General features: G+C 49.3%; 51 protein-coding genes, 1 tRNA gene and 6 pseudogenes (1 of these 58 only partly in view). 26 read left to right on the top strand and 32 right to left on the bottom strand.

Features of this window, described 5'->3' with window-relative positions; all coding sequences use genetic code 11:
* The 7 genes in view from rfaJ to rfaQ are tightly spaced (at most 55 nt apart) and all read right to left on the bottom strand, a layout consistent with a single transcriptional unit that may run on beyond the window.
* Positions 1-145, bottom strand: partial view of a lipopolysaccharide 1,2-glucosyltransferase RfaJ gene (gene rfaJ / locus NBA72_RS08460; RefSeq protein WP_042948554.1) — the 5' portion only. 869 nt of this gene lie to the left of the window's left edge; 145 of the gene's 1,014 nt are visible here — the first part of the coding sequence; its start codon is at positions 143-145; its stop codon lies beyond the left edge, outside the window.
* A 17-nt stretch (positions 146-162) separates the two neighbouring features.
* Entirely contained in the window at positions 163-1,176 is a 1,014-nt protein-coding gene (gene waaO, locus NBA72_RS08455; RefSeq protein WP_042948555.1) for a lipopolysaccharide 3-alpha-galactosyltransferase, read from the bottom strand.
* A gap of 5 nt (positions 1,177-1,181) precedes the next feature.
* Positions 1,182-2,261: a lipopolysaccharide 1,6-galactosyltransferase gene (gene waaB, locus NBA72_RS08450; RefSeq protein WP_042948557.1), complete on the bottom strand. Its 1,080-nt coding sequence runs from the start codon at positions 2,259-2,261 to the stop codon at positions 1,182-1,184.
* A 13-nt stretch (positions 2,262-2,274) separates the two neighbouring features.
* Positions 2,275-3,255 (bottom strand): glycosyltransferase, encoded by a 981-nt coding sequence (locus NBA72_RS08445; protein ID WP_042948559.1) that lies wholly within the window; start codon positions 3,253-3,255, stop codon positions 2,275-2,277.
* Positions 3,256-3,310: 55 nt separating this feature from the next.
* Entirely contained in the window at positions 3,311-4,108 is a 798-nt protein-coding gene (rfaP, locus tag NBA72_RS08440) for a lipopolysaccharide core heptose(I) kinase RfaP (protein WP_023225111.1), read from the bottom strand.
* Positions 4,101-5,225: a glycosyltransferase family 4 protein gene (locus tag NBA72_RS08435; RefSeq protein WP_042948561.1), complete on the bottom strand. Its 1,125-nt coding sequence runs from the start codon at positions 5,223-5,225 to the stop codon at positions 4,101-4,103. Before NBA72_RS08435 ends, rfaP begins: the two co-directional genes overlap by 8 nt.
* Positions 5,222-6,292: a lipopolysaccharide core heptosyltransferase RfaQ gene (gene rfaQ, locus NBA72_RS08430; RefSeq protein WP_001521713.1), complete on the bottom strand. Its 1,071-nt coding sequence runs from the start codon at positions 6,290-6,292 to the stop codon at positions 5,222-5,224. The genes NBA72_RS08435 and rfaQ overlap by 4 nt, the downstream gene beginning before the upstream one ends.
* A gap of 408 nt (positions 6,293-6,700) precedes the next feature.
* On the opposite strand from rfaQ, the gene waaA reads away from it, so the two are divergent.
* Complete coding sequence (gene waaA / locus NBA72_RS08425) at positions 6,701-7,978, top strand: lipid IV(A) 3-deoxy-D-manno-octulosonic acid transferase (protein ID WP_000891580.1); 1,278 nt, start codon at positions 6,701-6,703, stop codon at positions 7,976-7,978.
* Positions 7,979-7,986: 8 nt separating this feature from the next.
* A complete protein-coding gene (gene coaD / locus NBA72_RS08420) occupies positions 7,987-8,466 on the top strand; it encodes a pantetheine-phosphate adenylyltransferase (RefSeq protein ID WP_001171884.1) in 480 nt (159 codons plus the stop codon).
* Positions 8,467-8,492: 26 nt separating this feature from the next.
* Here coaD and mutM read toward each other — a convergent pair whose 3' ends face one another.
* The 4 genes from mutM to radC all read right to left on the bottom strand — a co-directional run bounded on the left by mutM (position 8,493) and on the right by radC (position 10,707).
* Entirely contained in the window at positions 8,493-9,302 is an 810-nt protein-coding gene (mutM, locus tag NBA72_RS08415) for a bifunctional DNA-formamidopyrimidine glycosylase/DNA-(apurinic or apyrimidinic site) lyase (protein WP_042948563.1), read from the bottom strand.
* Between the two features lie 97 nt (positions 9,303-9,399).
* The gene (rpmG, locus tag NBA72_RS08410) at positions 9,400-9,567 is read right to left on the bottom strand and encodes a 50S ribosomal protein L33 (protein WP_001051798.1); all 168 of its coding nucleotides are present in this window, start codon (positions 9,565-9,567) and stop codon (positions 9,400-9,402) included.
* A 20-nt stretch (positions 9,568-9,587) separates the two neighbouring features.
* The gene (gene rpmB, locus NBA72_RS08405) at positions 9,588-9,824 is read right to left on the bottom strand and encodes a 50S ribosomal protein L28 (RefSeq protein ID WP_001519051.1); all 237 of its coding nucleotides are present in this window, start codon (positions 9,822-9,824) and stop codon (positions 9,588-9,590) included.
* A 217-nt stretch (positions 9,825-10,041) separates the two neighbouring features.
* Complete coding sequence (gene radC, locus NBA72_RS08400; RefSeq protein ID WP_042948565.1) at positions 10,042-10,707, bottom strand: RadC family protein; 666 nt, start codon at positions 10,705-10,707, stop codon at positions 10,042-10,044.
* A gap of 175 nt (positions 10,708-10,882) precedes the next feature.
* On the opposite strand from radC, the gene coaBC reads away from it, so the two are divergent.
* The 3 genes from coaBC (at position 10,883) to slmA (ending at position 13,243) form a co-directional block, all read left to right on the top strand.
* Entirely contained in the window at positions 10,883-12,103 is a 1,221-nt protein-coding gene (gene coaBC, locus NBA72_RS08395) for a bifunctional phosphopantothenoylcysteine decarboxylase/phosphopantothenate--cysteine ligase CoaBC (RefSeq protein WP_000050107.1), read from the top strand.
* Entirely contained in the window at positions 12,081-12,539 is a 459-nt protein-coding gene (gene dut, locus NBA72_RS08390) for a dUTP diphosphatase (protein ID WP_000976078.1), read from the top strand. Before coaBC ends, dut begins: the two co-directional genes overlap by 23 nt.
* Before the next feature lie 107 nt (positions 12,540-12,646).
* Positions 12,647-13,243, top strand: a complete 597-nt coding sequence (gene slmA / locus NBA72_RS08385) for a nucleoid occlusion factor SlmA (RefSeq protein WP_000818607.1) — start codon at positions 12,647-12,649, stop codon at positions 13,241-13,243.
* 77 nt (positions 13,244-13,320) lie between these two features.
* Here the strand turns inward: slmA and pyrE are convergent, their stop codons facing one another.
* Together pyrE and rph are read right to left on the bottom strand one after the other, a co-directional pair.
* Complete coding sequence (gene pyrE / locus NBA72_RS08380; protein ID WP_000806167.1) at positions 13,321-13,962, bottom strand: orotate phosphoribosyltransferase; 642 nt, start codon at positions 13,960-13,962, stop codon at positions 13,321-13,323.
* Between the two features lie 78 nt (positions 13,963-14,040).
* Complete coding sequence (rph, locus tag NBA72_RS08375) at positions 14,041-14,757, bottom strand: ribonuclease PH (protein ID WP_001247078.1); 717 nt, start codon at positions 14,755-14,757, stop codon at positions 14,041-14,043.
* 125 nt (positions 14,758-14,882) lie between these two features.
* Here rph and NBA72_RS08370 point away from each other — a divergent pair, with 125 nt between their 5' ends.
* Positions 14,883-15,746, top strand: a complete 864-nt coding sequence (locus tag NBA72_RS08370) for a YicC/YloC family endoribonuclease (RefSeq protein ID WP_000621352.1) — start codon at positions 14,883-14,885, stop codon at positions 15,744-15,746.
* A gap of 49 nt (positions 15,747-15,795) precedes the next feature.
* Here the strand turns inward: NBA72_RS08370 and NBA72_RS08365 are convergent, their stop codons facing one another.
* Entirely contained in the window at positions 15,796-16,698 is a 903-nt protein-coding gene (locus tag NBA72_RS08365; protein WP_023242056.1) for a LysR family transcriptional regulator, read from the bottom strand.
* Positions 16,699-16,771: 73 nt separating this feature from the next.
* On the opposite strand from NBA72_RS08365, the gene NBA72_RS08360 reads away from it, so the two are divergent.
* Both NBA72_RS08360 and NBA72_RS08355 read left to right on the top strand, forming a co-directional pair.
* Positions 16,772-17,656, top strand: a complete 885-nt coding sequence (locus NBA72_RS08360; protein WP_042948567.1) for an HARLDQ motif MBL-fold protein — start codon at positions 16,772-16,774, stop codon at positions 17,654-17,656.
* Between the two features lie 247 nt (positions 17,657-17,903).
* Positions 17,904-18,521, top strand: a complete 618-nt coding sequence (locus tag NBA72_RS08355) for a trimeric intracellular cation channel family protein (RefSeq protein ID WP_000924334.1) — start codon at positions 17,904-17,906, stop codon at positions 18,519-18,521.
* Here NBA72_RS08355 and ligB read toward each other — a convergent pair.
* Positions 18,518-20,203, bottom strand: coding sequence for an NAD-dependent DNA ligase LigB (gene ligB / locus NBA72_RS08350; RefSeq protein WP_042948568.1), 1,686 nt, complete (start codon positions 20,201-20,203; stop codon positions 18,518-18,520). The genes NBA72_RS08355 and ligB overlap by 4 nt on opposite strands.
* 256 nt (positions 20,204-20,459) lie before the next feature.
* Here ligB and gmk point away from each other — a divergent pair, with 256 nt between their 5' ends.
* Genes gmk through recG form a run of 5 tightly spaced genes read left to right on the top strand, consistent with a single transcriptional unit; the run spans position 20,460 to position 26,324 of the window.
* Entirely contained in the window at positions 20,460-21,083 is a 624-nt protein-coding gene (gene gmk / locus NBA72_RS08345) for a guanylate kinase (RefSeq protein ID WP_000046966.1), read from the top strand.
* Between the two features lie 54 nt (positions 21,084-21,137).
* Positions 21,138-21,413, top strand: coding sequence for a DNA-directed RNA polymerase subunit omega (rpoZ, locus tag NBA72_RS08340; RefSeq protein ID WP_000135058.1), 276 nt, complete (start codon positions 21,138-21,140; stop codon positions 21,411-21,413).
* Positions 21,414-21,431: 18 nt separating this feature from the next.
* The gene (gene spoT / locus NBA72_RS08335) at positions 21,432-23,543 is read left to right on the top strand and encodes a bifunctional GTP diphosphokinase/guanosine-3',5'-bis pyrophosphate 3'-pyrophosphohydrolase (protein WP_000280481.1); all 2,112 of its coding nucleotides are present in this window, start codon (positions 21,432-21,434) and stop codon (positions 23,541-23,543) included.
* Positions 23,544-23,547: 4 nt separating this feature from the next.
* On the top strand, positions 23,548-24,237 hold the full coding sequence (trmH, locus tag NBA72_RS08330; protein ID WP_001068433.1) for a tRNA (guanosine(18)-2'-O)-methyltransferase TrmH: 690 nt from the start codon (positions 23,548-23,550) through the stop codon (positions 24,235-24,237).
* Positions 24,238-24,242: 5 nt separating this feature from the next.
* Positions 24,243-26,324: an ATP-dependent DNA helicase RecG gene (recG, locus tag NBA72_RS08325; RefSeq protein WP_042948570.1), complete on the top strand. Its 2,082-nt coding sequence runs from the start codon at positions 24,243-24,245 to the stop codon at positions 26,322-26,324.
* Positions 26,325-26,359: 35 nt separating this feature from the next.
* On the opposite strand, the gene gltS is transcribed toward recG, so the two are convergent.
* On the bottom strand, positions 26,360-27,565 hold the full coding sequence (gene gltS / locus NBA72_RS08320; RefSeq protein ID WP_000462250.1) for a sodium/glutamate symporter: 1,206 nt from the start codon (positions 27,563-27,565) through the stop codon (positions 26,360-26,362).
* A 227-nt stretch (positions 27,566-27,792) separates the two neighbouring features.
* On the opposite strand from gltS, the gene xanP reads away from it, so the two are divergent.
* Entirely contained in the window at positions 27,793-29,184 is a 1,392-nt protein-coding gene (gene xanP / locus NBA72_RS08315; protein ID WP_000115428.1) for a xanthine/proton symporter XanP, read from the top strand.
* 120 nt (positions 29,185-29,304) lie between these two features.
* Positions 29,305-31,014 carry an AsmA family protein gene (locus NBA72_RS08310; RefSeq protein ID WP_000766650.1) on the top strand — a complete coding sequence of 570 codons (1,710 nt, stop codon included), beginning with the start codon at positions 29,305-29,307 and terminating at the stop codon, positions 31,012-31,014.
* Positions 31,015-31,116: 102 nt separating this feature from the next.
* Here NBA72_RS08310 and yicI read toward each other — a convergent pair whose 3' ends face one another.
* Positions 31,117-33,435, bottom strand: a complete 2,319-nt coding sequence (gene yicI / locus NBA72_RS08305) for an alpha-xylosidase (RefSeq protein ID WP_042948572.1) — start codon at positions 33,433-33,435, stop codon at positions 31,117-31,119.
* Between the two features lie 11 nt (positions 33,436-33,446).
* A complete protein-coding gene (locus tag NBA72_RS08300; protein WP_023181611.1) occupies positions 33,447-34,829 on the bottom strand; it encodes a glycoside-pentoside-hexuronide family transporter in 1,383 nt (460 codons plus the stop codon).
* A 287-nt stretch (positions 34,830-35,116) separates the two neighbouring features.
* Here NBA72_RS08300 and NBA72_RS08295 point away from each other — a divergent pair.
* A tRNA-Sec gene (locus tag NBA72_RS08295) sits at positions 35,117-35,211 on the top strand.
* Positions 35,212-35,527: 316 nt separating this feature from the next.
* On the opposite strand, the gene NBA72_RS08290 is transcribed toward NBA72_RS08295, so the two are convergent.
* The gene (locus NBA72_RS08290; protein WP_000120776.1) at positions 35,528-35,872 is read right to left on the bottom strand and encodes a hypothetical protein; all 345 of its coding nucleotides are present in this window, start codon (positions 35,870-35,872) and stop codon (positions 35,528-35,530) included.
* A gap of 370 nt (positions 35,873-36,242) precedes the next feature.
* Here NBA72_RS08290 and NBA72_RS08285 point away from each other — a divergent pair, with 370 nt between their 5' ends.
* The 7 genes and pseudogenes from NBA72_RS08285 to NBA72_RS08255 form a co-directional block, all read left to right on the top strand.
* Positions 36,243-36,410, top strand: coding sequence for a TA system toxin CbtA family protein (locus NBA72_RS08285; RefSeq protein WP_223228506.1), 168 nt, complete (start codon positions 36,243-36,245; stop codon positions 36,408-36,410).
* A gap of 134 nt (positions 36,411-36,544) precedes the next feature.
* Positions 36,545-37,736, top strand: a pseudogene (locus NBA72_RS08280) (AAA family ATPase).
* Positions 37,733-37,942 (top strand): hypothetical protein, encoded by a 210-nt coding sequence (locus NBA72_RS08275; RefSeq protein ID WP_129541163.1) that lies wholly within the window; start codon positions 37,733-37,735, stop codon positions 37,940-37,942. The pseudogene NBA72_RS08280 and the gene NBA72_RS08275 overlap by 4 nt, the downstream one beginning before the upstream one ends.
* Positions 37,939-38,664 (top strand): retron system putative HNH endonuclease, encoded by a 726-nt coding sequence (locus NBA72_RS08270; RefSeq protein ID WP_024797508.1) that lies wholly within the window; start codon positions 37,939-37,941, stop codon positions 38,662-38,664. Before NBA72_RS08275 ends, NBA72_RS08270 begins: the two co-directional genes overlap by 4 nt.
* Positions 38,665-38,888: 224 nt before the next feature.
* Positions 38,889-39,662: a hypothetical protein gene (locus NBA72_RS08265; protein ID WP_042948574.1), complete on the top strand. Its 774-nt coding sequence runs from the start codon at positions 38,889-38,891 to the stop codon at positions 39,660-39,662.
* Positions 39,663-40,080: 418 nt separating this feature from the next.
* Positions 40,081-40,239 (top strand): Arm DNA-binding domain-containing protein, encoded by a 159-nt coding sequence (locus NBA72_RS08260; protein ID WP_342365454.1) that lies wholly within the window; start codon positions 40,081-40,083, stop codon positions 40,237-40,239.
* Between the two features lie 50 nt (positions 40,240-40,289).
* A pseudogene (locus tag NBA72_RS08255) lies at positions 40,290-40,460 on the top strand (transposase); the annotation flags it as partial.
* 104 nt (positions 40,461-40,564) lie between these two features.
* On the opposite strand, the pseudogene NBA72_RS08250 reads toward NBA72_RS08255, so the two are convergent.
* The 9 genes and pseudogenes from NBA72_RS08250 to NBA72_RS08210 form a co-directional block, all read right to left on the bottom strand.
* Positions 40,565-40,699 (bottom strand): annotated as a pseudogene (locus NBA72_RS08250) (hypothetical protein); the annotation flags it as partial.
* 342 nt (positions 40,700-41,041) lie between these two features.
* Positions 41,042-42,271, bottom strand: a complete 1,230-nt coding sequence (locus tag NBA72_RS08245; protein ID WP_001522214.1) for a fimbrial protein — start codon at positions 42,269-42,271, stop codon at positions 41,042-41,044.
* Positions 42,272-42,294: 23 nt separating this feature from the next.
* Positions 42,295-42,888: a fimbrial-like protein gene (locus NBA72_RS08240; RefSeq protein ID WP_023200969.1), complete on the bottom strand. Its 594-nt coding sequence runs from the start codon at positions 42,886-42,888 to the stop codon at positions 42,295-42,297.
* A 15-nt stretch (positions 42,889-42,903) separates the two neighbouring features.
* A complete protein-coding gene (locus tag NBA72_RS08235; RefSeq protein ID WP_001080417.1) occupies positions 42,904-43,512 on the bottom strand; it encodes a fimbrial protein in 609 nt (202 codons plus the stop codon).
* 14 nt (positions 43,513-43,526) lie between these two features.
* On the bottom strand, positions 43,527-44,111 hold the full coding sequence (locus tag NBA72_RS08230; protein WP_039590871.1) for a fimbrial protein: 585 nt from the start codon (positions 44,109-44,111) through the stop codon (positions 43,527-43,529).
* Between the two features lie 13 nt (positions 44,112-44,124).
* Positions 44,125-46,725 carry an outer membrane usher protein gene (locus NBA72_RS08225; RefSeq protein WP_052324008.1) on the bottom strand — a complete coding sequence of 867 codons (2,601 nt, stop codon included), beginning with the start codon at positions 46,723-46,725 and terminating at the stop codon, positions 44,125-44,127.
* Positions 46,726-46,745: 20 nt separating this feature from the next.
* Positions 46,746-47,489 (bottom strand): fimbrial chaperone, encoded by a 744-nt coding sequence (locus tag NBA72_RS08220; RefSeq protein ID WP_000882257.1) that lies wholly within the window; start codon positions 47,487-47,489, stop codon positions 46,746-46,748.
* 143 nt (positions 47,490-47,632) lie between these two features.
* Positions 47,633-48,259, bottom strand: coding sequence for a fimbrial protein (locus NBA72_RS08215; RefSeq protein WP_000753270.1), 627 nt, complete (start codon positions 48,257-48,259; stop codon positions 47,633-47,635).
* Between the two features lie 389 nt (positions 48,260-48,648).
* Positions 48,649-48,958, bottom strand: a pseudogene (locus NBA72_RS08210) (helix-turn-helix domain-containing protein); the annotation flags it as partial.
* Positions 48,959-49,543: 585 nt separating this feature from the next.
* Here NBA72_RS08210 and NBA72_RS08205 point away from each other — a divergent pair.
* The 3 genes and pseudogenes from NBA72_RS08205 to misL form a co-directional block, all read left to right on the top strand.
* Positions 49,544-49,654: pseudogene (locus NBA72_RS08205) on the top strand (IS3 family transposase); the annotation flags it as partial.
* A 756-nt stretch (positions 49,655-50,410) separates the two neighbouring features.
* The gene (locus NBA72_RS08200) at positions 50,411-51,028 is read left to right on the top strand and encodes a helix-turn-helix transcriptional regulator (protein WP_439004989.1); all 618 of its coding nucleotides are present in this window, start codon (positions 50,411-50,413) and stop codon (positions 51,026-51,028) included.
* A gap of 74 nt (positions 51,029-51,102) precedes the next feature.
* Complete coding sequence (gene misL, locus NBA72_RS08195) at positions 51,103-53,970, top strand: intestinal colonization autotransporter adhesin MisL (protein ID WP_042948581.1); 2,868 nt, start codon at positions 51,103-51,105, stop codon at positions 53,968-53,970.
* Positions 53,971-54,064: 94 nt separating this feature from the next.
* Here misL and NBA72_RS08190 read toward each other — a convergent pair whose 3' ends face one another.
* The 4 genes and pseudogenes from NBA72_RS08190 to NBA72_RS08175 form a co-directional block, all read right to left on the bottom strand.
* The gene (locus NBA72_RS08190; protein ID WP_001521985.1) at positions 54,065-54,529 is read right to left on the bottom strand and encodes a hypothetical protein; all 465 of its coding nucleotides are present in this window, start codon (positions 54,527-54,529) and stop codon (positions 54,065-54,067) included.
* 10 nt (positions 54,530-54,539) lie between these two features.
* Entirely contained in the window at positions 54,540-55,397 is an 858-nt protein-coding gene (locus NBA72_RS08185) for a winged helix-turn-helix domain-containing protein (RefSeq protein WP_077917547.1), read from the bottom strand.
* Between the two features lie 627 nt (positions 55,398-56,024).
* Entirely contained in the window at positions 56,025-56,504 is a 480-nt protein-coding gene (locus NBA72_RS08180) for a hypothetical protein (RefSeq protein ID WP_000970020.1), read from the bottom strand.
* A 79-nt stretch (positions 56,505-56,583) separates the two neighbouring features.
* A pseudogene (locus tag NBA72_RS08175) lies at positions 56,584-57,671 on the bottom strand (inverse autotransporter beta domain-containing protein); the annotation flags it as partial.

Raw genomic sequence — 57,671 nt, 5'->3', positions numbered from 1 at the left:
CAACTGAAGCAATTGATACCCCCACACCATCAAGATAGTTTTCATCAACGCCATAAGAAATGTTTAATACGTTATCATCATTATTATTATTACTTTCATCAAAAACTTTATATTCAGCTATTTCTATCTCAGGAAATGAATCCATTACATCACCTATGGGTTTTATTCAAGAAGTTTACGTTTAAAGTAGGCTATATAATAATTTATACCCGAAGTATAATGCTTCTGATTAAACATATGCTTTGCCGCATAACGTAACTGATGGCTAGTGACTGGATTTAAAAGTGCACAATGAGACCATGGTGAGTTGCTCTTAGCCTGTAAAAAATATTGTGACACGGGGTAAGCCCCCCAACTATGCCAGGGTTTCGTTGGTCCGATATAATGAACAAATACAGTCTCAGCATCAACTGGATTAATAACTGAATCTTTTAATTCATAGTTAAGACTAAATTGTGTATTAAATTTTTTATCAACAAAACGTGCTTTATTCACTAGCAATATATTTAATACATCCTGATCAAGGTGCGTTATGCGCTGTACTACCTCCGGATCTTTTAGCATTTCAATCGCTTTCTTAGAGATATTTTCTGCGGTCCAAAGAGGTATGTTAATTAAAATAAAACCGGCATTAAAATAGCCAGAAACCAGCCCAGGCGTTGCCAGGCTAACCGAGCGCTTAGTCCACCATTCCAACTCGCCTTCAGCAACGACAGCCGCAATCTCATTTTCAGCGAAGTTAAGATCAATAAGTTCCTGAATACTCCCCTTACATGCAATATCTGCATCCAGATAAAGTACTCTATCTGTTTTATCTGAAAAATAATCGGCGATAATGAATCTAAAGTATGTTGCATAGGTCCAGTTTTTGGTACTGGGTAGCGATTTTAAGCGCTCACAGTCGATTAGGTAAACAACAATCTGCGTAGCGTACTGTTTTGCTAATGCCTCAAATCGCTGCTGGTCTTCAGAGTCAAAGAAATCGGTAAAAACATGGAAAGCTAACGCCCTCTCTGGGTTAGCAAGGAGAACCGATGCAATAGAGACACCACAGCCAAAAAGAAAGTTTTTATCAATCCCATAAGCTATATTAAATTTATTAGCATCACTATGTTGTGCATAGTTATAATCTAAAGTCTGTTGAATGACTTCTTCTTCAAAATATTTTCTGCTCATAGTGATCACTTTTGTAATTTCGAGAATATCGCATTATTAAAATTTTTAAAATATAGCACATCGTAAAATCTCTCAATCGTGCCGGGAATAATATCATGCTGATATTTTATTTCACCAGAAATAACGCGATTAAGATGCCCTACAAAATCATCTATAGCCCCCGGGGTGTAAAGCTCACCATTCAAGCCGGGTTTAATCATATCGCGCGGACCAGACATACAATCAGAACTAATACACGGAATTCCATATGACATTGCTTCCAGCAGGGTCATAGGAAATCCCTCAAATGCAGAGGTAAGTAGTAACGCGGTGACATTTTTTATTTTTTGCTGTACGACTTGCCACGGCGTGCTTTGCCAACCATACCAGATCACACGCTGCTCAATACCAAGCTCCCGACTATAGGCCTGGCACTTTTCAAAATCTGAGCCATCACCAATAATATGTAGCTGCCATTCCCCTGTCGTACGAGCTAAGCCATCAAATAAATCTTTAACTCTTTTCTGCCCTTCAAATTTAAGACGCCCTACATAGAGAAATACAGCAGGTTTATCGCGCTCAGGCGGCGGCACAATGATTGTTTTAATAGAGACAGGATTATAAACGACGCTAATATCTTGCGCTGAGATACCCCGTGCCATCATCTGTTCTTTAATACCACTACTGATGGCCAGATGATAATCCGCGTACGTTATACATTCTGCATGTTTTTTATGGTCGAGCGAAAAATGCGGCCACGAGAAAATAGTAAACTGTTTACCACTTTTCTTTCGTGCTTTATTGGCATAAAGACATGAGATGACATCAATACATATCACAATATCTGGTGACGTTTCTTTCAGCCATTGACTAAAATTATAAACATGCTTAGCTCGACGAAGAAAACTTAATTTTATATTTGAGAATGATTTCGCATATTTAATCTCTTTTAGCCATGCTTTATCCATTTTGTCATTACGACAAAAGAAAAACATTTCACAGTTGATTTTCGGAGAGCTATTTTCAAACGTATGGATAACGTTGCTAATAACGGTTTCCATCCCTCCAAAACCAGATACCGCTTCGCCAATAAATGCTATTTTCATATATACCCCAGAGTTAAAACCTTAATCTAAAGACTTTAGATATTAAATAGCAAAAATAGTAATATAATCCTATAGAGTAATTTTTACCTGACATTTCCCTTTTTGCTTTAAGGCGTATTTCACTTGGGGATGGTGAAAAAAACCTCCTGTTATTTTTCCATGGAGATTCATTAAAGTATCGATCAAAATATCTTGCTTTAAATATCTTATACCATGGTTTATTTGGAGTCACATAATGCATAATAATAGTATTATCTATATTTTTAGCTTCAGCATCAAAGTTAACCGATAATGTCGTTTTATTGTTAAATTTTCTTTGGAGATACTTCACCTTTCCATTGAGTAAAATATTTAAAACATCCTGATCGGCATATCTAAAAATCTTACCACAATTAATCATAGACAAAGATTCTTGAGTTACGTTATTTTTTCTCCACTCATCGTTATTAATTAACATCACGCCTGCATTGAAATACCCATTAAAATCCACCCCATAATCTAATTGTTTTACTCTTTTTTGCATATCCGGAGAGTCTAAGATCACTCCTGCGATTTCCCCTTCAAGATTAATATCAATTAACTCAGATAATGAACCATGACAAATAATATCGCAATCCAAATATAAAATTTTTGAAATTCCTTTATTAACAACATCCGGAATTAAAAAACGAAGACATGTAGATAATGGAATACCCAGAATTAACGTTTCCGGATTAATATCGAAATTATTGTTAATATGATATGCTGTAATTGATACATTAGGTTGTTTCAATTCAAGAAAAGGTAATAAATCATACTCCGACACACCCGATATCAATAAATGAAAATGCAAGTCAATATCTTTATTATTTTCGATAATGGAATATATTGCCACACCTGCTGGCATTATAAAACCATGATCAAAGCAAAGAGTAATGTCCAGTCTTCTTCCAAAAAAATCATCATGTTGAATTATGTTTTTTTGGTTTGAAATATAACTTTTAATGTCAGACATTCTGTCTATCCTTGTCTCACTCATAAATTACTCACTGAGTGCATAATTATTATAATTACAGATTTTTTCTTATTGTCCTTTCTTTAATTCGAGCGGCTTTAACATCCGCCTGATGAATCAACCCCGATTCTTTTTGCAAAATCTCTCGTAGGGGGAGAGAGAAATACTCACGCATAAACCGGAATATATCTCGCTGAGTCAGGCCAATATTCATTGAAGAAAAATAAAGCCCAATTAAATCTTTGTCACGCCAGCGAAGGGGAACGTGCTGACGTATCTGCGCGCGATGCAGGTCGATTACGGAGATTTTTAAATCCTCTTCGCGACCAGTGAAAGGTAAATGCAGAAGAAAGTGGCAAATATAACAGTCGCGATGATTAATTCCCCCGGCGTGCATTTTACGTACCATAGTCGCAACACGCTTAATGATCATCCACTTCACCTGCGCGTCCGGTGGATTAACAGCCCAGTCAGCACAGTAGTCTTCAAGGCTAATGGTGGGCGTTAAATCTTCGGTGATAATAAATGATGTTCTGGTTAGCGGGTTTACGCCTTTTTCACCAAAACCAACGCCGTGCATCGTATCAACGCCCAGCTCATGTAGACGATGAATGGCGTGCCATTCTCTGTCAGCGCCCAGAACAGGCATACGTAACGAAATCAGGTTCTTCACAATTTCTTTCAGCGAAGTGCCTTTATGCCACTTCAGGAAGTAGCTTTTGCCGTCCAGCTCAAACCGCAATGTTCGACGCGTCTCCAGCTCTCTGAACACTTCGCCCTGTAACGTTTTCACTTCCTCAAAAGCATCTTTACCGTGCCATAGTGTGGTTAACGGCGCTTTCAGCTCAACCATCTAAATCACCTGTAATAATATCTGCAGCCTTCTCCGGTAAGCTGTATAAATCCTGGGTATCAGCATAATACCGCGCATTTTCAGCCCAGGCGTTGCGTAAGGAAGGCTGTGTCAGCGCTTTGAGTAAAACCTCATTTAGCGCATCCTGGCGAAAAGGTTCAGTCATCGCTTCGCCACAGTTTGCATCCACAATATAATGTGCATAACCGCACACCGCGGTTGTCAGCACCGGCAAACCAGCGGTAATGGCTTCCAGCAAAACAATACCTGCAGCTTCCTGATAGGCTGGATGCAGTAAAAGGTCGGCTGCCGCCATTAACTCCGCGATATCATTACGTCCGGAGAAAAAATGCACATTCGTGCCGACGCCGCTTCTTTCAGCCAGTGCTGCAAACTTCTTCGACTTATCCTGCCCGACAACATAGAGCACCGTATTTTGCCGTAAAGATTCGGGTAGCGATGCCAGCGCTTCAATAGAGCGATCCACACCTTTACGGGTGAAGTCAGACCCTACTTGCAACAGTAATTTTTGCTGTTCTGAGATACCATTTTTCTGACGATAAATTTGACGACTGTTCGGGATCTGTTGGCTATATTTTCTGTCCGGGTAAATCCCCGGAGGAAGAATATGGAAACGCTCCGCTTCAGTCTGATAATGTTTTTGGAAGTCAGCAATCTGCTTATTCGTCAGCATTAATAGTTGCGTCTGCTTGCCGTGTTCAAACGTGGCGCGTTCAAAAGCAGCATAATGCCGATAGCGTGATGTCAGGCGATAGAAAAAACCTTTTTCCTGTGCGACTTTTTCGGCGTAACACACGTCTGCGGCGTAATACACATCAAGGCCTGGCATCTTATTGAACCCAACCACCCGATCGACAGGATGGTCGCGCAAATGGTGTTGCACCCAGGCATAATATTCTGCGTTACGACCGTGGTTCGTCCGGGATTTAACCGGCACGCGGATTAATTCAAAGTTATCCGGGCATTCCCCTTCCCATGACTGAGTATAAACACGAACCTGATGCCCTCGCGCCGCCACGGTTTGGGCAATGCGCATAAAATCACGCTGCAGACCGCCAAAAGGAAAATATTTATATAAGCAAAAGGCAACTCTCATAGCAGGCTGTCCAAATCTATGGTGCGTGCCTCATGCGGCAGCATTTTTTCCGTCGCGGCGATAACATCTTCAGCTGGAATCACGGAAAGGTATTTTTTATTACGATCAAGCTCATGCCGTTCAGGCATCGGCTGATAATTGCCTGCCCAAAACTGAATGATGTCGTCGGTCCAGGGACGCCAGAACACATGATCCGTCGCGCCGAAAAGGCAAATGACCGGCGTTTTGACTGCTGCGGCAATATGACCAGGGGCCGAATCAACGCCGATAAAGAGATCCGCATGGTCAATCAACGCGCCCAATTCAGGAAAGCGAGTTTTACCCGCCAGACCAGTAACCGGTTTTGTCTCACAGCCGCGTGCAATAGCATCCACGCAGGCCATCTCGTCTGCGGCCGGGCCTGACGTCAGTACAACTTGATAACCGCGGCGCTGCACGGCATCAATAACCTGCGAGAATTTATCATTATCCCAGCACTTAAATAGCTGCCGTGCCGTAGGCTGAATAACAACATATTGTCGGGCCACACCAAGTTGTTTGAGCTGTTGTCGCATGTTTTCCCAATGTTCCGGGCGATAGCTCATGGTGGTTTCCGTGACATACTGTTTTAGCGCTAACGGCTTTAGCGCGGATAATGTGCGCTCAACAGCATGTTCTCCCGCATAAGGTACTAAATGCGTAAAGCTTTTTTTCCATAAAGCAGACTGACGATTACCGAAATCCTGCGAGATTTTTATTTTTGCGTTTAAAAAACGCACAATAAGCGCCACGCTCCACTGATCGGTGAGATTGACGACCAGATCATACGAGTTAGCACGCAATTTTTTGATTAGCGATAGCGCGTTTTTGATCTTCTCTTTTGTTCCTGCGCCTTTGTTACTGATGCCGTAGAGTGCATTAATCTCCGGATTTTCCGACAATATCGGTATGGTGTTCTGGTAAAGAAGCACATCGATTTTTGCATCGGGATAATTCTGCTTCAGCGTGCTGATGACAGGAGTGGTAAGTAACATGTCTCCATGAAAACGCATTTTTATAATCAGAATTCTTCGAAATGGCTTTTCCACAAGCGACTCTTTGGTTGAAATTGTCCGGATAAATAAGCAGAAAAAAGCACGCTACCGCCCCAGGCTTCACAGCAACCCGATGGCTAATACCGCACTCATTTTAGATGCGCTAGTGTAACACTTCTTTCGCAGCAATCCGATACGAATAATTTTTATACACAATCATTTTTTTAATCATAAATTCAAAGAGATATTAATTTATCCCTCTCTTGTGAATGGTCATTCCCATTGTCTGGGGCGACAAGGGCGGCAAATTTCAATGGATTGCGTAAAAATGCAAAAATAATGGGGTTCAGCGCCTGGAATCCTCGCTTCTGAGCCAATTTGGCGCAAAAATGGGAAAAGTAATGGTAAAGCCCAGGCTAAATACATAGAATCCCCAGCACATCCATAAGTCAGCTATTTACTATGCTCGAATTGCTTTACACCGCTCTTCTCTACCTTATTCAGCCTCTGATCTGGATACGGCTTTGGGTGCGTGGACGTAAAGCGCCGGCCTATCGTAAGCGCTGGGGTGAACGCTACGGATTCTACCGCCGTCCGTTGAAACCGGGCGGAATCATGCTGCATTCCGTCTCGGTGGGCGAAACTCTGGCGGCCATCCCATTGGTCCGCGCTCTACGTCATCGCTATCCCGATCTGCCTATTACCGTAACGACCATGACGCCGACCGGCTCGGAGCGCGTCCAGTCCGCCTTTGGCAACGATGTTCAGCACGTTTACTTGCCTTATGATTTGCCCGATGCGCTCAATCGTTTCCTCAATGAGATTGATCCTAAGCTGGTATTGATCATGGAGACTGAGCTCTGGCCAAATCTGATTGCTGCGCTGCACAAACGTCATATTCCGCTGGTTATCGCTAATGCGCGGCTTTCCGCCCGCTCCGCCGCGGGTTATGCGAAGCTTGGCAAGTTTGTCCGTACGCTCCTGCGCCGTATCACCCTGATTGCCGCGCAAAACGAAGAAGATGGCGAACGCTTTGTGGCATTGGGCGCGAAGAACAATCAGGTCACGGTCACCGGCAGTCTGAAATTTGATATTTCAGTTACGCCGCAGCTGGCGGCTAAAGCCGTTACGCTACGCCGCCAGTGGGCGCCGCACCGTCCGGTCTGGATTGCCACCAGCACCCACGATGGCGAAGAGAGTATCGTTATCGCCGCTCACCAGGCGTTATTACATCAATTCCCGAATTTATTACTGATTCTGGTGCCCCGCCATCCGGAGCGTTTCCCGGATGCTATCAATCTTGTGCGTCAGGCAGGGTTAAGCTACATCACTCGCTCTTCGGGCGAAGTGCCGTCCGCCAGCACCCAGGTCGTGGTAGGCGATACTATGGGCGAATTAATGTTGCTCTATGGCATTGCCGATCTCGCCTTTGTTGGTGGTTCGCTGGTTGAACGCGGCGGTCATAACCCGCTGGAGGCCGCCGCTCATGCGATTCCGGTACTGATGGGTCCGCATACCTTTAACTTTAAAGATATTTGCGCCCGTCTGGATCAGGCAAGCGGACTTATCACGATTACCGATGCGGCTACGCTGGCAAAAGAAGTTTCCTCTTTACTGACCGACGCTGATTATCGTAATTTCTACGGACGTCACGCAGTTGAAGTGCTGTATCAAAATCAGGGCGCGCTCCAGCGTCTGCTGCAACTGCTGGAACCTTATCTGCCACCGAAAACGCATTGAGGACTGTCATGCAAAAACGGGCGATTTATCCAGGTACGTTTGATCCGATTACTAACGGTCATCTCGATATTGTGACGCGCGCAACGCAGATGTTCGACCATGTCATTCTGGCTATCGCCGCCAGCCCCGGCAAGAAACCCATGTTCACCCTGGACGAACGTGTGGCGCTGGCGCAAAAAGCGACCGCACACCTGGGTAACGTAGAGGTGGTGGGCTTTAGCGACCTGATGGCCAATTTCGCCCGCGACAGACAGGCGAATATCCTGATTCGTGGTCTGCGCGCGGTGGCGGATTTTGAATATGAAATGCAGTTGGCGCATATGAATCGCCATCTGATGCCGCAACTGGAAAGCGTTTTCCTGATGCCGTCCAAAGAGTGGTCGTTTATCTCATCGTCGCTGGTCAAAGAAGTGGCGCGCCATCAGGGCGATGTGACCCACTTTCTGCCGGACAATGTGCATCAGGCGCTAATGGATAAGTTGAAATAAGTATCCTTCCTTGCCGGCCTGGCGTTTTACTTCTGACAGTGACGGCAATAGAACGTCGCACGCTGTGCGTGTTTCGTTGCGACTATCGGCGTACCGCATACCCGACACGGCTCGCCTTTGCGCCCGTACACCTGCAACTCCTGCGCAAAATAGCCCGGTTTCCCATCGCTTTGCAGAAAATCCTTCAGCGTTGTCCCGCCTTGTTCAATAGAGCGCAGCAAAACGGCTTTAATCACCCGTGCCAGCAGGTCGCACTCCTCTGTCGAGAGTGACGACGCCAGGCGGTCAGGGTGAATACCAGCGGCAAACAGCGACTCGCTGGCGTAGATATTCCCCACGCCGACCACCAGCTTGTTATCCATCAGCCAGGGTTTAATCGCCGTCTTCTTCTTCGCGCATTTCTGCCGCAAATATTCGCCATTAAACTCATCGCTTAGCGGCTCCGGTCCCAGATGCACCAGTACGTTATGCCCTTCCAGCTCTTTGGTCCATAACCAGGCGCCAAAGCGGCGAGGATCGGTATAACGTAGAATTTTGCCATTGCTCATCACCAAATCGACATGGTCGTGCTTTTCCGCCGGCAGCGCTTCCGACAGTATCCGCAAGCTTCCCGACATCCCCAGGTGAATAATTATCCAGCCGTCAGGCAGCTCCAGCAGTAGATATTTAGCACGACGCTGAACGCTAAGGACGGGTGTATCGCTCAGACGATAAATTTCGTCTGAAACCGGCCAGCGCAGACGGCCGTTACGGATATGGGCGTGCAGGATAGTAGCGCCAACTAAATGGGGTTCAATACCCCGGCGGCTGGTTTCAACTTCGGGTAATTCAGGCATAACGTCTCCGGCTGTGTGGCAGGTCTCATTAATATGGGGACGGCCAGAAAACAAAAAACCCCGCCGAAGCGAGGTTTTTGTTACATCAAAGCGAGAATTATTTGATTTTCGCTTCTTTGTAGATCACGTGCTGACGGACAACTGGATCGAATTTTTTCAGTTCCAGTTTTTCCGGCTTAGTACGTTTGTTCTTCGTAGTGGTATAGAAGTGACCAGTACCAGCAGAAGAAACCAGCTTGATTTTCTCACGAATACCTTTAGCCATGATTTATTTCCTCTTAGTACTTAGTACTTTTCGCCACGGGCACGCAGTTCAGACAGAACTGTTTCGATGCCTTTTTTATCGATGATACGCATACCTTTAGCAGATACACGCAGGGTGACAAAACGCTTCTCGCTCTCAACCCAGAAACGGTGAGAGTGCAGGTTAGGCAGGAAACGGCGTTTAGTCGCGTTCAGTGCGTGGGAACGGTTGTTACCGGTCACCGGACGCTTGCCAGTAACTTGGCAGACTCGGGACATGTCTATTCTCCAAAAATCAAATTAGCTCGAGCTTCGTATGGGGTATCGGCGCCTCGTCAGGCTTTACAGCCTGGTCATCGCGCAGTTCTATTGAACTCTCGATTGCCAGGCCCAAATGCCAAACCCGAGATTCTCAAAGGTGGCGTAGTATACGCTGACCCGGCGATATGCTCAAGTCCCGAACAGACAAAGATCCCGATGGATCGCGCAAAGAATCTTAAATCCAGCCGCGTTCGGCAAAAGAAACGTACTCTCCGCGCCCAATTATCAGGTGATCGAGCACCCGGATATCCATAAACTGGCAACACTTTATCACGCGCTCAGTGATAAGTTTATCTGCTTTACTTGGCTCTGCGCAGCCTGAAGGGTGGTTATGCGCCAGAATGACCGCTGAAGCATTGAGTTTAATCGCTTCCCGAACAATCTCACGCGGATGCACCTCTACGTGGTTAAGCGTGCCGGAAAACAGGCGGCTGTGCTGAAGCACCCGGTGCTGGGCATCGAGGAAGATCACCAGAAAGATCTCACGCTCTTCGCCCGTCAGTTGGCTTTGCAGAAATTCCCGCGTCATTTCCGGACTCAGCAACGCACTTTCCTTATTCATGCGCACGCTGTAATAGCGCCTTGCCAGCTCAGCAATGCCTTTCAACTGCGCGAATTTCGCCAGGCCGATGCCGTTTACACCGCGAAACTGCGCAAAGTCCGCCGACAGCAGGCCATACAGCGACCCAAAGTGCTGCAATATCTCTTTTGCCAACGTCATAACATCTTTTCCCGGCGTGCCGGTACGTAAAAAAAGCGCCAGCAGCTCCACGTCGCTGAGGGAAGCAATGCCGGATCTGAGCATTTTTTCACGCGGTAATAATTCGTCCAACGTATCCATACGCGCACCTCCTTTTTTAAGGAAGCGGCATAGTGGCACAGCCTTTGGGAGAGATCGACGCCCCGATTTTGTTCTTGCGTAGCGCCTCGCAAAGTGGAGCGCAGGCAAAGACACGACGCCGTAGAGATTGTGATAAAATGGCCGCCTTTCAAAGTCACCCAACAGGAAAGACATGATGAGCCTGGCCGGTAAAAAAATTGTTCTCGGCATTAGCGGCGGTATCGCTGCGTATAAAACGCCGGAGCTGGTGCGCCGTTTACGTGAGCGCGGCGCTGACGTGCGCGTGGCAATGACCGAGGCGGCAAAAGCCTTTATTACCCCCCTGAGCTTACAGGCAGTGTCGGGTTATCCCGTATCCGACAGTCTGCTTGACCCTGCCGCTGAAGCCGCGATGGGGCATATCGAGTTGGGGAAATGGGCCGACCTGGTGATTCTTGCCCCCGCGACCGCCGATCTGATCGCCCGTGTAGCATCGGGTATGGCTAATGATTTAGTCTCCACCATCTGCCTGGCGACGCCAGCCCCGGTGGCCGTTCTTCCGGCCATGAACCAACAGATGTACCGCGCTGCTGCCACGCAACATAATCTGGAGGTGCTCGCCTCTCGCGGCCTGTTCATTTGGGGGCCGGATAGCGGCAGTCAGGCGTGCGGCGATGTAGGCCCAGGCCGAATGCTGGACCCATTAGTTATCGTTGATAAGGCCGCCGCGCATTTCGCTGCCGTCAACGATCTGCGACATCTTAATATCATGATTACGGCAGGCCCGACGCGCGAACCGCTCGACCCGGTGCGTTATATTTCCAACCACAGCTCAGGTAAAATGGGCTTCGCTATTGCGGCGGCCGCAGCGCGTCGCGGCGCAAATGTCACGCTGGTCTCCGGTCCCGTTTCGTTACCAACGCCGCCTTTTGTAAAACGGGTTGATGTCATAACCGCGCTGGACATGGAAGCCGCTGTTCAGGCCGCCGTTCAACAGCAGCATATTTTCATTAGCTGCGCCGCCGTGGCTGACTATCGCGCAGAGACTATCGCCAGTGAAAAAATCAAAAAACAGGCGGCGCAAGGTGATGAATTACTAATAAAAATGGTCAAAAACCCGGACATTGTCGCCGGGGTGGCCGCGCTCAGTGACAATCGACCCTATGTTGTTGGGTTTGCCGCGGAAACGAATAATGTGGAAGAATACGCCCGGCAAAAACGTATCCGTAAGAACCTTGACCTGATTTGTGCAAATGATGTTTCTCTTTCAAATCAGGGATTTAATAGCGATAAAAACGCTTTACACCTTTTCTGGCAGGATGGAGATAAAGTCTTACCGCTTGAGCGAAAAGAACTCCTGGGCCAATTATTACTCGACGAGATCGTGACCCGTTATGATGAAAAAAATCGACGTTAAGATTCTGGACCCGCGTGTTGGTCAGCAGTTTCCGCTGCCGACTTATGCTACTTCTGGTTCTGCCGGGCTTGACCTGCGCGCCTGTCTCGACGACGCCGTAGAACTGGCGCCTGGCGCAACAACGTTGGTGCCTACCGGACTGGCCATTCATATCGCCGATCCATCACTGGCGGCAGTCATGTTGCCGCGTTCGGGCCTGGGCCATAAACATGGTATCGTGCTGGGTAACCTGGTCGGGCTGATTGATTCCGATTATCAGGGGCAGCTGATGGTTTCGATCTGGAACCGTGGTCAGGACAGTTTTACCATTGAACCGGGCGAACGTATCGCGCAAATGGTGTTTGTTCCGGTCGTTCAGGCCGAATTTAATCTGGTGGAAGCATTTGACGCCACCGAACGTGGCGAGGGCGGCTTCGGTCATTCTGGCCGTAAGTAAATTTTACGCATCCCCATAACGTCATAATACTGCCGCAAGCGCTGAGTTTGCGGTTATAGCGTGGGTGCTCGCCTGGCAAGTGCTTATTTTCAGGGGTATTTTGTAACATGGCAGAAAAACAAACTGCGAAAAGGAATCGTCGCGAAGAAATACTTCAGTCACTGGCGCTGATGCTTGAATCCAGCGATGGAAGCCAACGCATCACGACGGCAAAACTGGCGGCCTCGGTCGGCGTTTCCGAAGCGGCGCTATACCGCCATTTTCCCAGCAAGACCCGCATGTTCGATAGCCTGATTGAGTTTATCGAAGATAGTCTGATTACCCGTATCAATCTGATTTTAAAAGATGAAAAAAACACCAGCACGCGTTTGCGCCTGATTGTGTTGCTGATTCTGGGTTTTGGCGAACGCAACCCTGGCCTGACGCGCATTCTTACCGGGCACGCGCTGATGTTTGAACAGGATCGCCTGCAGGGGCGCATTAATCAGCTTTTTGAACGCATCGAAGCGCAGCTCCGCCAGGTGCTACGAGAAAAAAGAATGCGTGAAGGCGAAGGCTACACGACGGATGAAAATCTGCTGGCAAGCCAACTGTTAGCCTTCTGTGAAGGTATGCTTTCACGGTTCGTGCGTAGCGAATTTAAATACCGCCCAACGGACGATTTCGACGCCCGCTGGCCGCTCATTGCCGCTCAGCTACAGTAACGCTGACTGGATAGAGGCTCACGCCTTATCCAGGCGAAAGAAACATAGGCCCGGTAAAGCGCCACCGGGCAATTCGCTTACACGCCAAATTCTTCCCGGTATGCTCGCACAGCCGCCAGATGCTCAGCCATATCAGGTTTTTCTTCCAGATAGGCAATCAGGTCTTTCAGCGTAATGATGGAGATAACCTTACAACCATAGTCGCGCTCCACTTCCTGAATCGCGGAAATCTCGCCGCGGCCACGTTCCTGACGATCCAGCGAAATCAGTACGCCAGCCAGCGTAGCCCCGTGCGCCTGAATAATCTCCATAGACTCGCGAATCGCCGTACCTGCGGTAATCACGTCATCCACCAGCATCACGCGGCCCTGTAGCGCGCTGCCCACCAGACTCCCGCCTTCGCCATGATCTTTTGCCTCTTTGCGGTTAAAGCAGTACGGCAGGTCTTTATCGTGATGTTCCGCCAGCGCAACCGCCGTCGTCGTCGCGATCGGAATACCTTTGTACGCAGGGCCAAACAGCAGATCAAATTCAATACCGGAATCCACCAACGCTTCGGCATAAAAACGGCCTAACAACGCCAGGTCGCGCCCGGTATTAAACAGCCCGGCGTTGAAGAAATAGGGGCTTTTGCGCCCGGATTTCAGCGTAAACTCGCCAAACTTTAGTACCTGCTTGTTAAGCGCAAACTCAATAAACTGGCGCTGATACGGTTTCATGGATTCGCTCCTTTTCTTACTTTCATCATTTACGAAATTTACGGACAAAAAAAAGGCGACTTTTCAGTCGCCTTAAAATCAATTTTCTAACGCCGCCTTCTGCGTCGCCACAATGGATTCAATTCCCCCTCGGGCCAGCGCCAACAAAGTGAGAAGTTCTTCATGGCTGAACGGCTCGCCTTCCGCGGTACCCTGTACTTCAATAATGCGGCCGTCTTCAGTCATCACGACGTTCATGTCGGTTTCTGCGGCGGAATCTTCAACATATTCCAGATCGCAGATCGCTTCGCCGTTAACGATGCCTACGGAAACCGCCGCCACCATGCCTTTCATCGGGTTGGTTTTCAGCTTACCGTTGGCAACCAATTTATTCAGCGCATCCGCCAACGCCACGCAGGCGCCGGTAATAGACGCTGTACGCGTACCGCCATCGGCCTGGATTACATCGCAGTCCAGCGTAATGGTAAATTCGCCGAGCGTTTTCAGATCGACCGCCGCACGCAGCGCACGCGCGATCAAACGCTGAATTTCCATAGTACGACCGCCCTGCTTACCCTTTGCCGCTTCGCGCGCGTTACGGGTATGGGTAGCGCGAGGCAACATGCCATACTCTGCGGTGATCCACCCCTGGCCTTGTCCTTTCAGAAAACGTGGGACACCTTCTTCAATGGAGGCGGTACACAACACTTTGGTATCTCCAAATTCGACCAGTACCGAGCCTTCAGCGTGTTTTGTATAGTTACGGGTCAGGGTTACGGGACGCACCTGATTAGCGCTACGGCCTGCTGGACGCATATTGAGATCTCCGGCTTAAAACGAATGTGGCTGCGCATTATACGGACTTCCGATGGTTATTCCTATCCTGACAAGGCCTGGATAGCTATAATCCCCTCATCTCTCCTTTAAAAACGGGAACATCTATGATCCGCAGTATGACCGCCTACGCCCGGCGTGAAATCAAGGGTGAATGGGGTAGCGCGACCTGGGAAATGCGCTCGGTAAACCAGCGTTATCTGGAAACTTACTTTCGTCTGCCGGAACAGTTCCGTAGTCTTGAACCCGTCGTGCGCGAACGCATTCGTACACGCCTGACGCGTGGCAAAGTCGAATGTATGCTGCGTTTTGAACCCGATGCCAGCGCGCAAGGCGAGCTTATTCTGAATGAAAAGCTCGCGAAACAATTAGTTAGCGCCGCAAACTGGGTCAAAATGCAGAGCGACGAAGGGGAAATCAATCCGGTTGATATTTTGCGCTGGCCAGGTGTCATGGCGGCGCAAGAGCAGGATCTGGACGCGATTGCCGCAGAAATTTTAGCCGCGCTGGACGGTACGCTGGATGACTTTATCGTCGCGCGCGAAACGGAAGGCCAGGCGCTGAAAGCGCTGATTGAACAACGGCTGGAAGGCGTCAGCGCCGAAGTAGCGAAAGTCCGCGCGCATATGCCGGAAATCCTGCAATGGCAGCGTGAACGCCTGGTCGCGAAGCTGGAAGATGCTCAGGTCCAGTTGGAAAACAACCGTCTGGAGCAAGAGCTGGTGATGATGGCGCAGCGCATTGATGTGGCGGAAGAGCTGGATCGTCTGGAAGCGCACGTCAAAGAGACTTACAACATTCTGAAGAAAAAAGAGGCGGTAGGTCGCCGTCTGGACTTCATGATGCAAGAATTTAACCGTGAGTCGAACACCCTGGCCTCCAAATCCATCAACGCTGATGTAACTAACTCCGCTATTGAATTAAAAGTGTTGATCGAGCAAATGCGCGAGCAAATCCAGAATATTGAATAATTCTGGCGCTCAATATGTCACAGAGCCCGCCTTATGCGGGCTCTCGCGTTTATCGGTAGTACATTTTTAATTTCCGGCGAATAGCGTCGATAAGGCGCCGCTTCCACTCTACCGTTGAAGCCCGATACTGCATAAAAATAGCGCCTTCCGCCTGCTCCCCGGCAAGCGGCAGGACAAAAAGACCGCGCTTATCGGATAAATTTTCATACCAGGGGCGCGGTACAATCGCCATTAGCGGCGCCGACTGGACAGCAGGCGCCAGTTGACTGTAATCATGACAAACAAACGCCAGCGGACGTTCAAACCCGGCACGAGCCTGCTGCCTGTCCAGTTCGTTGTTCTCTTTTGTCCACGGCAAACAGTAAATGTGTTGATAATGCTGTAGATCAGCAAAATTCAACGCTGTGGCATTCTCCAGACGTGAACGCAATGGCGCGCCATAAACCGCGATCAAACGCGTAGTCCCCACCCGCTCGTAATGCAGAGCGCTTACCTGCTTTTGATGGTCGCCAATTGCCAGCACCAAATCAACCGAGCTATCCAACAGTTCATCACGCCAGGGTCGGCGGGCAAAAGGAAGGCACTCGATCACCGCCTGATGAAGATGACCTTTCTCTGCGAGAACGGGCGTAAGCAGCGCGTTCAATGCGGGAGGAAGTACCACCCGAAAACAACGGGAGCCGTTCTCTTTATCGCCAAACAGCTCCTCATTAAGCGAAACAAACACAGGCGCCAATTTGTCACGCAGCGCCTGCGCATAAGGCGTAGGAATCTGGCGGTTCCCTTCCCGTCGAAACAACGGATCGTTTAGCGCATCGCGCAATCTCATTAACGCATGACTTACCGCAGAAGGCGACAAAGCCAGCTTTTGCGCCGTTTTCCCCGTAGAGCTCGTCTCCAGCAGCACATAGAGTACTTTTAACAGGTTCATATCCATTTGCAGCAAGTTCATTAAACGTCTCTCTTATTGAACCTGGCTAAATTACTGCCAGGTATACTGCGGGCGCTTCAATCAGGAGAACATTATGAATCGCTATGCATTATTCTTTGTATGTATATTTTCAACATCAGCACTTCCTGCCATGGCGGCATTAGATCTTTCACAACCGTTATCACCCGCGCCTCCGTTATCACTGTTTAAAGCGTGGGCTAAGCCTATAAAGCCGTTTCAAATCACAGAAGGCGTGTGGTATGTCGGCACGGAAAATCTCTCTTCTATTCTGCTGACCACCCCGGCAGGGCATATTCTTATTGATGCGGGGCTGGATGAAAGCGCACCGCAAATTAAAGCGAATATTGAAGCGGCAGGATTCCGCCTCACAGACATACGCTATCTATTGAACAGCCATGCGCGGCTGGATCAAGCGGGGGGCATGGCACGTTTGAAAGCGTGGAGCGGCGCACAATTGGTCGCCAGCCAACCCAACGCCGATCAGATGGCGAGGGGTGGACGAGAGGATTTTGCGCTTGGCGATGCGCTCCCCTTTCCGCCCGTCACCACTGATAAAATTATCCACAACCAGGAAAGCATCAGCCTCGGAGGGATAACCGTGACAGCGCTATTCACGCCTGGACATCTGCCCGGCTCAACTTCCTGGCGCGTAACGCTCCGCAACGGCAAGACGCTAATTTACGCAGATAGTCTCGCCACACCTGACTATCTGCTGATTAACAACAAAAATTACCCTGACCTGGTTACTGATATACAGAGTAGCTTTAAGACACTGGCCGCCCAGCATGTTGATATCTTTATTGCCAACAAAGGTGACCGCTTCGGGCTACTGGAGAAACGACAGCAACTTCGCAACGGCGATACACAGGCATTCTTTGATTCCAATGGCTTGCAACAGTATGTGGAACGCTCGCGCCAGCGCTTCATCACACAACTTACCGCACAGCAGCCACAATGAAATGACTCACTGGCGGCGCGTCCAGGGCGCCGTTCTTTTAAATTATCTAAGTCAAAACAGAAAAACCTCGCATACAATAAACCACAAAAATGATGTACAATTTATTGATATTTATAATAAATGATTATTAATCATAAATTTAAAATCATTAATAAAATTTATTAATCGCGTAATGCCTTAGAAAATCTCAATCGTGATACAGCGCACAAATCGTTAATCTTCGCCCCCAGTAAATTAGGGGGAAATCATGCTGTTGCACGTTCTTTATTTAATTGGCATCACTGCCGAGGCCATGACGGGCGCACTCGCTGCGGGTCGTCGTCGCATGGATACATTCGGCGTAATTATTATTGCTACCGCCACCGCCATTGGTGGAGGCTCGGTTCGCGACATTCTGCTCGGTCACTATCCGCTGGGTTGGGTGAAGCATCCCGAATATGTCATTATTGTGGCGACTGCCGCTGTATTGACCACCATTGTTGCCCCCGTCATGCCCTATTTACGCAAGCTTTTCCTGGTACTTGACGCGCTGGGGTTGGTGGTTTTCTCTATTATTGGCGCTCAGATAGCCCTTGATATGGGCGAAGGGCCAATTATCGCCGTGGTAGCCGCCGTCACTACCGGCGTCTTTGGCGGCGTGCTCCGCGATATGTTCTGCAAACGCATTCCACTGGTGTTTCAAAAAGAGCTATATGCCGGCATTTCGTTCGCCTCGGCGGTGCTCTATATTGCGCTGCAACATTACGTCATGAATCCGGATGTCGTCGTTATCTCTACGTTACTGTTTGGCTTTACAGCAAGGTTATTAGCGCTACGTCTTAAACTTGGCCTGCCGGTATTTTATTACCGCCATGAAGGGCACTAAGACCCAAATCCGGGAATATGCTGAGCAGCCAGCCATCTGCTCAGCGTTTTGATCTGCGGATTATTCCGCCAGTCGATGACTCTCCCGGCACGGCGCTCGCCCGTCGCTGGCAACTGCCGCCAGTGTTGCTCTGTTCGCATTAATAACTGCTCCCATGAGCGATCGCCGCTGGCCTGTAATGCGGCCTGCGTTAAGGGGATATCCATCGCCATGATCCAGCGGGTAAACGGCTGCCGGCGCGCCAGGTTAAATTGCCGCCATATCTGCTCACTTTTTCCTTTAGCAAAGCCTGGCGTGTTGGCTATTTGCGCTGACGTCAGGGCAAGCCAGGAGAAGATATGCTCAAAGCGATGCGTCTGATGCAAAGCCCGCCAGCTGGCTTCACCCATTCCGTCCAGACCCAACGCCGACCGTGACCCCAGCCATACCAGCCTGGAGATAAACTGTTCCTGACACGTTGCCGACGCGTAAAAGCAGGTCAGCGAGTTGAAATGGCTATCAGGCGGTACAGGCTTACTCCGCTCACGACTCCGCCAGACGACCTCATCAAGCCGGGGAATGCCTTGCCCCGCCAGACTCACCAGGATCTGATCGCCCGGCGCGATATCCCACGCTTCCCAACGCTTCACAGAACCGATATTGACCCGCTGAACCCGCTTATCATCCAATATAACGGGGACAAGCGACGCTACTACGGTAATTTTGCCGCTTTTCCCCACCGAGAACTGAATAGCGCTCACTTGCGCGACCTGCGCTACTGGCGGATATTTCCATGCTGCCAGCCAGTCGCCCTGCCCGGGTCGCCAGTGTTGTGACGCAGGTTCTTTAGTCATGCGTATCACTACGCCATCCGTTACAAAGGGTAATGCTGACGTCAGCCATGACTGGCGCGCCCGCTCGACCTCGCTGGCATTTTTTACCGCCAGGGAATATTTCTTCGTCAGACTGAATCCAGCCTTAGCAAGTTGGCTTAATCTTTCGGGCATATTTGCCGGACCGTCCGGCCACGCCCAAATAAAAATACCCAACGAATTTAGCGCGGAGGCGTTATCCTGGCGCATTAACATTCCTGCGACTTTCGAGCGCGCATTCATCCCGCCCATCCGTTGCTGGATATGCCCCTCGCGCTGTAGAAAGATTTCGCCCTGCAACACCGCGTTAGCTAGCGCGCCTTGTGTTGTCTGCGGTATAGAGGGGATCAGGCGAATTTTTGGCGTCCAGTCCTCGCCTTGTAGTCCGTTACCCCGGCTGATAGCCCTGGTCAGTTTACCGTTTTGATAAACCAGCGTTACCGCTACACCATCCACTTTTGGCTGTACCCAAAGCTCGCTGCGCCCGCGCATCCACTGTTCTACCGCCTGTCGGTCCGCGAGTTTACGTACGCCCGTGTGCGCAACAGGGTGCATTGTTGTACCGTTTAACGGCGGTGAAACCGGAGTAGATGAAACATCCTGACCAACACAGCGTTGCCACTGAACCAGCCTTGCGCTGAGTTGGTCGTACACACTATCGTCAACCGCGCTAACCCCTTGTTTCCAGTAGATGTCATTCCAGTCAGCGAGCTGTTGCTGTAAACGGGCGATTTCTTCAGCGGCCCTTGCTGGCGGCCAGGCCGGGCAAAGCGCCCCACTCTGCGAATGCCACAATAAAATTCCCCACGCCATACTTTTCCATAATCTCATCACGACCTCCTGCGCACATTGCCCGGCAGGTATAGCGCTTTAGTGAATAAAAACCGACAGGTAAAAATGCATCATCCGAGCCACTTTCCAGATTTTTTGGTGGGTTGCTGCAACGACGCGATAAAAGCGGAAAAAGGGACGCAAAATGCAATAATCTGGCGCAAAAAGTGTGACAAAGACTACGTCGCATAACGGCGATGTGTATAATAAGCCCGTATCAAGGCTCTATTTCGATAATCACAGACGTAAGATACTCATGGCTCAAGGTACGCTTTATATTGTTTCTGCCCCCAGTGGCGCGGGTAAATCCAGCCTGATTCAGGCTTTATTAAAAACCCAACCGTTGTATGACACTCAGGTTTCCGTTTCACATACCACGCGCGCGCCGCGTCCGGGTGAAGTGCACGGTGAGCACTATTTCTTTGTAAATCATGATGAGTTTAAAACCATGATTGGCAGGGAGGCGTTTCTGGAGCACGCGGAAGTGTTTGGCAATTACTACGGCACTTCGCGCGAAACCATTGAGCAAGTGCTGGCAACCGGCGTTGATGTTTTTCTGGATATCGACTGGCAGGGCGCCCAGCAAATTCGCGAAAAGATGCCGCAAGCACGCAGCATTTTTATTTTGCCGCCGTCAAAGATCGAATTGGATCGCCGTTTACGCGGCCGCGGGCAAGATAGCGAAGAAGTCATTGCCAAACGAATGGCGCAAGCGGTTGCAGAAATGAGCCATTACGCCGAATATGATTATCTTATTGTGAATGACGACTTTGATACCGCGTTAAGCGACTTGAAAACCATCATTCGCGCTGAACGTCTGCGTATGAGCCGCCAAAAGCAGCGTCATGACGCTTTAATCAGCAAATTGTTGGCAGACTGAACCCACTTTCAGTATCATGCCCAGTCATTTCTTCACCTGTGGAGCATTTTAAGTATGGCACGCGTAACTGTTCAGGACGCTGTAGAGAAAATTGGTAACCGTTTTGACCTGGTACTGGTCGCCGCGCGTCGCGCTCGTCAGATGCAGGTAGGCGGAAAGGATCCGCTGGTACCGGAAGAAAACGATAAAACTACCGTTATCGCGCTGCGCGAAATCGAAGAAGGTCTGATTAACAACCAGATCCTCGACGTCCGCGAGCGCCAGGAACAGCAAGAGCAGGAAGCCGCTGAATTACAAGCCGTTACCGCTATTGCTGAAGGTCGTCGTTAATCACAAAGCGGGTCGCCCTTGTATCTGTTTGAAAGCCTGAATCAACTGATTCAAACCTACCTGCCGGAAGACCAGATTAAGCGTCTTCGGCAGGCGTATCTCGTTGCACGTGACGCTCACGAGGGCCAGACACGTTCAAGCGGTGAACCCTATATCACGCACCCGGTGGCGGTGGCCTGTATTCTGGCCGAGATGAAACTCGACTACGAAACGCTGATGGCCGCTCTGCTGCATGACGTGATTGAAGATACCCCCGCCACCTATCAGGACATGGAACAGCTTTTCGGTAAAAGCGTTGCCGAGCTGGTAGAGGGGGTGTCGAAACTTGATAAGCTCAAGTTTCGCGATAAGAAAGAGGCGCAGGCCGAAAACTTTCGCAAAATGATTATGGCGATGGTGCAGGATATCCGCGTCATCCTCATTAAGCTTGCTGACCGTACCCATAACATGCGCACGCTGGGCTCGTTACGCCCGGATAAACGTCGTCGTATTGCCCGTGAAACGCTGGAAATCTACAGTCCTCTGGCGCACCGTTTAGGTATTCATCACATCAAAACCGAGCTGGAAGAGCTGGGTTTTGAAGCGCTGTATCCCAATCGTTACCGCGTCATCAAAGAAGTGGTAAAAGCGGCGCGCGGCAACCGTAAGGAGATGATCCAAAAAATCCTCTCTGAAATCGAAGGACGTTTGCAAGAGGCGGGAATTCCGTGTCGCGTTAGCGGTCGCGAAAAACATCTTTACTCGATCTACTGCAAAATGGTGCTCAAAGAGCAGCGTTTTCACTCGATCATGGACATTTACGCTTTCCGCGTCATCGTTCATGACTCCGATACCTGCTATCGCGTACTCGGCCAGATGCACAGTCTCTATAAGCCGCGTCCGGGACGGGTGAAAGACTATATTGCCATTCCCAAAGCGAACGGCTATCAGTCTTTGCACACCTCAATGATCGGCCCGCACGGCGTTCCTGTTGAAGTCCAGATCCGTACCGAAGACATGGATCAGATGGCGGAAATGGGGGTCGCGGCGCACTGGGCGTATAAAGAACACGGTGAGACCAGCACCACGGCGCAGATCCGCGCCCAGCGCTGGATGCAGAGCCTGCTGGAGCTACAACAGAGCGCCGGTAGTTCGTTTGAATTTATCGAAAGCGTAAAATCCGATCTCTTCCCGGATGAGATTTACGTTTTCACCCCGGAAGGGCGCATTGTCGAACTGCCCGCTGGCGCTACGCCGGTGGATTTTGCCTATGCAGTGCATACCGACATCGGTCACGCCTGCGTCGGCGCGCGTGTCGACCGCCAGCCTTATCCGCTGTCGCAGCCGCTTAGCAGCGGTCAGACCGTCGAAATTATTACCGCGCCGGGCGCGCGTCCCAACGCCGCCTGGCTGAACTTTGTCGTCAGCTCTAAAGCGCGCGCTAAAATTCGTCAGTTGCTGAAAAACCTCAAACGTGATGACTCCGTAAGCCTGGGCCGTCGTCTGCTTAACCATGCTTTAGGCGGCAGTCGTAAGCTGGCGGAAATTCCGCAGGAAAATATTCAGCGCGAACTGGATCGTATGAAGCTGGCAACGCTTGACGATCTGCTGGCGGAGATCGGTCTCGGCAACGCGATGAGCGTAGTGGTCGCGAAAAATCTGCAGCAAGGCGAAGCCGTGGTGCCGACCGTTGCGCAATCGAATCACGGCCACCTGCCGATTAAAGGCGCGGATGGCGTGCTTATCACCTTTGCGAAGTGTTGTCGTCCGATCCCAGGCGACCCGATCATCGCTCACGTCAGCCCAGGTAAAGGACTGGTGATCCACCACGAATCCTGCCGTAATATCCGTGGATACCAGAAAGAGCCAGAGAAATTTATGGCGGTCGAATGGGACAAAGAGACGGAGCAGGAATTCATTACCGAAATCAAGGTGGAAATGTTTAACCATCAGGGCGCGCTGGCTAACCTGACGGCGGCGATTAATACCACCACCTCCAATATTCAAAGCCTGAATACTGAAGAGAAAGATGGTCGCGTCTATAGTACCTTTATTCGCCTTACCGCACGCGATCGCGTACATCTGGCGAATATCATGCGCAAAATCCGCGTGATGCCAGACGTTATTAAAGTCACCCGTAACCGAAACTAGCGCTATGAATCCAAAACGTTATGCGCGTATATGCGAAATGCTCGCCAGGCGTCAGCCTGATCTCACGGTCTGCATGGAGCAAGTCCACAAACCTCATAACGTTTCTGCAATCATTCGTACCGCAGATGCCGTTGGCGTCCATGAAGTCCATGCTATCTGGCCTGGTAGCCGGATGCGCACCATGGCTTCCGCGGCGGCGGGCAGCAACAGTTGGGTACAGGTGAAAACTCACCGTACCATTGGCGATGCGGTAGCCCATTTGAAAGGACGGGGAATGCAGATTCTGGCAACCCATCTTTCTGATAAAGCCGTAGACTTTCGCGAGATTGATTACACGCGCCCGACCTGTATTCTGATGGGTCAGGAGAAAACCGGTATTACTCAGGAAGCATTAGCCCTGGCGGATCGGGACATCATCATTCCGATGATCGGCATGGTACAGTCGCTGAACGTTTCCGTCGCCTCCGCGCTCATTCTTTATGAAGCCCAGCGCCAGCGTCAGAACGCGGGCATGTATCTGCGTGAAAATAGCATGTTGCCGGAAGATGAACAGCAGCGCCTGCTGTTTGAGGGTGGTTATCCGGTGCTGGCGAAAGTCGCTAAACGTAAAGGTCTGCCTTATCCTCGCGTCAATCAGCAGGGCGAAATCGACGCCGATGCTGACTGGTGGGCGACGATGCAGGCGGCAGGGTAATCACCATGTTAGGCCGCTTGTTAGACGCTGTTCCGCTCAATTCCCTGACAGGCGTCGGCGCAGCGCAAAGCAGTAAACTGGCGAAAATTGGCCTGCATACCGTGCAGGACCTCCTGCTCCACCTCCCTCTGCGTTACGAAGACCGTACCCATCTCTACCATATTGGCGAACTGCTGCCTGGCATCTACGCCACCGTTGAAGGTGAAGTGCTGAACTGCAATATCACTTTCGGCGGTCGTCGGATGATGACCTGCCAGATTAGCGACGGTTCCGGCATTCTTACCATGCGCTTTTTCAATTTTAACGCGGCGATGAAAAACAGCCTGGCGACGGGACGACGTGTGCTGGCCTACGGGGAAGCGAAGCGCGGCAAGTATGGCGCAGAGATGATCCATCCGGAATATCGCCTGCAGGGCGATCTCAGCACGCCGGAACTTCAGGAAACGCTCACCCCCGTCTATCCGACCACCGAGGGCGTGAAGCAAGTGACACTGCGCAAGCTTACCGATCAGGCGCTGGAGTTGCTCGACACCTGCGCCATTGCCGAACTACTGCCGCCGGAACTGGCGCAGGGTATGATGAGCCTGCCGGAGGCGCTACGTACCTTGCATCGCCCGCCGCCGACGCTCCAGCTCGCCGATTTAGAAACCGGCAAACACCCGGCGCAGCGGCGGCTTATTCTTGAAGAGCTACTGGCGCATAACCTCAGTATGCTGGCGCTTCGCGCAGGCGCGCAGCGCTATCACGCTCAGCCGCTAAGTACCAACAACATATTGAAAGACAAGCTGCTGGCGTCGTTGCCGTTTAAACCCACCAGCGCGCAGGCGCGGGTGGTGGCAGAGATCGAACGTGATATGGCGCTGGATGTGCCGATGATGCGTCTGGTTCAGGGCGACGTCGGTTCAGGGAAAACGCTGGTTGCCGCCCTGGCGGCGCTACGCGCCATCGCTCATGGTAAGCAGGTGGCGCTGATGGCGCCGACCGAATTGCTGGCTGAACAGCACGCAAATAATTTCCGCAACTGGTTCGAACCGTTGGGCGTTGAAGTGGGTTGGCTGGCCGGTAAGCAAAAAGGTAAAGCGCGTCAGGCGCAGCAAGAGGCTATTGCCAGCGGTCAGGTGCAGATGATTGTCGGCACCCACGCTATCTTCCAGGAACAGGTGCAGTTTAACGGGCTGGCGCTGGTCATTATCGATGAGCAGCACCGCTTTGGCGTCCACCAGCGGCTGGCATTGTGGGAAAAAGGCCAGCAGCAGGGCTTTCATCCGCATCAGTTGATTATGACCGCAACGCCCATTCCGCGCACCCTGGCGATGACTGCCTACGCCGATCTCGATACCTCGGTGATTGACGAGCTACCGCCGGGCCGTACCCCTGTCACTACCGTTGCGATTCCGGATACCCGTCGCCATGAAATCATTGATCGTGTGCGCAACGCCTGCACAACCGAAGGCCGTCAGGCCTACTGGGTCTGTACGCTGATTGAAGAGTCCGACCTGCTGGAAGCGCAGGCGGCGGAAGCCACCTGGGAGGAGCTCAAGCTGGCGTTACCGGAGTTGAATATCGGCCTGGTACACGGCCGCATGAAGCCCGCCGAAAAACAGGCGGTGATGCAGACCTTTAAGCAGGGTGAACTGCATCTGCTGGTCGCCACTACGGTGATTGAGGTGGGGGTCGATGTTCCTAACGCCAGCCTGATGATTATTGAAAACCCGGAGCGACTGGGCCTGGCGCAGTTACACCAGCTCAGAGGACGCGTTGGCCGTGGCGCGGTCGCGTCGCACTGCGTGCTGCTCTATAAATCGCCGTTGTCGAAAACGGCGCAGAAGCGTTTACAGGTATTGCGCGACAGCAACGACGGCTTTGTGATTGCACAAAAAGATTTAGAGATTCGCGGCCCGGGGGAATTACTGGGCACGCGCCAGACGGGTAACGCCGAATTTAAAGTAGCTGATTTGCTGCGCGATCAAGCCATGATTCCCGAAGTTCAGCGTATTGCCCGTCATATTCACGAACGTTATCCGCAGCAGGCACAAGCGCTGATTGAGCGCTGGATGCCGGAAACCGAACGTTATTCCAACGCCTAGTGAGCACGGCGGCTTTAATGCCGCCGTACAAACCCTTATTGCGCGAAAATCGGTAACATCAGGTACAGCTTAATCACCAACGCATTGACGATATCGATAAAGAACGCGCCGACCATCGGCACCACCAGGAACGCCATATGCGAGGGGCCAAAACGGTCGGTAATCGCCTGCATATTAGCAATGGCGGTCGGCGTTGCGCCCAAGCCAAAACCACAGTGACCCGCCGCCAGCACCGCCGCATCGTAGTTTTTCCCCATCATGCGCCAGGTGACGAAGATCGCGTACAGCGCCATGAAGATGGTCTGTACCACCAGAATCGCCAGCATCGGCAGCGCCAGCGACGCCAGTTCCCACAGCTTCAGGCTCATCAGCGCCATTGCCAGGAACAGTGACAAACTCACGTTCCCCAGCACCGAAACAGCACGCTCAAATACGCGATAAAAACCCACCAGCGCCAGGCCATTGCTGAGGATCACCCCAACAAATAGCACACAAACGAAGACCGGCAGTTCAAGCACCGTTCCCGCCAGTAGCTGCGCTACGATTTTGCCCACGGTCAGACAGATAGCAATCAGGGCGATAGTTTCGATTAGCACCAGAGAGGTGATCATACGACCCACATCCGGCTTTTCAAAGGCTGTCGGCACGGCCTGATCGTCAGGCATTCCATCCGGCGTGGTGGAGTGTTTCACCAGATAACGCGCTACCGGGCCGCCAATCAACCCGCCCAGCACCAGGCCAAAGGTTGCACATGCCATCGCAACTTCGGTGGCATTGGCAAAACCATAACGTTCGACAAACAGTTTACTCCACGCCGCGCCGGTACCGTGTCCGCCGGACAGCGTAATTGACCCGGCAATCAGCCCCATTAACGGGTCCAGCCCCAACAGACTCGCCATGCCGATACCGATGGCATTCTGCATCAGCAGTAATCCGACCACGACGACCAGGAAGACGCCAACAACGCGTCCCCCCTTGCGCAGGCTGGCAAGGTTAGCGTTAAGGCCGATCGTCGCGAAAAACGCCAGCATCAACGGATCGCGCAGGGTCATATCAAAGTTGACTTCCCAACCGACGCTTTTTTTCAGCACAAGCAGAGCAACCGCGACCAGTAACCCCCCTGCCACCGGCTCCGGAATCGTATATTTCTTCAGTAAGGAGACAGACTGGACCAGCTTGCGACCCAGTAGCAGCACCAGCGTGGCGGCGACAAGGGTCGATAAGGTATCGAGTTCAAACATTTAAAGCTCCTGTAGTGCGCTGTGACATGTGCGCACAAATCATTTCCTGAGTCAGTTTTTTAGCTCTTTGCGAGTCTTCGGCATGGATTTTAAGCAGAAAAAGGCAAAAAGTTATATAAAAAGGTGCATTTATCTTTTTTAAATATTAAGAATATTCGCTCGCAATCGTTTGCTTTTACCATCTGGTCAGATAAAATCACCGTTTTTCCACCACGAGAATGTCCCTGATGTCCGTTAACGCCATCGAGCCGGCAGATGCGCAACCGGTTGCGCAGACGCAAAACAGCGAATTAATTTACCGTCTTGAAGATCGACCGCCGCTCCCTCAAACCCTTTTTGCCGCTTGTCAGCATCTGCTGGCTATGTTTGTCGCGGTAATCACGCCAGCGCTGTTAATCTGCCAGGCGTTGGGTTTACCGGCGCAGGATACGCAGCACATTATCAGCATGTCGCTGTTCGCCTCCGGCGTAGCCTCTATTATTCAAATCAAAGCGTGGGGGCCGGTAGGATCGGGGCTGTTATCCATCCAGGGAACCAGTTTTAACTTTGTCGCCCCGCTGATTATGGGCGGTACCGCGCTGAAAACCGGCGGCGCGGATGTCCCGACGATGATGGCGGCGCTGTTCGGCACGCTGATGCTGGCAAGCTGCACCGAGATGGTGCTTTCTCGCATTCTACATCTGGCGCGCCGGATTATCACGCCGTTAGTCTCCGGCGTCGTGGTAATGATTATTGGCCTGTCGCTGATTCAGGTGGGGCTAACCTCCATCGGCGGCGGCTATGCCGCAATGAGCGACAACACCTTTGGCGCACCGAAAAACCTGCTGCTGGCCGGCGTCGTCCTGGCCATTATTATCCTGCTGAATCGGCAGCGTAATCCCTACCTGCGCGTGGCTTCTTTGGTTATTGCCATGGCGGCTGGCTATCTTTTGGCCTGGTTTATGGGCATGTTGCCTGAGAATAACGCGCCGGTCTCACAGGACATCCTGATGGTGCCGACCCCGCTGTATTATGGTCTGGGCATTGACTGGAACCTGTTACTGCCGTTGATGCTGGTCTTTATGATTACGTCGCTGGAGACCATCGGCGACATCACCGCCACCTCTGATGTCTCCGAGCAGCCGGTATCCGGCCCCTTGTACATGAAACGGCTAAAGGGCGGCGTACTGGCTAACGGCCTGAACTCATTTGTTTCAGCGGTATTTAATACGTTCCCGAATTCCTGTTTCGGTCAGAACAACGGCGTAATTCAGTTGACCGGCGTCGCCAGTCGCTATGTGGGATTTGTCGTCGCGCTGATGCTGATTGTGCTCGGCCTGTTCCCGGCGGTAAGCGGTTTTGTGCAGCATATCCCGGAACCGGTGCTCGGCGGCGCCACGTTGGTGATGTTCGGCACCATTGCCGCCTCCGGCGTGCGTATTGTCTCGCGTGAGCCACTGAACCGCCGCGCGATTCTGATTATCGCCCTGTCGCTGGCCGTGGGTCTTGGCGTCTCGCAACAGCCGCAGATCCTGCAGTTCGCGCCGGAATGGGTGAAAAATCTGCTCTCATCCGGAATTGCCGCTGGCGGCATCACGGCTATCGTGCTGAACCTGATTCTCCCGCCGGAAAAACCGTAAAAACCCTGCGGCGGCGACACGATTCGCCGCTGCTGTAACGCTCTTTCACCATTCCTGTCTTGAGGATTGCACGCAAATCGTGCATAAATCCCCTATGTGCATTTCACGGGATGGAAGACCATGAAATTGATTGGGAGGTTGCTTCTCTATGTGCTGATCGCCTGTTTAGTGGTGATTTTCGGCTTTTATTTTCTGCTGCAAACGCGCTGGGGCGCAGATCACATCAGCAACTGGGTATCAGAGAACAGCGGTTATCACCTCACATTCGACGTGATGGATCATCGTTTTTCCGCCCCATCCCATCTTTTACTGGAGAATGTGACCTTTGGTCGTGATGGTCAGCCTGCTACCCTGGTCGCGAAAACCGTAGATATCGGTCTGAGCATTCGCCAGTTAACCGCGCCGCTGCATGTCGACACGATTCTGTTACAGGACGGCACGCTGAATATTTCAGTGCAAACCGCCCCTTTCCCGTTTGAGGCCGACCGCCTGCAACTTCGCAATATGGCGCTCAATAGTCCCGGCAGCGAATGGCGGTTGAGCGCCCAGCGCGTTAACGGCGGCGTTATGCCCTGGCGCCCCGAAGCCGGTCGGGTATTGGGCAATAAAGCCCAGATCCAACTGAGCGCTGGTTCGCTGACGTTAAACGACGTTCCCGCCACTAATGTGCTTATTGAAGGCAGTATCGACCATAATCAGGTGATGTTAAACACCGTCGGCGCCGATATGGCGCGCGGAGCGTTAACCGGCGTCGCCCGGCGTAACGCTGACGGTAGTTGGGTCGTTGAAAATCTGCGGCTGAATGATATTCGGTTACAAAGCGATAAATCCCTGAGCGAGTTTTTCGCGCCGCTTACTACGGTTCCATCTTTGCAGATTGGTCGTCTTGAAGTGACGGACTCCAGCCTGCAAGGACCAGACTGGGCAGTCACCGATCTTGACCTGAGTTTGCGCAATCTGACTCTGCGCAAAGAAGACTGGCAAAGTCAGGAAGGTAAATTATCGATGAACGCCAGCGAGTTTATTTACGGCTCGCTGCACTTGCTCGATCCAATCCTGAACGCCGAATTTTCACCACAGGGCGTTGCGCTACGCCAGTTCACCACCCGCTGGGAAGGCGGTATGGTCAGAACTTCCGGTGCCTGGTTACGCGAGAGCAAAGCGCTTATTCTGGACGATACCGCTATCGCCGGGCTGGAGTATACGCTGCCGGAAAACTGGAAGCAGTTATGGATGAAGCCGTTGCCCGACTGGTTGAACAGCCTGACGCTGAAAAAATTCAGCGCCAGCCGCAATCTGGTGATTGATATCGACCCGGCCTTCCCGTGGCAAATCACCGCTCTGGACGGCTACGGCGCAAACCTGGAGCTGGTACAACATCATCAATGGGGCGTCTGGAGCGGCAATGCGACCCTCAACGCCGCAGCGGCAACCTTTAACCGTGTGGATGTGCGCCGCCCGTCGCTGTCGTTGACGGCTAATGCCAGCACGGTCAACATCAGCGATCTGAGCGCGTTTACTGGAAAAGGGATACTGGAAGCCACTGCCAGCGTATCGCAACTGCCGCAGCGTCAGACGCAAATCAGCCTGAACGGACGCGGCGTACCAATGGATGTGCTACAGCAGTGGGGCTGGCCGACATTACCGATTGCTGGCGATGGCAATATTCAGCTCACGGCCAGCGGCAATATTCAGGCCGATGCGCCGTTGAAACCGACGGTAAATGGGCAATTACACGCGGTCAACGCACAAAAGCAGCAGATAACGCAAACGATGCAAGCGGGCGTGGTGTCCGGCGGGGAAGTTACGTCAACGGAGCCAGCGCTGTAATTGAGGGCTTGCCCGGTGGCGATGGCGCTTACCGGGCTTACGGTTCTTGCTCATTTATAGGCCGGATAAGCGCAGCTCACGGCGCCATCCGGCGATTCAGATTTAAAGCGTAATCACCACTTCATTTCCCTGCGGGGTGATCACTACGCCCAGTTCACTTCCCGCATATGAGCCGCATTTGGTACCGCTAATCTGCGTAATATTACGCAGACACAGCGTCCAGTTGCGCGCCTCGCCTTCGCCGCTCACCGTAATGGTATTGCCTGTGCGTTTCGCCTGCAGCGTAAAGATTGTCGAACCATCCGTAGCAGGGACTTCGCAGACCGCTTCGCAACCGTCATCCAGATGGAATAACTGGAAGGCCGTACCCTCATGCCAGGCGTAATCGGGCTTCTGGCTATTGTTGCCCAGCGCCAGTAGTGTATTGTCACGCACGTACACTGGCAGGCTCAGGAAGCCATGCTGCTGTTTATGCCAGCGACTGCCCTGCACTTCATCGTTGCGCCACAGGTGCGTCCAGCGGCCTTCTGGCAGGTAGAACTCCACGTCGCCCGCTTCACTAAACACCGGCGCTACCATGACCGCATCTCCCAGCATGTACTGGCGATCAAGATAATCACACGCCGGATCGTCCGGGAACTCCAGCATCATCGCCCGCATCATTGGCGTACCGGCTTCGTTGGCACGCGCCGCTTCCCGATACAGATACGGCATCATCCGGCACTTCTGTTCGGTGAAGAAGCGCACCACGTCACAGGACTCGTCGTCATAGGCCCACGGAACCCGGTAGGATTTGCTACCGTGCAGGCGGCTGTGGCTGGAGAGCAAGCCGAATGCGCACCAACGCTTGTAGACATGCGCCGGCGCGGTATTCTCGAATCCGCCAATATCATGACTCCAGAAGCCAAACCCTGACAGGCCGATGGACAGCCCGCCGCGCAGGCTTTCCGCCATCGATTCGTAGTTGGCGTAGCAGTCGCCGCCCCAGTGCACCGGGAACTGTTGCGCGCCCACCGAGGCGGAACGGGCGAACAGCACCGCCTCTTCAACGCCGACGGTCTCTTTCAGCACGTTCCACACCAGTTCGTTGTAGATGTAGGCATAATGGTTGTGCATTTTCTGTGGATCTGAACCATCAAACCACTGCACATCCGTTGGAATGCGTTCGCCGAAGTCAGTTTTGAAGCAGTCCACTCCCATCTCCACCAGGCCCTTCAGCTTGTCGGCATACCATTCGCAGGCTTGCGGGTTGGTGAAGTCGTAAATCGCCAGTCCCGGCTGCCATTTATCCCACTGCCACAAGGAGCCGTCCGGGCGTTTTAGCAAATATCCTTTCTCTTTCAGCTCCTGGAAGACCGGGGATTTCTGGCCGATGTAGGGGTTAATCCACACGCAGACTTTCAGCCCTTTCGCTTTCAGGCGGCGAATCATCCCTTTCGGATCGGGGAAAGTCACCGGGTCCCATTCAAAATCGCACCACTGAAAAGCTTTCATCCAGAAACAGTCGAAGTGGAAGACGTGCAGCGGCAGATTGCGCTCGGCCATACCGTCGATAAAACTGTTAACGGTCGCTTCGTCGTAGTTGGTGGTGAATGAGGTGGTCAGCCACAGGCCAAACGACCAGGCGGGCGGCAGCGCCGGACGACCCGTAAATTGGGTATAGCGGTTCAGCACGTCTTTCGGGGTCGGGCCGTCGATGACGAAGTATTCCAGATACTCGCTCTCGACGCTGAACTGAACTTTGGAGACTTTCTCGGAGCCAATTTCAAACGACACGCACTGCGGATGATTCACCAGCACACCGTAGCCACGGTTGGTGATATAGAACGGGATATTCTTGTACGATTGCTCGGTGCTGGTGCCGCCGTCGCGGTTCCAGGTCTCCACCGTCTGACCGTTACGCACCAGCGCGGTAAAGCGCTCGCCAAGCCCGTAGACGGTTTCGCCCACGCCGAGATCCAGACGCTCGAACATGTAGTTGCGCCCGCTATTGGTGTCCTGCACATAGCCGTTATTTTTCAACTGACTACCGGTGATACGTACACCGTTACGCAGAAAATCCAGAGACCAGAGCTCGCCTTTGGTGACGCGCACGCTCAGGCTGCCGCTCTTGAGTTCGGCAAATTCAGCGTTGTTCTGCATCTCTACGTTGATATCTTGCAAGACATTGAGCGGATAATGTGGGCCGTTATCCAAAGCGCCCTGGAAGTGTTCCATCCGTACACCTATCACTCCTTCCTGCGGCGAGAAAAAGCGCAGGGTAAACAACGGGGTATCCAGTTGCCAGGTTCGTTCGCGGACATCGCGCGGCGCGGCATAGATCACCATCTCATTCCCGTGCTGTTCAACGTCGAACACCTGAACCGGGTGAATCAAATTAAGGCCAGGCTGGATCAGCCAGTTTCCGTCGCTAATTTTCATAGTCTGTTCCTTTAGTTTTGCAATTCTTTATGGGTAAATTCTTGTTCGTTGCGGTGTGCGCCCTGCGCCAGTTGTTCCAGAATGGTTTTCAGGAACGGGCTTTTCAGGGTGTAGTAGCGTTTAGCGATCGCGGCGCTCAGCAGATAACAGATGGCCGGAACGATAGTGAACAGAGCGATGATGATGCTGATCGTGGCGCTGTTTTGCGTTTTCGCCGCCGCGTCGTAACCGCCGCCTGCCAGCATCCAGCCAATCAGCGCCCCGCCGAGGGCAAGACCCAGTTTCAGCACGAACAACGTGCCGGCAAAACTGATCCCCGTCAGGCGTTTGCCGTTACACCATTCGCCGTAGTCGACGGTGTCAGACATCATCACCCACTGGATAGGCGTGACTAACTGGTGCAATACGCCAATCACAAAGATAAAAACGAACATAGCGATCGTGGCGTGCATCGGTACGAAGAACATCGCCACGCTGATTACTGCGAGTAAAGCATTGGTCCACCAGAAAACGCTCACTTTGCATTTCCAGTCGGTCAACGGTTTTGCCAGCGCCGAGCCAATCAGGTTGCCGACGCAATAGGTGGTGAGGAAGGCGACAAACACGCCCGGTTTGCCCAATATCCAGGTGACGTAATACATCATCGCCCCGCCGCGCACGCATACCGCCAGAATATTCAGGATGGTGAGCAGGCCGACTATGCGCCACTGGTCGTTGTGCCAGATATCACGCAGGTCTTCACGCATGGAGGTATGGGTGGCAGGCGCTTCAACGCGCTCTTTGGTGGTAAAGAAGCAGAACGCCAGCATCAGGAACGCCGCCACCGAGAGCGCCGCGATACCCCCCTGGAAGCCCAGCGCCTTATTCTCGCCGCCAATCAGTTTCACCAGAGGCATCATCAGTACGGTAGAAAGCATTCCGCCCGCCGTTGCCAGCACAAAGCGCCAGGATTGCAAGGAGATACGCTGCGTTGGGTCATTGGTTATTACCCCCCCCAACGCGCAGTAAGGGATGTTGACCACAGTGTACAGAAGGGTGAGCAACGTGTAGGTGATGGCGGCATAAATCATTTTGCCGTTCAGACTGAGATCCGGCGTGCTATAAGCCAGCACACAAACGATACCAAACGGCAACGCGCCAAACAGCACCCAGGGTCGGAATTTGCCCCAGCGAGAGCGGGTACGGTCGGCCAGCAGGCCCATGCAAGGGTCGGAGATGGCATCAAGCGCACGCGCCAGTAAAAACATGGTGCCAACAAAACCAGCGGGAATGCCGAAAATATCGGTATAGAAGAACATCATATATAACATGACGTTATCAAAGATGATGTGGCTCGCGGCATCGCCCATACCATAGCCAATCTTCTCCTTAACGGAGAGAATCTCACTTTTCATTACGCATCCTTAACGCTTACAACGCTCACTGATACCGGTTACAGTTTTTGTAAACCTTCCCTGCGAGCGTGAATATTCCGTTATTTGGTTATCAAATTACGATTCTTGTTTTCTGTGATCAGGGTAGCGCCAAAAAGTGTGATGAAATGTAACTAATGGATTTTATGGGGGTTTATATGAAACCGATCATGGCAGAAGGAAAGGGAAGTTAAAAAAGCACGGGAGGGGATGTGGAAACGCCAGGAAGTAGCTATAATGCGCGCGCCTCCATGTAGCAATCGAGGCGCGGAAGATCGTCGTCTCCGGTGAGGCGGCTGGACTTCAAATCCAGTTGGGGCCGCCAGCGGTCCCGGGCAGGTTCGACTCCTGTGATCTTCCGCCAACATCCTTCTCTCATGCCCACCATTCGTCCTCTATTTCGGGACAAAGTATTTGCTTATTATTAAGACTAGTTCTTGCATATAATACGAAAGGAAAGGTGGATAGAGAAAGTGGAATATTATTTTATTAATCACCATTTACCGATTGCTAAAACCGAACGTCCATTTATTGTGGGATATCGTCTGCAAAGAAGGGATAAAAGTACGCCAGGACTAACGCGGGCGGGACTTAACTAATCACCAAACGAACTTGTGGGTCATACTTACAGGCTCATCCTTTCTCAAAAGAGATACGCTTACCAGGCCAAAATTATGAGATCAACGTATAGAGCCATCCGGATAAAGATACATGCCTCCCTCCAGATACACGGGTTCTCCTTCTTCTACCGCTAAATTATGATATAGCGATTGCATTTCATCATCTGCACTTTCTTCCGGTTGGTTTTCAACTCGATAATAGGTATCTACATCATAGTTCTGTTTACGGAGATCGTCGTCGCTGTATACGCCAAGCCGTTTTTTTAAGCCTGTTATATTAAATATCCATTTTAACCCATCTTTAATATAATAGGCATCACCATAAGCATTTTCATCGGGGCATTCTTTATAGCCCATCCGCAATGCAACATCACAGCCATGCTTACCAACATATTTATAACTCATATCCCCCCCAATATGTTGCTTCAATATCCCAGATAAAATTCATAACGAAAACCTATCCTGATAACCTATGCCACATGAAGGATAGAATTTAAACTAAAGTACGCGTTATATTATCCCCTAAGTCCGTATCAAGTATGCGTATTCTGTAGTAGGTAGTAATATGTTCTATTTATTAATGTGAGTTATATATGAAGAGATTATTTACAGCGATGATTATCGCTTTTATTACTGTCACGGCATCATCCGGTGCGCTTGCCTGCCCAAAGGGTCAACATCCACATGGGGGTACAGGCTCACATCATAAGGGTGGATGGTGTTCATACGAGCAGTAACGTCGCAGCTTACTCATTGAACGGCACTATAGCCTTACATTTATCAACGCAGGCGCTACGTTTGTCGATGCCGTAACTTTCTGAAGAAAAAACATGAACGAGTTGGTATCGATCGCAAAGAATATGGTTACCAGCAACAGTCACCTTGTCTCCAGGCTGTCGATATTCTACGGACACGACAGGAAAGGATTTTATTAATTCCTTAGAAAAACCATGTTAATCAACAGGATAAATAGTTAAAACGTGATAAAAGGCGTAACCTTTGCCCGCTTAAAGCGGGCAATATTGCAGGCAAGAGATGTTATTATACTAAAACATAAAAACAGGTGAGGCTGGTGTAATGAGAATCGACAAACTTTCACTGCTTAACTTTCGTTGCTTCAGACAGCTCGATATTACTTTTGATGAGCACATTACGATTCTGGTTGCACCGAATGGCGCGGGCAAGACGGCAGTGCTGGATGCGATACGCCTGGCGCTGTTTCCCTTTATTCGTGGTTTTGATGCCAGCCTCTACGTAAAAGATAAATCGCTGGCGATCCGTACAGAAGATGTACGTCTGGTTTTCCGCCCCGAAGCGCTGAACATGGAAATGTCGTCTCCGGCCATGATTACGGCTACCGGGGAATGGGAAAGTGGAAAAACGGCAACCTGGATGCTCGACAAGCGAGGAGAACAGCCGCCGCATGAAGATAAGACAGCGGCGCAGCTTACCCGTTGGGGTGAACAACTTCAGACGCTGGTGCGTGAAGAGCATAATTTGCAGCAGGTTGAACTTCCCCTAATGCTTTATCTGGGGACTGCTCGCTTGTGGTATCAGGAACGTTATGAGGCACAGCCTACTGAACAGCGTCTGGATAACAGCGTCTTTTCACGTTTGTCTGGTTATGACGATTGCCTTTCTGCCACATCAAACTATAAGCAATTTGAACAATGGTATAGCTGGTTATGGCTTAGCTACCGTGAACATCAAATCACACAACTTGAATCACCTTCAGCAAAGTTAAAAGAAGGTGTTCGTGTTCAGCGGATGAAAGAAGCTATTCAAGCCATCCAGCAAACCATTAACTGTCTGACGCAGGAAGTGACTGGCTGGCACGATCTGGAATACAGCTCCAGCCATAACCAGCAATTGGTGATGAACCATCCACAGCACGGTAAGATTCCCTTATCCCAGCTCAGCGACGGCCTGCGTAATGCGGTTGCGATGGTAGCGGATATCGCGTTTCGCTGTGTCAAACTCAACCCCCATTTACGCGATGAAGCCGCCTTAAAAACACAGGGGATTGTGCTGATCGATGAAGTCGATATGTTCCTGCACCCAGCCTGGCAGCAGCAAATTATCCAGTCTTTGCGCAGCGCATTTCCACTAATCCAGTTTATTGTCACTACCCATAGCCCGCAGGTTATCAGCACGGTAAAACGTGAATCCATTCGTCTGCTTGAGCAGGATGAGAATGGCAACGGGAAAGCGTTGATGCCGCTCGGAGCGACCTACGGCGAGCCGAGTAACGACGTGCTACAAAGTGTGATGGGTGTCGATCCGCAACCTCCGATTAAGGAGAAGGCTGACCTACAAAAGCTGACGGCTTGGGTAGATCAAGGGAAGTACGACGAGCCAGAAGCACAGCAACTGATGGCTGCATTACAGGTGGCGCTGGGTGATCAACATCCACAACTCCAACGCTTACAGCGCAGCATTGCCCGGCAGAACATGCTGAAAGGGAAAGCGCAATGAGGCATGTGATAAAAACCCGACGTGGAACAGATGCCTTACTCACTGCACATGAGCAACCACCACAAAATTCAGATCAATCAACTCGTCGCTGGCAGCGCTTTGGTCGTGAGAATAAAGCAGCCTTAATGACTCTGCTTCTCAATGAGCAATATCACCTTTGCTGTTACAGCGAAATCCGTGCTGATTTGCGTGGCCTCGGCTATCACATTGAACACGTCGAAAATAAAAGTCAGCAGCCAGGGCGAACCTTCGATTATCAAAATCTCGCCGCCAGCGCGTTAGACTCTGAGAATGGTTTGCACCTGTTTGGTATCAACGCTTTCGGCGGTCACGCAAGAGGAAAACAAGAGGCCGTGGATATGGCAAATTTTATTCATTGTCACCTCCCTGACTGTTCTCGTTATTTTGCTTACCTTTCTGATGGCCGAATAGTACCGGCTGATGAGCTAAATGCCCAGGAAATGGAGAGGGCAGAGTACACCATTGATCTACTAAATCTGAACAGCGGATTCCTTCAAACGGAACGTCGTAATCATTGGGAAGAGCTGGAACAGCTTTTTGAGGAACATATTGAAAAAGGCTGGGATCTGCAACAATTACTTCAGCTTGAGCTGGTCCCTTCACCAGATCATAAACTGCATGAATTCTTCAGCATTACACGCCAGTTTTTCCAGCAAGAAGCTGAACAGGTATTACAGATCCACGCCCCAGCATTAATTTAACACCACTATTCCTGATTGGTCCCTCAACTTTATTTCACTGCATAATGCGCCAGCTACTCCCAGCAGGCGCGTTTGTTTTTATCTCTGACTTAACGCGGCTATTAGCAAAAAATGTGATTAGAGAGTGTACAACAGTATTAGTAGCAAAAATTGCTTGCTGGTTCATTTTTAACCTGCAATTCTAATTTCCCTCACGGTTATACTTCAGCAATAGTTAATGTATTATGGACAAAGCAGAAATTTTGGAGCAGGGTTGTTGGGCTGAGATCAATATCGAAGAATTTGCACAAAGGGTGAAAGGTATTTCACGAGACAAGTACCCTTCATTACGTTGTATCGCATGTGAGCAAAGAGTTCATGATAGTGGCTTAGTTACTCCTAATCCTGACTATAGCCCCAGATTCTCTCATTCATCTCCGCCTGATAACGGCGAATTTTGCCCTCTTGGGTCTACATCTCAACGTTTCGGTGGCCTTTCCGGGAATGACAGAACAGCATCAACAGAAATTGCTGCATCTCGCCGAAATCGATTCATGCAATTTGATAACCTCTGCAAGGCGTGGATAGTTTGTAGGTATTTACGTGGAGGAGAAGGGAAGCTTGATCAAAAGTCATTCATTCGTTTGGTCAGAATCGCTGATAGTTTTGGGATCTGGCATTATAGCTATATGCCAGACTGGGGAATCCCGCTTCTTCTGATGTTAATGGATAACCATCCGACGCCAAACGGTAAATCAGCTTTTTTCTATTCACTTAAAAAAGATAGACTTCGTAAAGGAGTGGAATGGCAAAATCTGAATGTCCGACTTGAAGCGCATTGGGTGAGCAGTGGTAAACCGATAGTACCTACTGAAGGTAAAAAAGCTTCTTTTTTACTCACGATACCCTTCAGTGAAGCCATTTATGATGAAATCTTGAGCAAGGAAAATCCTGCATGGTGCACTGAAAATACTCTTAGAACTCTTCACGCTTTTAGCGTTGAAGAGACAGATGACTAAGTTTACTCACATTTCTTGCCTTCATTGATCAAGTGACAATGAAGGCTAAAAAAACAGCGCGTAATGCCCCCAATCTCCACAAGCAAAATCATTTGGGGGTGCTTATGGGGGGCACTCATTTATCCAACACAAAAAATCAATTTTAAATCAATAAGTTAACCATTGAATACGACTCCTGTGATCTCCGCCAGTTTGCCTCTTCTGAACTCTCCTGACGTCAACAAAACCCTTTATAATTCCTTATATATCAAGCATTCCTTGTATTCTGAGGTCAACCGGAGTCTATTGGTATCAATATGCCTTTGGGGGCACAATTGGGCATACCAACTATTGGAGGTAAAATGACATGCCACCAAAAGAAAAAAATCATTAATAATCAAATAATAATATCACTTTGAAACCGTAGTAAACCTTACAAATTTTCTATCGGCAGGGGCTCTTTTTGCTGGTGAATCCAACGGGGTCAACGTGCTGGCGGAGGAAGTACCGAATAGAGGGGAAGGAGAAAAGCCCCACATCTGGAACATGGCCGGATGTGGCTATTAACGAAGCCATCAAGCCAGGGTGTGTCCCGTAACTATTTTTGTACAATCTGGCGCATGATTTGATTACAAAGCGTCACTGAATTTGGCTCGTTACGATTTCCCTGAAGAAGCGTGGGCGCTCATTTCCCTTATGTTGCCACCTGAAAGGGGCTCTTCCAGAGGTGGACGTCCTTACTTTGCTCATCGACACGTTATGAATGGTATATTTTGGGTGCTTTGTTCAGGCGCTCCATGGCGGGATTTACCTGCACGCCTCAGCGACACGTTCAGAGAAAACAGCAAGTAACTACCAGTGCATGTTAAAGCCGGGAGCCATCAGATTGTTTTTGAGGCGATTGTTAGGTTAAGGACACACCCTAATGCTCCATTTGTTTCTGCTATCCTCAAACAACGATTTATTGCACCAATATCATGCCGATGAAGTTAATCTGCTGGCTCACAATTCAATAATCTCTGAGCACGATAAATTGAAATATACTCTAAAGGCGGTATATTATTTAACTTCTATATACTTCTTTCTATTTTACTCATGATATTCCAACGCACGCTTATCAGGCTGATTGAACCATTGACGTCAATAACCATATGATATTATTTTTGGTGTGTAGCAATCCGGTTATTGACATAGCCATTATTTGTTATAAGCCAACCTATTGAGGTGCCTACATGCATATACATATCAATCGTGACAAAGAATTTTCCCCATAGCGACATGGAATTTATATACAATAAAGAGGTCATTCATACCGAACGACCATCTTTATGAAAAAGATCTAACACCGGGCTCTATCGAATATGTTTCCTGCCCCAGTAGTAGATCTACAGGTAAAGATATTATGGATAGTTGATGGTAAATCTACCCGTAGCTTTAAATTCACCTGCATTGATAACATTACTGCCATCCTGTTTTAAGGTAGCCCGAAAATTCATTGTTTGGGTACTATTTCCAATATCGCTGTTGGTATAATCAGGTGTATTGGTAAATTTATAAACTGAAGTACTGTCTCTGGGCTTGAGCAATGTCCAGTCGCTGGTGCTGAGTGGGTTCTTCTCCCCCTCAATCATTACACCAATCCCACTGGCAGCACTACTCGTCAATGTATTACTTAGTAAAGTTTTATCTGTTGTACCAATATTGGTAGAATCCAGCGTCACATTCAGGTTTTTAACATACTTACAGTTACTGAGTTCAATAGAAAATGTTTTCTGCATCGTCGTGCTTCCATTAACAATATCTTCAGCAGAAACACGTCCAAACGGCACGGTAGCATTACTAACGCCCTCACCGGTAACGGCACTGGCTGTGCAGGTTGGATAATTGATATTCAGTGTACCACTATTGAACACGTAGCTCACAGAATGCTGCGCAGCATCTGAGGTGTACGGTGTATTAAATTTAAGATCATATATACTACTTTTCAGAAAAGTGATGGGGAGGGATGTTGCGCCATTAGGATTAAATTTATCATCAATATAAATATGATATTTAATCCATAAAACAATGCCACCATAGGCATAATACTTCCAGTTGGTAGCCCTATCGCACATTCCAGCTTTTGTACGCTGATCGGCCCCCATTATAGTATGCATATTAAAGGATTTAGCTGCACTATCACCGCTGGCCCAGTTGACCCAAAATTGCTCACTGTAATATTGCCCACCAAAGTTAATACTAGTAAATTCAAGAGCAAAATAGAGCCCGGTAATATTTGTCTTCCAGAGCTTATTGCCATTATAAGTTAATCCAGAATCGATATACCCATGATGCAAATCAGCCTGACCTTCGTTACCATCTTTATTACAACTCAGGCCGGTATGAGGATCAAGATCTCTTGCAGCATCCGTCACGGCAATTTCCCGTAAACCGTTTCCTTCATGCATTGCCAGAGGTTTTACAAAAGTTGTCGGGTTGAAATCTACAGTGATATCGCTGATGCTGCTTGAAATATTACTACTATTTACGTTGCCATAATCTCCAACAAAAACAGACCATCCATAGGAGGCTTGTGAAAATAAAGAAAGAGTCGACAACAACAGACATAACATGCGAAATTTAATCGTCATTATTTTATCATCCTTGTTTTTATTTACTGGTAAGATATATTCACCAGCACTCTGGCAGTTACCAGCCCTGATGACACATCTTCCATGCTGACAATTTTTTGCATCCGGGCGTAGAATGTCCACTGTGAATTACTGTAATTGCTATCCGGCAAGCTATAGATAGCTTTTGACATCCCATTGACATCCAGCACATTAAAACGTGTAGCGTTGCTCTGAGCGGAAAAAATCACCACGCCAACATTTTTCGCACCATCTTTATTTTGCGCTAACTCATTAGCAAATACCTGTAAGTTATCCGCAGGCAAGGCTCCCTGTTGCGGGGAAAAGGTAAATAACACCTGAGAAATCTTATCATCGCTGACCGGACAATCAACCAGACGCAGAGTAAAGTTTTGCCCCCCGGCATAATCAGTTTCAGCTGTAATCTCATTCGAGAAATAGTCCAGCTTAACGGTGGGCAGTCGCACCACACCGTTATCATTGACTTCCAACCGACAGGTATTATTAATCACCGTTGCAGTCACATCGACGTTATGGTCGGCGTATCCCGGTCGCGATAAAAAGGCCGTTGCCAGCCCTGAACAAAATAGAAAATAACACTGTCTGCGCGTCAGCATGGCTATTCCAGAGCCTTAGTTATAAGAGATAATAAAGGTGGTTTCACCAAGAAATGACCCCGCCTGAATATCAGCCAGGGATTTACCCGACGGCATGGCTAACCTGGCGCTCATATCATAATCAACCGTAGTAGAACCTGTTGCTGCTGAGACATTAATCTCCTGTGTGGTGGTGTCCGGCGTGTAGCAGTGGAACTGCGTTCCCTGACCTGCCGAGCTACCCGTCCATAGCTCCAGGGCCGTAGCCGTAGCGCCACCACTTGCAGCGGCTGTACTATTGGCAAAACCAGCCTGGTTTGAGTTGCCTCCTGCACAGCCATTGGCCCGCTTAACAATTTTCAGATTAGCCTTGCCGTTTGGCAAACCAGAACAATCAGAAAAACGTATTTTAAAAGCTTTGCCTGCATTACTTTGATAGTTCACTACCTGTGAAACTGGCACGTTACCCAGTGCGATAGTGTTGGTTTGAGTGGTACCGTCGTAGATAGCCGCAGTACAGGTACCTACTTCGATAGTACTTTTTACTTTGAGATCAAGGGTTGAGGTTCCGGCCCAGGCTGGAGAAGCAACTCCTGTGCTTAATAAACTACCAAAAACCATCCCGGCGAGTAATTTCCTGTTCATTATCATCATCCTTGTTAGTTATAGGTGAAGTTGAAGGTGGCGGTAGACTCAAACTCACCGGTAGACGTTGTACCACTGCTGTTAACGATGCGCAGGGCAACGGTCAAGGGTAAACCTGCCGACCTTTCATCAGAACTCCATGTGATAGTCGTGGCGTTATCCGGAGTAATAAAGTTATTACCGCTATCGCTCTGGCGTTTAAAACCCATGCCGATATTAGTTGCCGCAGTACTGTTTGACAGACTGTTGTTAATCAGGTTGCCAGTGCGTCCTGCGGAACTGGTGATTTTTGTGCTAATGGCAGAAATCCCAGGGCTGCAATTATCAGTCTTCAGCGTAAAATTAGACTGCGCCGCAGGGTCTTCGCTAATGATTTTATCCAAAGAAACATTAGGTATAGTCAATGTATACTGACTATTACGCGTATTTTCCTTAACAGCCGGGCTGACGGCAGTATCAATAATAAAATTACAGGTGGTCTCAATCACCGTTGCAGTAAAATCAACATTAATTTCGGTAGGGGCCGCAGCCCCATGGCTGGCTAGTGGTAATATCAGCCCCAATAATGGTGCGGTAAGTACAGATTTATTCCGTTTCATGATCTATTCCATCTTAGTTACGGTTGGAGATACGACAGATGACATTACTCAACACCAATGTCTGACTCCCCGGTAGAGTGGCTGGCTGAGCCGGGAATTGATAGGCTGCGCGACAGGACTGCGGCCGACCCTCTTCATACCAACGAACGATGAGTTCACCAGCATTGTTAATACCACGCACAAATGCCTGACCATCCTGGCCCATATTGCCAATTGGCACATCACCTTCATAAACCTCAGCAGCAAACGGCAATGTCTTATTATCGCTGCGGACCATATTTATGACGGCTGAACGCCCCTGGTCGGTTTCGAAGTTGGCGAAGAGAATCGCGCCATCGCGCGGTACGGCAATGGTACTGGTACTTTTCAGTTCCACGTCACCATCCATGTCCTCAATATCCAGTGAAATGGTATTTTCACGGTATGGTGACAGCGAAGAGGTTACACCGTAGCCCCAACGGTCTACGCTACTGCCGCTACTGTTAATACGTGCACCTTTGGCCCCTGGCGCTTTCACCAGCACTATGGTGTCGCTGGAGCTAAAACTGTCATTACTGAAGGTCAAACCACCGCTATGCAGCACAAAACCACCATCTGTACTCAGTGAATATTGTCGACTCTTATCAGTATCAAATGAGCTGGATGCAGACCAACTGCCCCATTGTGAATCATAGCTGGCATAACCGCCTACTGAGGCAAGATCGCTACCGGTCTTATTCATCGTATAACCGGTGTTAACACTGTAATTCAGCAAATTATCTTCGCTATTACCGCTTGAGTTCATATTCACCATATGGGTGCCGTTAAAATCAGTATTAATATTGGCGTTAAGGCTGGTAAAACCTGAACGGCGGTAAGTACCACCAAAAAGATTACTCAATGGAATGCTAAAGTTAATATACATCGCATCGTCTTTATCACCATATTCGTTCCATGTACGCTGAACGGTAATACCCGCACTCCCCCAACTGAACCCTTTGCTATAGCCGACGTTGTACTCACTGCGACTATGCTCACCCGCCCAATAATCACTCCAGGATCCGGAAAGATAGAATGAACCGTAATCCTCTTTCTCAAATTGCAACGGCTGGCTGATACTGACGGTAAACTGATTTTTGAGTCGCTCGTAAGTATTCATTTTCGTACTCACCACGCCATGTGCCGCATCATCAATCAGGCGTTGTGCATCGCTCAGCCCAAGATATTTTCGGGTAGAATAGCGATAAGCAGCAACGTTGATCGAGGTCTCTGTCGGCTCCAGCAGTTTGTTCCACGTCAGGCGGTAACTCTGTCCGGCATAAGACTCATCATCGGTGATTTCCGCCTGCGATTGGGTGACATCCACTGCAATGGCGCCAAATGGTGTGTTAATCCCCACACCTAATAACCCAGCTGAGTAATCATTATCGGTGACTTGCAGGCCTGCATAACCAGTCACATAGTTGTTGATACCGTAGTAAAACGATCCCTGAATCAAATTAGGTTCATGACGCAGGCTGTCGTCTTTCATCTGTCCAATGCTAAAATCCCAGCGGGCGACGCCAGGTCGCTGCATCTGCATCACTGAAGAAAACGGCTGGCTAAAGGTTCGCCTGGAGCCGTCAGCCTCTTCAATAGTAACGATCAAATCGCTACCGAAACCGGATGGGCTAAGATCGTCAATGATAAAGGCTCCTGGCGGTACGGTAGTTTCATAGATTTTATAACCCCCCTGGGTAATAGTGACCCTGGCGTTGCTGTTAGCAACTCCTCGAATAATAGGCGCATAGCTAGCCTGCGAGGATGGCAACATTCGGCTGTCACTATAGAGGCGAGCACCGCGAATATTAACCGAGTCAAAGGTTTCGCCCGTCGTATAGGCCTCACCCATAATGAGCTGAGATCGCAATGCGGTAATATCACGCTGAACGTAGCGGTTCTGAAAATCGAGGTTACTACCACCATTTTTGGCCCAGTTATAGTTACCGGTGGCACGAAAGCGCCAACCCGCAAGGTTAACACCGCTGTTAAATGCACCATAAAAGGTGTCATTATTTCCATTGTCATATTCACTGTGATAGGCATTGAGTGAATAAGATAAAGTGGCGGCATTAATCCCATTGTCCCACAATGAAGGGTCGACATAACCTTGATAGTTACGATTCTGCCAGGCTTGCGGTACAGTAATGTATAAACGTTGATCGCTGCTATCGTAGCTAATATTCGAATTGTCTATTAGCGTTGTCAGATTCAGGCAATCGCTATTTTCATCCTCTTTCTTTAGCAAAATATCGCTATTTTTTATCTTCTCAGGCTGATTAATATGCAACTGCGCAAGATTTTTTTTGCTGATACAGGCTTCAGCATCATTTTTTCCGACATCAATAAACGGAATTTCCAGATTAGTTGTGATTTTATCATTAACAAAAACGCTGACATTGTATACCCCCGGCGGTGTAGGGTTACCGTCGGCATAGCGGCTAATATCAATAGACGACTTACCATCACCCATTAGAAAAGTTTCATCAAACTCAATGCTTTCCGCAGCATAGCCCCTATTAACAGCACACAATGCCAGGCAGATAGCAATGGTAGTGCGCGATAAGGGATGAGGGCAATTGATAAAGGTGTACAACGTTATAATCCTTCTTATTTTTATTGTAGAGAGGCTGTAGCGTTGATAATTCCGCCAAAATCATTGATAAAACTGTAGTTAATTTTGCCACTGCTGATCGTAGTCGCGGTTTTGAGAGTAAAACTGGTCTCAGTTAGCGGAGCAGCCATTTGACCGTCGACGATATATTTTTTACCAGTCGACTCCAGTTCAATACTATTAAACGAGACAAAATAGGGCGTTGGATTATTAACGGTCACAACGGACTTGCCCTGTTCATGCTTCATTCTCCAGGTTAACTTTGCCGGAGCCTCACCCGCCAGATCGCCCAATCCTTGAGGGCGGTAAAACAGTTTAATGCGCGTGCGAAACGCTAACTGCAGCGTGTTCTGCGCAGCTGAATTCTCATTTTTATTAGCTTTTGGCGGCACTTCCAGTACGTTGAACCAGAATACACTTTCCCGGTCACTGGGAAGAGTTTGACTACCGGTATACATAATTTTTATCGTCTGGCCTTTTTTGGGATCGATACGAGAAACCGGCGGAGTGGCGTTAAATGGTACCTTAATTGCACCAGGTTCCGTATTATCATTACCGGTATCCAACCAAGTTTGTACCAGCAATGGCCGCGAGCCTTTATTCTCCAGGCGCACGTTAACATCTTTTTGTGCGCCACGATAAACGATACGCGTACCTGAAATAACAATATCAGCCCAGGCGACATTACTTAGTAACGTGCCGGTAAGCGTGATGACCGTAAATGCAGTTCTCAGATGACATAACATAAGCATTCCTTGCGTGCTTAAATATCGCCATTAATCCATCGCGGTATGGGCAGGATATTTTATTGATAATAAGCGTACCGAAAAATATCGGCACGCATGCTCGCATGACAATTCGCTAAATAATCTTCACGGGTAGGTGTAGATTAATTATAAACGATAGAGTAAATAGAGTTAGTGGTGACCGCGCCGGAGGTCACTGCATCGCTGGTGACACCAGGAGCCATAACGTAGGAAGCGCGCAGATTATAGGTACCGGCGCGGGTAGTATCATCCAGTGCCAGTTCGTGTTTGTCAGAGTGGTTAACCATATTCACCAGAGTCAGACCGCCGGCAGCTTCAACTTCGTGTACTGCGATACTTACGCCATTGGCCATTTTAATGCCTGAGCCCAGGGTAATATTGGTATTGTTAGCCAGAGTACCGTCGCTGTTGGCGAAGTCTGCAGAACTCATATACAGAGCTACGTTTTTCAGATCAGCATCAGCGCCAGTGCAGTCCACGGTGATAGAGAAATCTTTAGGATTCAAACCAGTGGTGTTTTGTGCAACGGTTGCGGCAGCTTTCATATCTGCCAGAGTGACGGTTTTCAGTGTAACAGTACCGTCAGAACCGATACTGGTTTTACCGCCGTCAACAACTTTAGCGATACAGGTCGCTGGATCGACCTGGCCATTGAACGTGATCTGGCCAGCTGCTACTGGATCGGCAGCCATTGCAGAACCCGCGCCCATCGCCATAACCATAACTGCTAACGATAATGTTTTTTTCATTATTACATACATCCTTAATGTGAATAAAAATTGTCATCTATGATTAAATGAGGGCGCAGTATGAGCGAGGGAAATATAATATGTAAAATAAAACACATGTATTATCATTTAGAAACAATTCACGTTAATTATAAATAAGGATATCCGCATAAAATATATTGAAAATAAATATATATATGATTAAATATTATACTTTTAGGTATAAAATTAGTTCATTCAAATCATGTAGCTGATTACAAGAATAATTTTTTTATATTTTCTTAAAAGTAAAATTAAAAAAACTAAATGGATTTGTTTATTTCATAAAATAATATTAAAAAAAAGAAATAAATGTCAATGACTGCATTGGTGTATTACCAAGAACGCTATTGTTGTGTCCACTCATTCATTGAGCGCTGATGGCAAAAATCGCCGGGAGCATGTTTTACCAGCTCACGTAATAACGTGCAGATATGCTTAAAAGGCCAGCGACGGGTTCGTCCGGCAGGTAATGATTTCAGTCCTGCAACACCCGACTGCGTGAACCAGTTAATCCAGCGTCCGACGGAGGAACTGGCACAGCAGAGCGTTCTGGCAACATCGCTGACGCGGTCACCCTGATGCAACATCAGCATGGCCGTCAGCCTGCGGATGCGTTTTATGGATTACTTACTACATCAGGCGTCGTTCGTCACGGGGAATGGGTGCTATGATCGGCATCGCTTAGTCCGGTTGGTGATTTGTTTTGATTTGGCGATTGATCAGATTGCACCATCCGGACCGGGTTCCCTCAAAGGGGTTTACTATTCCGCGTAGCTATTTAGAAAAAATTTTTGATGCAAACATAGGAAACAGAATGGCTGCGCTCAATAATCTGTTCTACCGCTTTAATTTTAAACGCTTCGGGATAACATTTACCGCTCATGGGCTCCTCTCTTTAAGTCATCTTAAATGACTCAGCGGTGTCTGTTAAACCTGTGGCGATTCATTCCTCCGTTTTATCCAGACGAAATTATCCTGATAATGTGCTGTAGCGGCTGAATGACTTAATATCACATCAACCTAAACACTGAATAGTTTCTCAGTTACCTGATTTTTCATTGTTATCTATTAGATACTGCAAGCATTTTATCTTTATACCCTTTCTCTCCCATACGTCCTGTTTATTCATAACCCCTCCCATTATTATATTTCAGCAGTAAAATATCCGTATACATTCTTATACCATGTGCTCATATTACTCCACATAATCGTGCTATTCACATTTAGAGATCACGTCATCGATCTGCTGACGAAGGAATCTTTATGTGTAAATCCCGTCTCACTGAGCATCAGAACATCGCCGTAATTAAGTTGGTCGAAGCTGGACGAACGCTTAAAGATATCTGCCAGGAGGCGGATATTTGTGAAGTGACTGACGACATCTATGGACATTAGGTTTGACCACATCCTGTTTCTCACTAATGTGCTCCGGGAAAGAGTTTTCATCAAATGAGCAATTGAAAAAAGTAGCCAGAAGCTGAAGTTGTTTCGACCGATAAGTCTGTCGGTTGCTCAGACTGTCACGATCAGAATTAAGTCAGATCAACTTATTGGCAAGGTATAACTCCCGGCATTAAGTTACAAGATTTTCTCATGGCATTAGCATTACACCTCCTTAAAGTTTACATGCGTCTCTATAAAATAGTCTTAAATTTGTATATAAGAAGTTGATGAGAGCACAAATTTCACCATTAAGTCATTGAATAACAATGCAATAAAAGAAAAAATCTTAAATTAGGTTTTAATAATAAGAATTCATTACAGGTTGACAGGAATTACTTTTATATTTCATCACATCACCCCGATAGTGACGAAGGCAGCAGACAGATGGTATTGAGAACCGTTATTTATCACCCTCATGATTTAGCAAATAGTGCTGTTTTAAGATTTTTTATGATATTGGAGATACTGTATAAAAATCTCAATGCGTGAAATGAAAATCCGAAATGATGTATTACGACTGTCGGATCTGTCATGGTTCCTTAAAGCTGTATTTTAGGTCTTTCCAGGAGTTTATGACACTGACAATAATTCGCGAATTTTGACAGCCGTAGCACTGTATATTATCTGGATTGACACATTTATTTACCAATGAAATATTAATAGAAACATCGACGGGAGTCGTTCAGGATGATGAGAAAGCCTTCACAAATTGTCCATTGCATTAGTTGCGATTTATCCTGTCAATTATTCCCTGACAGCGCAGTACGGGTGCAATACTGTCATAATGCGGCATTTTCCATCTGGCCAGATGGTAATGCTTTCCTGAAAAAAGGGTTTATTGAAAAGTTATTGCTTGATAGACACAACCATTTATCCAGCGGTTTTATCTTTGTTGATTTTTCTTTCCCGAATCTTCGACGATTTACCGATCTGCAATGGGCTGACAGTCTGGCAAACAGTGGTATGCATATTGTCCTGATTTCTGACAAAAGTTTAACTCCGCTGGCCAATTACTGGATTTTGAAAAGCAATAAAATACAAGGAATTATTTATTTCGATGACGATGATATTGTGCAACAGCAAAAGATGCACCGCTTGTTTACCGGTCGGCTTGCCAACAGTAAACGTGGACGAACGCTTAACTATACGGAATTTATATTACTGAAGCGCTTTGTATCAGGAATAAGTATTCAGCAGATTGTAAATATTGACAATATTGATATTAAGAAACTTTATGTGCATAAACTGCGGCTTGAAAATAAGCTAGGGCATAGCATTCATAAAATAATATCAAATATTTTATAGATCCGTTTCCATTTTTATTATTTCCATATTATTGCGATGTGGAAGACGCTTTACGCCATAATGCAGGAGGCAGAATGCCAACTCCCCAAAATTACTCATTCATCGCCATAGCGGTATCAGCAGCGTTAGCCTCTATGGTATTTCCCTCCCAGGCGGCCTGGGTTGACGTTGATAGTCTGCCATCCAGTGGGCTGGTCAGCCAGTTGCCGCCGGAATTACAGGCCATTATTCCCGCTCAGGCCAGTACCGGTTTCACCAAAGTCGGGACCATGCCCAACTACGTTTATCAGTGGAACACCGGCACCATCCCGGTTTATGGCAATGGCCTCACGCTTAATGGGCCGGGCGCGGAGGCGTTTGAACACACTGTCACGGTTATTCAAAACAGCGGGACGGGAAGTCCGGGCGTGATTTTTGGCAACGACCTGACCATTCGGACGCAGTCGGCGAATGCCGCGAATAATGGTAGAGACGTCGATGGCATCCGTACTCACGGCGCAAATACTCCGGATAACCCGGTATTTATTATTACCGGTGACCGTACCAACATCTACGTGGATGGTCAGGATGGTGACGGTATTAACGCCGGATATAACTCACTGGGCCAGGGTTGGACCGGATCGGCCAATATTTACGTCGGCGACGATCTGTATATCAAAACAACAGGTAGCCAGGGACGTGGAATTACAGCTAACGCCATGCGGGATGCGTCACGTGCCAAAAATACGATTGTCGTCGGCAATCGTGCACATATTGTTACTACCGGCGACAGTTCGGAGGGGCTGCGTACCGGACAAAGCGGTTCGTTGATTCGTCTGGGTGACGATGCAACCATCGAAACCTCCGGCGCATCCTCAACGGGGATTTACGCAGCATCATCCTCCAGAACCGAGCTTGGCAACAACGCTACTATTACGGTGAACGGTGCCAGCGCACACGCGGTATATGCAACTAACGCTACCGTTAGTTTGGGAGAGAATGCCACTATTAGCGTTAACAGCGCCAGTAAGGCTGCATCCTATAGTAAAGCCCCTGCCGGTTTATACGCCCTCTCCCGAGGCGCCATTAATCTGGCAGGCGGTGCGGCTATTACTATGGCGGGCGATAACAGTAACGAAAGTTACGCCATCAGCACGGAGACTGGCGGCATTGTTGACGGTTCTTCAGGAGGTCGTTTCGTCATCGACGGTGATATTCGTGCTGCTGGCGCCACCGCTGCCAGCGGTACGCTACCGCAGCAGAACAGTACGATTAAGCTCAATATGACGGACAACTCGCGATGGGACGGGGCGTCGTACATCACCAGCGCTACGGCGGGCACAGGCGTTATCTCTGTACAAATGAGCGATGCGACCTGGAATATGACCAGCAGCTCAACGCTCACTGACCTGACGCTGAATAGTGGCGCAACCATTAACTTCAGCCATGAAGATGGCGAGCCATGGCAAACGCTCACCATCAATGAAGATTATGTAGGCAACGGCGGTAAGCTGGTCTTTAATACTGTGCTCAACGATGATGATTCCGAAACGGACAGGCTGCAGGTTCTCGGCAATACTTCAGGCAACACATTTGTTGCGGTAAATAATATTGGAGGAGCCGGGGCTCAAACCATTGAAGGTATTGAAATTGTTAACGTTGCTGGCAATTCCAACGGTACTTTCGAAAAAGCAAGCCGTATTGTTGCCGGAGCCTATGACTACAACGTGGTGCAGAAAGGTAAAAACTGGTATCTGACCAGCTACATTGAGCCGGACGAACCGATTATTCCCGATCCGGTAGACCCTGTTATCCCTGACCCTGTCGTTCCCGATCCGGTGGACCCTGATCCAGTAGACCCGGTCATCCCTGACCCTGTTATTCCCGATCCAGTGGACCCTGAGCCAGTAGACCCTGAGCCAGTAGACCCGGTCATCCCTGATCCGGTCATTCCTGACATAGGACAATCTGACACACCGCCGATAACAGAACATCAGTTCCGTCCGGAAGTGGGCAGCTACCTTGCCAACAACTATGCGGCAAATACGCTGTTCATGACGCGTCTCCATGACCGTCTGGGTGAAACCCAGTACACCGACATGCTGACGGGTGAGAAGAAGGTCACCAGCCTGTGGATGCGTAACGTCGGCGCCCATACTCGCTTCAACGATGGCAGCGGGCAGCTAAAAACCCGCATCAACAGCTATGTGTTACAAGTGGGAGGCGATCTGGCACAGTGGAGCACTGACGGTCTTGACCGTTGGCATATTGGTGCAATGGCAGGTTATGCCAACAGCCAGAACCGCACGCAGTCGTCCGTGAGTGACTATCATTCCCGTGGTCAAGTCACCGGTTACAGCGTCGGCCTTTACGGCACCTGGTATGCTAACAATATCGATCGGTCTGGAGCTTATGTGGATACCTGGATGCTGTACAACTGGTTTGATAACAAGGTCATGGGTCAGGATCAGGCCGCTGAGAAATATAAATCCAAAGGAATTACCGCCTCGGTTGAAGCCGGTTACAGCTTCAGGTTAGGTGAAAGCGCGCATCAAAGCTACTGGTTGCAGCCCAAAGCGCAGGTGGTATGGATGGGCGTGCAGGCTGACGACAATCGCGAAGCCAATGGTACCCTCGTCAAGGATGATACCGCTGGTAATCTGCTAACCCGCATGGGCGTAAAAGCCTATATTAACGGCCACAATGCTATTGATGACAATAAATCTCGAGAGTTCCAGCCATTCGTGGAAGCGAACTGGATCCATAATACGCAGCCTGCCAGCGTGAAGATGGACGATGTCAGCAGCGATATGCGTGGTACGAAAAATATTGGTGAACTGAAAGTGGGTATTGAAGGACAAATTACCCCGCGCCTGAACGTATGGGGTAACGTAGCGCAACAGGTAGGTGACCAGGGCTATAGTAATACCCAAGGCCTACTGGGGGTTAAATACAGTTTTTGATTCAGGTAACAACAGAGCCGCTGATCTTCAGCGGCTTTTACCCGGAAGCGCCTTCATTTGGCTGATACGTTCCATGAACGGCTCCCAAAACAGCTTAATGTGTACAGAAAAATATCGGGCGTTTCCCGATGGTGAACATAAAGCCACGATGGCCCTGAGTCAGGATGGTGTAACTGATACTTTTCCCTGGATAGACATAAAAATCGGGTAAAACCGTCTCGATAACCGCATCGGACAGTGTTTCGTCACGCGTGACTTTGTTGATATCCGTCGATATAAAATGGGTGCTGTCTTTATTTTCACTCCATACATAGGAAACATCACGGCGGATCACGCCGCTCATTTTATTATCGACGTAATACGTTCCGCTGATGGAAACCACCCCAGTACGTTTTTTCAGCGAATACATAAAATCCAGCGTCAGGTTAGCCTGAGTGTTGTTATAAAACACAATCACAGGCGCCGTACATTTCTCTGGATCCCGGTTCTTTTCCGTATACAAATGAAAAAGATGCCCAAGCCCTACTCCCAGAAACAGTAGCGTCAGGCAGGCTAACATCAGTGCCTTTTTACCCATGTGTCACCCCGCGGAAAAAAAGCGTCACGCAGCCTGTATCACCGCGCGTTTTATAAGGTTGCTGACAAATCAATGCCGTAACCGCTGGGGTGCGACTGCTGGAAGGGAAATAGACCCATGGGTATTTCTGACAATCCATACCGGTTTTTAGAATCAATGACTTATAGCTTGCAAAGCGGCTGCCGCTTTCGATATCTTCATTCCGCGAGAAAAAATGACAGCCCTGAGTTGTTTCAACCAGCGTGTAGCGATCGTAAAAATCCTTATCGGGAACGGTTTGCCAGCTGATAGTGCCAAGCAAAATACCGACAGCAAATGTCCCGGTCATCCAAAGTACAGGTACATAATGTTTAAACCAACGCCCTGACATACGCGGTGGCGTCTCACCCTTTTTTTCTATTGCCTGAGCGAAGTCTTTGCGGATGGTCATGATGCTCACACCAGGCTCAATCTGAAAGCCTCTACGCGGAACCGTGATTATCAGCGTATCTTCATTTTCGCCAACGGTACGTAATCCGCGGCGAATAATGGAGATATTCTGATAAAGCGTATTTGCCGACACCACCATGCCGTCTTCTTCCCACACTTTTTGAAAGAATGTTTGTTGTGAGACGACGGAGGGGGCGTTTTCCAGCAGAAGGCGCAAGCAGCGGCTGGCGGGCGTTGTCAGAATAATGTTGAGATCTGGCCTCGATAATGACGCCAGGCGATTCATTTCTGGATTAAATTCAATATTATCGTTAATTATCCATAACATCGCATTGTTACCATGCCAAAACATAACGTAGTTGGAGAGGGTTAATAGACACCACTGAGTATAGTCTGATGCTGTGGCTGCGTAGCAGGACATGGATTGTCCCCTGCACATACCGATTATATAGAAGAGCGAGAGGCATAAGACATTAACAGGTAAGCGTAGACACTGCTTTTCTCATTATAGCAGGCAAGTAATGTGATGGACGCCCCTTCCTGAAGTAGCCAGAGCTATATTTTTACAAACTGCATTATTCCGGGAGTAGTATCACACGGTATTGATATTGCCAAATCTGTTTTTCAGTTCTGCGTCTGGATGGATGGTGGCTCCGTTGCATGGAATAAAAAAATCTCACGCTCCAGATTGCAGGATACCTTTCGACAAATTGAGCCCGTAACGCTTAACGCTATGAGGCTTGTTTAACCTCTCATTTTTGGGGAGTAACGTTCAGTACAATGGGGTATCCCGCGAGGCTGACTCCAGCACAACATGTAAAAGCCTTTTTTCGTAGCCAGAGGAACAACGCCAACGATACTCTGGCAATTTGTGAGACTGTGTTTCGCCCGGGTATTTACTTTGTTTCTGTAAATACACCTCTCTGTGGGGTGAAAAAAAGGCAGGATACTCCAGTTTACCCCTGGTGCTATTTTCAGTGGGAAGGTCAGCTCTGAAATTTATTTCATAACTTATGGTTCTACCCTGGAACCGACAAATTTTGAGCGATTATTTATGAAAGTTACGTTTTTTTGGAAGCTGGTAACGTTGTACACGCTCCTGATGCTCCCTCAATTTTTCCTTGTACCACATATCACTACACCCCGGATCACTCGGAGTAAGGCAATATAAATTTTTATCTGTTTGAGGCTCCTTCTTCTCCCAGGATAATGTTGGTTTATCTTTTGGTAAATATAAATATTCTTTATTATCAGTAGAATATGGATGATTTGATGAGGCAGATGCTGCCATGCTATAAAGCAATAAGATTAAAAGGATATTCATCTTTTTTAAGCGTGGCATGAGCGTGCTTCCTTCAGGATTAAATACATACGACCTCCCTGAAAAGGTCAAAGTTCCCGTTAAAGCATTGACCCTCCCCCCTGAAAACAACGACTGCTGGTAGCATTTCAGGAACACGCCCTCCCGGATAAGTGTAAGCTTTCCCGGACGGGCACTCAGCGCCACCCTATCCTTTATCTCCATCATTCATTGTCCTTATTTTCCCCCGCGTTCCCGCGGAGGAGAATAAAAACCATCATTAAAAATAAAAACCAAAGGTTAAAAACTAAAGACCCTGACGACACACCACGTTGATCTTGCTGCTATCGCTGCTGAAGTAGACGCCGCCATAGCGCAGGCTGACGTTGTTATGGGAGCCGCTACTCAACTGGTCCGATGACCAGTAGGTGTTGTCGGAGAAACGCGCGCTGGTATAACGTGTCATCATGCCCCACTCGTTCAACAGCGCTCCGGTGCCCCGGATCAGTGTTGCGGTGTGATTTGTACGCAGGATCATCTGGGCGATCGTCGGCAGGCTGTAACCCGACTGCGATGAGCAATACGTGTTCGCGTCGGACCAGCTCATTCTGGTCGACCCACTATGTATGAACCAGCTCTTAAGCGTGAAACTGTACTTAATGATGTTCCCCTGACTGCTTGTCGGCGTACCCGTAATGGTCACCTTGTCGCCCGTACCTGTTCCGGTGAACTTCACCACCCCGTCCGTCACTGATACCCAGCTGGCGTCGGAGGTCCAGATGTAATCAGTCACGCTCTTGCTGTCCTTCGGCACGATGGTGAACGTCGCCCCGGTAAAGCCGGTGGTCGGGAATGTCCCCTCTTCGCTGGTCTGTGTAAAGGTGTAAGCATTGACCTGCGTATTGATGGATGCAGGGGCCTCATATCCCAGAATGATGCCGTACTTACCAGACTGCGCCGCCGTGCTCCACCCGCCCAGCCTCACCGTCGCCCTCAGGTTCGTACCCGCCGTGGTGGCCGTGTAGGCCGCCGTGTAGGTCCCGTCCCCGTTGTCCCGCCAGCGGCTGCCGGCTTTAAGGATCGCATTCGGTACGGTGACCGTATCCGCCGTCAGCGAGGCGGCCGTCCCGGTCACTGCGTTGTCCTGTCCGTCCTTCAGCGTCACCGTCACTGCCATATCAGAACCGGACACATAGGCAGTGGCGTCGGTGCTGATAGCCGATTTCGCCCCGTCCGGCGTGGCCGCCGTGATGGCATACGCATCAGATGACGCCGGGTTGCCCCTGCCGCCCAGCCTCACCGTCGCCTTCAGGTGTGAACCCGCCGTGGTGGCCGTGTAGGCCGCCGTGTAGGTCCCGTCCCCGTTGTCCCGCCAGCGGCTGCCGGCTTTAAGGA

The organism is Salmonella sp. NW1250, from assembly GCF_051812965.1.
In the GTDB taxonomy this organism is placed as follows: domain Bacteria; phylum Pseudomonadota; class Gammaproteobacteria; order Enterobacterales; family Enterobacteriaceae; genus Salmonella; species Salmonella enterica.
This window is presented reverse-complemented; position numbering and strand designations above follow the sequence as displayed.

Coding starts and splice junctions, on each gene's coding strand:
- waaO (WP_042948555.1), bottom strand. CDS start 1,176: ATGAGCAGAAAATATTTTGAAGAAGAAGTCATTCAACAGACTTTAGAT.
- waaB (WP_042948557.1), bottom strand. CDS start 2,261: ATGAAAATAGCATTTATTGGCGAAGCGGTATCTGGTTTTGGAGGGATG.
- NBA72_RS08445 (WP_042948559.1), bottom strand. CDS start 3,255: ATGTCTGACATTAAAAGTTATATTTCAAACCAAAAAAACATAATTCAA.
- rfaP (WP_023225111.1), bottom strand. CDS start 4,108: ATGGTTGAGCTGAAAGCGCCGTTAACCACACTATGGCACGGTAAAGAT.
- NBA72_RS08435 (WP_042948561.1), bottom strand. CDS start 5,225: ATGAGAGTTGCCTTTTGCTTATATAAATATTTTCCTTTTGGCGGTCTG.
- waaA (WP_000891580.1), top strand. CDS start 6,701: ATGCTCGAATTGCTTTACACCGCTCTTCTCTACCTTATTCAGCCTCTG.
- coaD (WP_001171884.1), top strand. CDS start 7,987: ATGCAAAAACGGGCGATTTATCCAGGTACGTTTGATCCGATTACTAAC.
- mutM (WP_042948563.1), bottom strand. CDS start 9,302: ATGCCTGAATTACCCGAAGTTGAAACCAGCCGCCGGGGTATTGAACCC.
- rpmG (WP_001051798.1), bottom strand. CDS start 9,567: ATGGCTAAAGGTATTCGTGAGAAAATCAAGCTGGTTTCTTCTGCTGGT.
- rpmB (WP_001519051.1), bottom strand. CDS start 9,824: ATGTCCCGAGTCTGCCAAGTTACTGGCAAGCGTCCGGTGACCGGTAAC.
- radC (WP_042948565.1), bottom strand. CDS start 10,707: ATGGATACGTTGGACGAATTATTACCGCGTGAAAAAATGCTCAGATCC.
- coaBC (WP_000050107.1), top strand. CDS start 10,883: ATGAGCCTGGCCGGTAAAAAAATTGTTCTCGGCATTAGCGGCGGTATC.
- dut (WP_000976078.1), top strand. CDS start 12,081: ATGATGAAAAAAATCGACGTTAAGATTCTGGACCCGCGTGTTGGTCAG.
- slmA (WP_000818607.1), top strand. CDS start 12,647: ATGGCAGAAAAACAAACTGCGAAAAGGAATCGTCGCGAAGAAATACTT.
- pyrE (WP_000806167.1), bottom strand. CDS start 13,962: ATGAAACCGTATCAGCGCCAGTTTATTGAGTTTGCGCTTAACAAGCAG.
- rph (WP_001247078.1), bottom strand. CDS start 14,757: ATGCGTCCAGCAGGCCGTAGCGCTAATCAGGTGCGTCCCGTAACCCTG.
- NBA72_RS08370 (WP_000621352.1), top strand. CDS start 14,883: ATGATCCGCAGTATGACCGCCTACGCCCGGCGTGAAATCAAGGGTGAA.
- NBA72_RS08365 (WP_023242056.1), bottom strand. CDS start 16,698: ATGAACTTGCTGCAAATGGATATGAACCTGTTAAAAGTACTCTATGTG.
- NBA72_RS08360 (WP_042948567.1), top strand. CDS start 16,772: ATGAATCGCTATGCATTATTCTTTGTATGTATATTTTCAACATCAGCA.
- NBA72_RS08355 (WP_000924334.1), top strand. CDS start 17,904: ATGCTGTTGCACGTTCTTTATTTAATTGGCATCACTGCCGAGGCCATG.
- ligB (WP_042948568.1), bottom strand. CDS start 20,203: ATGAGATTATGGAAAAGTATGGCGTGGGGAATTTTATTGTGGCATTCG.
- gmk (WP_000046966.1), top strand. CDS start 20,460: ATGGCTCAAGGTACGCTTTATATTGTTTCTGCCCCCAGTGGCGCGGGT.
- rpoZ (WP_000135058.1), top strand. CDS start 21,138: ATGGCACGCGTAACTGTTCAGGACGCTGTAGAGAAAATTGGTAACCGT.
- trmH (WP_001068433.1), top strand. CDS start 23,548: ATGAATCCAAAACGTTATGCGCGTATATGCGAAATGCTCGCCAGGCGT.
- recG (WP_042948570.1), top strand. CDS start 24,243: ATGTTAGGCCGCTTGTTAGACGCTGTTCCGCTCAATTCCCTGACAGGC.
- gltS (WP_000462250.1), bottom strand. CDS start 27,565: ATGTTTGAACTCGATACCTTATCGACCCTTGTCGCCGCCACGCTGGTG.
- xanP (WP_000115428.1), top strand. CDS start 27,793: ATGTCCGTTAACGCCATCGAGCCGGCAGATGCGCAACCGGTTGCGCAG.
- NBA72_RS08310 (WP_000766650.1), top strand. CDS start 29,305: ATGAAATTGATTGGGAGGTTGCTTCTCTATGTGCTGATCGCCTGTTTA.
- yicI (WP_042948572.1), bottom strand. CDS start 33,435: ATGAAAATTAGCGACGGAAACTGGCTGATCCAGCCTGGCCTTAATTTG.
- NBA72_RS08300 (WP_023181611.1), bottom strand. CDS start 34,829: ATGAAAAGTGAGATTCTCTCCGTTAAGGAGAAGATTGGCTATGGTATG.
- NBA72_RS08290 (WP_000120776.1), bottom strand. CDS start 35,872: ATGAGTTATAAATATGTTGGTAAGCATGGCTGTGATGTTGCATTGCGG.
- NBA72_RS08270 (WP_024797508.1), top strand. CDS start 37,939: ATGAGGCATGTGATAAAAACCCGACGTGGAACAGATGCCTTACTCACT.
- NBA72_RS08265 (WP_042948574.1), top strand. CDS start 38,889: ATGGACAAAGCAGAAATTTTGGAGCAGGGTTGTTGGGCTGAGATCAAT.
- NBA72_RS08245 (WP_001522214.1), bottom strand. CDS start 42,271: ATGACGATTAAATTTCGCATGTTATGTCTGTTGTTGTCGACTCTTTCT.
- NBA72_RS08240 (WP_023200969.1), bottom strand. CDS start 42,888: ATGCTGACGCGCAGACAGTGTTATTTTCTATTTTGTTCAGGGCTGGCA.
- NBA72_RS08235 (WP_001080417.1), bottom strand. CDS start 43,512: ATGAACAGGAAATTACTCGCCGGGATGGTTTTTGGTAGTTTATTAAGC.
- NBA72_RS08230 (WP_039590871.1), bottom strand. CDS start 44,111: ATGAAACGGAATAAATCTGTACTTACCGCACCATTATTGGGGCTGATA.
- NBA72_RS08220 (WP_000882257.1), bottom strand. CDS start 47,489: ATGTTATGTCATCTGAGAACTGCATTTACGGTCATCACGCTTACCGGC.
- NBA72_RS08215 (WP_000753270.1), bottom strand. CDS start 48,259: ATGAAAAAAACATTATCGTTAGCAGTTATGGTTATGGCGATGGGCGCG.
- NBA72_RS08200 (WP_439004989.1), top strand. CDS start 50,411: ATGATGAGAAAGCCTTCACAAATTGTCCATTGCATTAGTTGCGATTTA.
- misL (WP_042948581.1), top strand. CDS start 51,103: ATGCCAACTCCCCAAAATTACTCATTCATCGCCATAGCGGTATCAGCA.
- NBA72_RS08190 (WP_001521985.1), bottom strand. CDS start 54,529: ATGTTAGCCTGCCTGACGCTACTGTTTCTGGGAGTAGGGCTTGGGCAT.
- NBA72_RS08185 (WP_077917547.1), bottom strand. CDS start 55,397: ATGTCCTGCTACGCAGCCACAGCATCAGACTATACTCAGTGGTGTCTA.
- NBA72_RS08180 (WP_000970020.1), bottom strand. CDS start 56,504: ATGATGGAGATAAAGGATAGGGTGGCGCTGAGTGCCCGTCCGGGAAAG.